58 protein-coding genes and 1 pseudogene are annotated in these 42,797 nt (G+C 41.2%); 54 read left to right on the top strand and 5 right to left on the bottom strand.

Annotated features, from left to right (window positions below):
* The 34 genes and pseudogenes from K2Q13_RS12965 to hemB form a co-directional block, all read left to right on the top strand.
* Positions 1-106, top strand: a pseudogene (locus tag K2Q13_RS12965) (elongation factor Tu); the annotation flags it as partial.
* Between the two features lie 75 nt (positions 107-181).
* The gene (gene rpsJ, locus K2Q13_RS12960; protein WP_013647104.1) at positions 182-490 is read left to right on the top strand and encodes a 30S ribosomal protein S10; all 309 of its coding nucleotides are present in this window, start codon (positions 182-184) and stop codon (positions 488-490) included.
* Positions 491-557: 67 nt separating this feature from the next.
* Entirely contained in the window at positions 558-1,205 is a 648-nt protein-coding gene (gene rplC, locus K2Q13_RS12955) for a 50S ribosomal protein L3 (RefSeq protein WP_292921652.1), read from the top strand.
* A 40-nt stretch (positions 1,206-1,245) separates the two neighbouring features.
* Positions 1,246-1,866, top strand: coding sequence for a 50S ribosomal protein L4 (rplD, locus tag K2Q13_RS12950; RefSeq protein WP_292921650.1), 621 nt, complete (start codon positions 1,246-1,248; stop codon positions 1,864-1,866).
* Positions 1,863-2,198 (top strand): 50S ribosomal protein L23, encoded by a 336-nt coding sequence (gene rplW / locus K2Q13_RS12945; RefSeq protein ID WP_292921648.1) that lies wholly within the window; start codon positions 1,863-1,865, stop codon positions 2,196-2,198. The genes rplD and rplW overlap by 4 nt, the downstream gene beginning before the upstream one ends.
* Positions 2,198-3,031, top strand: coding sequence for a 50S ribosomal protein L2 (gene rplB, locus K2Q13_RS12940; RefSeq protein ID WP_292921658.1), 834 nt, complete (start codon positions 2,198-2,200; stop codon positions 3,029-3,031). Before rplW ends, rplB begins: the two co-directional genes overlap by 1 nt.
* Before the next feature lie 4 nt (positions 3,032-3,035).
* Complete coding sequence (gene rpsS, locus K2Q13_RS12935; RefSeq protein ID WP_292921646.1) at positions 3,036-3,317, top strand: 30S ribosomal protein S19; 282 nt, start codon at positions 3,036-3,038, stop codon at positions 3,315-3,317.
* An 8-nt stretch (positions 3,318-3,325) separates the two neighbouring features.
* On the top strand, positions 3,326-3,685 hold the full coding sequence (rplV, locus tag K2Q13_RS12930; protein WP_292921644.1) for a 50S ribosomal protein L22: 360 nt from the start codon (positions 3,326-3,328) through the stop codon (positions 3,683-3,685).
* Between the two features lies 1 nt (position 3,686).
* Complete coding sequence (gene rpsC, locus K2Q13_RS12925) at positions 3,687-4,505, top strand: 30S ribosomal protein S3 (RefSeq protein ID WP_292921642.1); 819 nt, start codon at positions 3,687-3,689, stop codon at positions 4,503-4,505.
* 15 nt (positions 4,506-4,520) lie between these two features.
* A complete protein-coding gene (gene rplP, locus K2Q13_RS12920; RefSeq protein WP_292921640.1) occupies positions 4,521-4,937 on the top strand; it encodes a 50S ribosomal protein L16 in 417 nt (138 codons plus the stop codon).
* A gap of 2 nt (positions 4,938-4,939) precedes the next feature.
* The gene (gene rpmC, locus K2Q13_RS12915; protein ID WP_292921638.1) at positions 4,940-5,137 is read left to right on the top strand and encodes a 50S ribosomal protein L29; all 198 of its coding nucleotides are present in this window, start codon (positions 4,940-4,942) and stop codon (positions 5,135-5,137) included.
* Positions 5,130-5,381 carry a 30S ribosomal protein S17 gene (rpsQ, locus tag K2Q13_RS12910; protein WP_365726000.1) on the top strand — a complete coding sequence of 84 codons (252 nt, stop codon included), beginning with the start codon at positions 5,130-5,132 and terminating at the stop codon, positions 5,379-5,381. The genes rpmC and rpsQ overlap by 8 nt, the downstream gene beginning before the upstream one ends.
* Before the next feature lie 176 nt (positions 5,382-5,557).
* Positions 5,558-5,926 carry a 50S ribosomal protein L14 gene (rplN, locus tag K2Q13_RS12905; RefSeq protein WP_292921636.1) on the top strand — a complete coding sequence of 123 codons (369 nt, stop codon included), beginning with the start codon at positions 5,558-5,560 and terminating at the stop codon, positions 5,924-5,926.
* 18 nt (positions 5,927-5,944) lie between these two features.
* A complete protein-coding gene (gene rplX, locus K2Q13_RS12900; RefSeq protein WP_292921634.1) occupies positions 5,945-6,262 on the top strand; it encodes a 50S ribosomal protein L24 in 318 nt (105 codons plus the stop codon).
* A 20-nt stretch (positions 6,263-6,282) separates the two neighbouring features.
* Positions 6,283-6,822, top strand: a complete 540-nt coding sequence (gene rplE / locus K2Q13_RS12895) for a 50S ribosomal protein L5 (protein WP_292921632.1) — start codon at positions 6,283-6,285, stop codon at positions 6,820-6,822.
* Between the two features lie 7 nt (positions 6,823-6,829).
* Positions 6,830-7,135 (top strand): 30S ribosomal protein S14, encoded by a 306-nt coding sequence (gene rpsN / locus K2Q13_RS12890; protein WP_292921630.1) that lies wholly within the window; start codon positions 6,830-6,832, stop codon positions 7,133-7,135.
* Positions 7,136-7,207: 72 nt separating this feature from the next.
* Complete coding sequence (rpsH, locus tag K2Q13_RS12885; RefSeq protein WP_292921628.1) at positions 7,208-7,603, top strand: 30S ribosomal protein S8; 396 nt, start codon at positions 7,208-7,210, stop codon at positions 7,601-7,603.
* A gap of 12 nt (positions 7,604-7,615) precedes the next feature.
* Positions 7,616-8,149: a 50S ribosomal protein L6 gene (gene rplF, locus K2Q13_RS12880; protein ID WP_292921626.1), complete on the top strand. Its 534-nt coding sequence runs from the start codon at positions 7,616-7,618 to the stop codon at positions 8,147-8,149.
* A gap of 10 nt (positions 8,150-8,159) precedes the next feature.
* Complete coding sequence (gene rplR, locus K2Q13_RS12875) at positions 8,160-8,516, top strand: 50S ribosomal protein L18 (RefSeq protein WP_292921625.1); 357 nt, start codon at positions 8,160-8,162, stop codon at positions 8,514-8,516.
* A 13-nt stretch (positions 8,517-8,529) separates the two neighbouring features.
* Positions 8,530-9,072 carry a 30S ribosomal protein S5 gene (gene rpsE / locus K2Q13_RS12870; RefSeq protein WP_292921623.1) on the top strand — a complete coding sequence of 181 codons (543 nt, stop codon included), beginning with the start codon at positions 8,530-8,532 and terminating at the stop codon, positions 9,070-9,072.
* On the top strand, positions 9,065-9,256 hold the full coding sequence (rpmD, locus tag K2Q13_RS12865; RefSeq protein ID WP_292921621.1) for a 50S ribosomal protein L30: 192 nt from the start codon (positions 9,065-9,067) through the stop codon (positions 9,254-9,256). Before rpsE ends, rpmD begins: the two co-directional genes overlap by 8 nt.
* Before the next feature lies 1 nt (position 9,257).
* Complete coding sequence (gene rplO, locus K2Q13_RS12860; protein WP_292921620.1) at positions 9,258-9,689, top strand: 50S ribosomal protein L15; 432 nt, start codon at positions 9,258-9,260, stop codon at positions 9,687-9,689.
* A gap of 17 nt (positions 9,690-9,706) precedes the next feature.
* On the top strand, positions 9,707-11,038 hold the full coding sequence (secY, locus tag K2Q13_RS12855) for a preprotein translocase subunit SecY (protein WP_292921618.1): 1,332 nt from the start codon (positions 9,707-9,709) through the stop codon (positions 11,036-11,038).
* 20 nt (positions 11,039-11,058) lie between these two features.
* Positions 11,059-11,277, top strand: coding sequence for a translation initiation factor IF-1 (gene infA / locus K2Q13_RS12850; protein WP_013647126.1), 219 nt, complete (start codon positions 11,059-11,061; stop codon positions 11,275-11,277).
* A 35-nt stretch (positions 11,278-11,312) separates the two neighbouring features.
* Positions 11,313-11,426 carry a 50S ribosomal protein L36 gene (gene rpmJ / locus K2Q13_RS12845; RefSeq protein ID WP_292921616.1) on the top strand — a complete coding sequence of 38 codons (114 nt, stop codon included), beginning with the start codon at positions 11,313-11,315 and terminating at the stop codon, positions 11,424-11,426.
* Positions 11,427-11,455: 29 nt separating this feature from the next.
* Positions 11,456-11,815, top strand: a complete 360-nt coding sequence (gene rpsM, locus K2Q13_RS12840; protein WP_292921614.1) for a 30S ribosomal protein S13 — start codon at positions 11,456-11,458, stop codon at positions 11,813-11,815.
* A 33-nt stretch (positions 11,816-11,848) separates the two neighbouring features.
* Entirely contained in the window at positions 11,849-12,238 is a 390-nt protein-coding gene (gene rpsK, locus K2Q13_RS12835; protein ID WP_292921612.1) for a 30S ribosomal protein S11, read from the top strand.
* Between the two features lie 12 nt (positions 12,239-12,250).
* A complete protein-coding gene (gene rpsD / locus K2Q13_RS12830; RefSeq protein WP_292921611.1) occupies positions 12,251-12,877 on the top strand; it encodes a 30S ribosomal protein S4 in 627 nt (208 codons plus the stop codon).
* 45 nt (positions 12,878-12,922) lie between these two features.
* Entirely contained in the window at positions 12,923-13,930 is a 1,008-nt protein-coding gene (gene rpoA / locus K2Q13_RS12825) for a DNA-directed RNA polymerase subunit alpha (RefSeq protein ID WP_292921609.1), read from the top strand.
* Positions 13,917-14,321, top strand: coding sequence for a 50S ribosomal protein L17 (rplQ, locus tag K2Q13_RS12820; protein WP_292921607.1), 405 nt, complete (start codon positions 13,917-13,919; stop codon positions 14,319-14,321). The genes rpoA and rplQ overlap by 14 nt, the downstream gene beginning before the upstream one ends.
* Positions 14,322-14,348: 27 nt before the next feature.
* Complete coding sequence (locus K2Q13_RS12815; RefSeq protein WP_292921605.1) at positions 14,349-15,344, top strand: biotin--[acetyl-CoA-carboxylase] ligase; 996 nt, start codon at positions 14,349-14,351, stop codon at positions 15,342-15,344.
* Positions 15,345-15,350: 6 nt separating this feature from the next.
* Positions 15,351-16,115: a type III pantothenate kinase gene (locus K2Q13_RS12810; RefSeq protein WP_292921604.1), complete on the top strand. Its 765-nt coding sequence runs from the start codon at positions 15,351-15,353 to the stop codon at positions 16,113-16,115.
* 1 nt (position 16,116) lies between these two features.
* On the top strand, positions 16,117-16,713 hold the full coding sequence (gene yihA / locus K2Q13_RS12805) for a ribosome biogenesis GTP-binding protein YihA/YsxC (protein ID WP_292921602.1): 597 nt from the start codon (positions 16,117-16,119) through the stop codon (positions 16,711-16,713).
* Positions 16,714-16,907: 194 nt separating this feature from the next.
* Positions 16,908-17,921 carry a porphobilinogen synthase gene (gene hemB / locus K2Q13_RS12800; RefSeq protein ID WP_292921600.1) on the top strand — a complete coding sequence of 338 codons (1,014 nt, stop codon included), beginning with the start codon at positions 16,908-16,910 and terminating at the stop codon, positions 17,919-17,921.
* A gap of 33 nt (positions 17,922-17,954) precedes the next feature.
* On the opposite strand, the gene K2Q13_RS12795 is transcribed toward hemB, so the two are convergent.
* Positions 17,955-20,273: a penicillin-binding protein 1A gene (locus K2Q13_RS12795; protein WP_292921598.1), complete on the bottom strand. Its 2,319-nt coding sequence runs from the start codon at positions 20,271-20,273 to the stop codon at positions 17,955-17,957.
* A 231-nt stretch (positions 20,274-20,504) separates the two neighbouring features.
* Between K2Q13_RS12795 and K2Q13_RS12790 the strand changes: the two genes are divergently transcribed.
* The 5 genes from K2Q13_RS12790 to K2Q13_RS12770 are packed head-to-tail and all read left to right on the top strand — an operon-like array spanning position 20,505 to position 25,471.
* A complete protein-coding gene (locus K2Q13_RS12790; RefSeq protein WP_292921596.1) occupies positions 20,505-21,608 on the top strand; it encodes a pilus assembly protein PilM in 1,104 nt (367 codons plus the stop codon).
* Positions 21,605-22,189 (top strand): PilN domain-containing protein, encoded by a 585-nt coding sequence (locus tag K2Q13_RS12785; protein ID WP_292921594.1) that lies wholly within the window; start codon positions 21,605-21,607, stop codon positions 22,187-22,189. The genes K2Q13_RS12790 and K2Q13_RS12785 overlap by 4 nt, the downstream gene beginning before the upstream one ends.
* A 17-nt stretch (positions 22,190-22,206) precedes the next feature.
* Complete coding sequence (gene pilO, locus K2Q13_RS12780; protein ID WP_292921654.1) at positions 22,207-22,821, top strand: type 4a pilus biogenesis protein PilO; 615 nt, start codon at positions 22,207-22,209, stop codon at positions 22,819-22,821.
* A gap of 3 nt (positions 22,822-22,824) precedes the next feature.
* Positions 22,825-23,343: a pilus assembly protein PilP gene (locus K2Q13_RS12775; protein WP_292921592.1), complete on the top strand. Its 519-nt coding sequence runs from the start codon at positions 22,825-22,827 to the stop codon at positions 23,341-23,343.
* Positions 23,344-23,374: 31 nt separating this feature from the next.
* Positions 23,375-25,471: a type IV pilus secretin PilQ family protein gene (locus K2Q13_RS12770; protein ID WP_292921590.1), complete on the top strand. Its 2,097-nt coding sequence runs from the start codon at positions 23,375-23,377 to the stop codon at positions 25,469-25,471.
* A gap of 6 nt (positions 25,472-25,477) precedes the next feature.
* On the opposite strand, the gene trmL is transcribed toward K2Q13_RS12770, so the two are convergent.
* Positions 25,478-25,942 (bottom strand): tRNA (uridine(34)/cytosine(34)/5-carboxymethylaminomethyluridine(34)-2'-O)-methyltransferase TrmL, encoded by a 465-nt coding sequence (gene trmL, locus K2Q13_RS12765; protein ID WP_292921588.1) that lies wholly within the window; start codon positions 25,940-25,942, stop codon positions 25,478-25,480.
* Between the two features lie 20 nt (positions 25,943-25,962).
* Positions 25,963-26,649 (bottom strand): ComF family protein, encoded by a 687-nt coding sequence (locus K2Q13_RS12760; protein ID WP_292921586.1) that lies wholly within the window; start codon positions 26,647-26,649, stop codon positions 25,963-25,965.
* A gap of 135 nt (positions 26,650-26,784) precedes the next feature.
* Here K2Q13_RS12760 and bioB point away from each other — a divergent pair, with 135 nt between their 5' ends.
* The 8 genes from bioB to K2Q13_RS12720 all read left to right on the top strand — a co-directional run bounded on the left by bioB (position 26,785) and on the right by K2Q13_RS12720 (position 33,054).
* On the top strand, positions 26,785-27,798 hold the full coding sequence (gene bioB / locus K2Q13_RS12755) for a biotin synthase BioB (protein ID WP_292921584.1): 1,014 nt from the start codon (positions 26,785-26,787) through the stop codon (positions 27,796-27,798).
* On the top strand, positions 27,799-28,965 hold the full coding sequence (gene bioF / locus K2Q13_RS12750; RefSeq protein ID WP_292921582.1) for an 8-amino-7-oxononanoate synthase: 1,167 nt from the start codon (positions 27,799-27,801) through the stop codon (positions 28,963-28,965).
* Positions 28,962-29,732: a pimeloyl-ACP methyl ester esterase BioH gene (bioH, locus tag K2Q13_RS12745; RefSeq protein ID WP_292921580.1), complete on the top strand. Its 771-nt coding sequence runs from the start codon at positions 28,962-28,964 to the stop codon at positions 29,730-29,732. Before bioF ends, bioH begins: the two co-directional genes overlap by 4 nt.
* Positions 29,710-30,591 carry a malonyl-ACP O-methyltransferase BioC gene (gene bioC / locus K2Q13_RS12740; RefSeq protein WP_292921578.1) on the top strand — a complete coding sequence of 294 codons (882 nt, stop codon included), beginning with the start codon at positions 29,710-29,712 and terminating at the stop codon, positions 30,589-30,591. The genes bioH and bioC overlap by 23 nt, the downstream gene beginning before the upstream one ends.
* Positions 30,592-30,593: 2 nt before the next feature.
* Positions 30,594-31,265: a dethiobiotin synthase gene (bioD, locus tag K2Q13_RS12735; protein WP_292921576.1), complete on the top strand. Its 672-nt coding sequence runs from the start codon at positions 30,594-30,596 to the stop codon at positions 31,263-31,265.
* 71 nt (positions 31,266-31,336) lie between these two features.
* Positions 31,337-32,056 carry a hypothetical protein gene (locus tag K2Q13_RS12730; protein ID WP_292921574.1) on the top strand — a complete coding sequence of 240 codons (720 nt, stop codon included), beginning with the start codon at positions 31,337-31,339 and terminating at the stop codon, positions 32,054-32,056.
* 14 nt (positions 32,057-32,070) lie between these two features.
* Positions 32,071-32,367, top strand: coding sequence for a DUF3175 domain-containing protein (locus tag K2Q13_RS12725; RefSeq protein WP_292921573.1), 297 nt, complete (start codon positions 32,071-32,073; stop codon positions 32,365-32,367).
* 48 nt (positions 32,368-32,415) lie between these two features.
* Positions 32,416-33,054, top strand: coding sequence for a hypothetical protein (locus K2Q13_RS12720; RefSeq protein ID WP_292921571.1), 639 nt, complete (start codon positions 32,416-32,418; stop codon positions 33,052-33,054).
* A gap of 102 nt (positions 33,055-33,156) precedes the next feature.
* Here the strand turns inward: K2Q13_RS12720 and K2Q13_RS12715 are convergent, their stop codons facing one another.
* Positions 33,157-33,912: a carbonic anhydrase gene (locus tag K2Q13_RS12715; protein ID WP_292921569.1), complete on the bottom strand. Its 756-nt coding sequence runs from the start codon at positions 33,910-33,912 to the stop codon at positions 33,157-33,159.
* A 308-nt stretch (positions 33,913-34,220) separates the two neighbouring features.
* On the opposite strand from K2Q13_RS12715, the gene K2Q13_RS12710 reads away from it, so the two are divergent.
* Genes K2Q13_RS12710 through K2Q13_RS12700 form a run of 3 tightly spaced genes read left to right on the top strand, consistent with a single transcriptional unit; the run spans position 34,221 to position 35,820 of the window.
* A complete protein-coding gene (locus tag K2Q13_RS12710) occupies positions 34,221-35,180 on the top strand; it encodes a hypothetical protein (protein WP_292921567.1) in 960 nt (319 codons plus the stop codon).
* Positions 35,181-35,216: 36 nt separating this feature from the next.
* A complete protein-coding gene (locus K2Q13_RS12705) occupies positions 35,217-35,429 on the top strand; it encodes a DUF4177 domain-containing protein (RefSeq protein WP_013647157.1) in 213 nt (70 codons plus the stop codon).
* A 4-nt stretch (positions 35,430-35,433) separates the two neighbouring features.
* Positions 35,434-35,820, top strand: coding sequence for a TM2 domain-containing protein (locus K2Q13_RS12700; protein WP_292921563.1), 387 nt, complete (start codon positions 35,434-35,436; stop codon positions 35,818-35,820).
* A gap of 25 nt (positions 35,821-35,845) precedes the next feature.
* On the opposite strand, the gene K2Q13_RS12695 is transcribed toward K2Q13_RS12700, so the two are convergent.
* Positions 35,846-37,102 carry an HDOD domain-containing protein gene (locus tag K2Q13_RS12695; RefSeq protein ID WP_292921561.1) on the bottom strand — a complete coding sequence of 419 codons (1,257 nt, stop codon included), beginning with the start codon at positions 37,100-37,102 and terminating at the stop codon, positions 35,846-35,848.
* A 648-nt stretch (positions 37,103-37,750) separates the two neighbouring features.
* On the opposite strand from K2Q13_RS12695, the gene K2Q13_RS12690 reads away from it, so the two are divergent.
* Genes K2Q13_RS12690 through glcF form a run of 4 tightly spaced genes read left to right on the top strand, consistent with a single transcriptional unit; the run spans position 37,751 to position 42,452 of the window.
* Complete coding sequence (locus K2Q13_RS12690; RefSeq protein WP_292921559.1) at positions 37,751-38,656, top strand: 2-hydroxy-3-oxopropionate reductase; 906 nt, start codon at positions 37,751-37,753, stop codon at positions 38,654-38,656.
* Positions 38,657-38,664: 8 nt separating this feature from the next.
* Complete coding sequence (locus K2Q13_RS12685; RefSeq protein ID WP_292921557.1) at positions 38,665-40,119, top strand: FAD-linked oxidase C-terminal domain-containing protein; 1,455 nt, start codon at positions 38,665-38,667, stop codon at positions 40,117-40,119.
* Positions 40,120-40,124: 5 nt separating this feature from the next.
* A complete protein-coding gene (gene glcE / locus K2Q13_RS12680) occupies positions 40,125-41,201 on the top strand; it encodes a glycolate oxidase subunit GlcE (RefSeq protein WP_292921555.1) in 1,077 nt (358 codons plus the stop codon).
* A complete protein-coding gene (gene glcF, locus K2Q13_RS12675; RefSeq protein ID WP_292921553.1) occupies positions 41,202-42,452 on the top strand; it encodes a glycolate oxidase subunit GlcF in 1,251 nt (416 codons plus the stop codon).
* Positions 42,453-42,797 lie beyond the last annotated feature (345 nt).

Below are 42,797 nucleotides of genomic sequence, written 5' to 3'. Positions count from 1 at the left end.
GGTAAATTTGATAGCACCTATTGCGATGGAAGATGGATTGCGTTTTGCGATACGCGAAGGTGGTAGAACTGTTGGTGCTGGCGTTGTTGCTAAGATTATTGAGTGATTGAGAAGGTAAAGAAAAATAAGTTCAATATATAGTGCGGTAATATATTGAATTTATTAATTCAGGAACGAGTATATGCAAAATCAAAAAATTAGAATTCGTCTTAAAGCCTTCGATTATCGTTTGATAGATAAATCAGCTATAGAAATTGTTGAAACAGCAAAAAGGACAGGAGCGGTAGTAAAGGGACCGATTCCATTGCCGACCAAAATAGAACGCTTTGATGTGCTGCGCTCGCCTCATGTGAACAAGACTTCGCGTGATCAGTTTGAAATTAGAACGCATTTAAGGTTAATGGATATAATAGATCCGACAGATAAGACAGTGGACGCATTGATGAAATTGGACCTTCCTGCAGGTGTCGATGTAGAGATAAAACTGTAAATAAAAAATTAATATTTTCTTAAGATTAAGAAATTAAATAAAGAACACTCCTGAAAAGAGAGATAGAATGAGTTTAGGATTAATTGGCCGTAAGATCGGTATGATGCGAATATTCGCGGAGAATGGAGATGCTTTTCCAGTAACAGTAATTGATGTTACAAATAATCGTATAACCCAAATAAAGAAAACTTCTTCTGATGGTTATTGTGCTGCACAGATATCATTCGGTCAGAAAAAGATATCAAAGGTGAGTAAATCGACAGCCGGTCATTGTGCTAAAGCTGGTGTGGTGGCTGGGAGCATTGTCAGAGAGTTCAGGGTAAATGATGATTCTATTCTTGATCAATTCCAGAATGGTATGGAGATTAAGAACGATATATTTAAAGTAGGGCAAACAGTTGATATATCTGGAGTTACGATAGGAAAGGGTTTTGCAGGGGCAATAAAGTTACACCACTTTTCTTCCAACAGAGCAAGTCATGGCAATTCGAAAGCGCATAATAAACCAGGTTCAATTGGCATGGCCCAAGATCCGGGGCGTATTTTCCCAGGTAAGCGTATGGCTGCACATATGGGTAACGTGAGGAGAACTACACAAAATATTGAAATATTAAGAATTGATAGCGAAAGAAATTTGTTGTTAGTTAAGGGTGCAGTTCCAGGATCGAAAGGTGGATATGTAATAGTTCGGTCAAGCGTAAAAGAAAAAAAGTGAATTTATAAAGATAAAATATAAACAGTAGGGTGAATAGGTAATGGAAATTGAGCTTATCGATAATAAAAATCAGAAAACAGGAAGCGTAACTGTCTCTGATGAGCTTTTTAAGAGAGATTATAACGAAGCGCTCGTTCATCAGGTTGTGACTTCATATTTATCTAATGCGCGTTCTGCAACTCGGGCACAAAAAGGTAGATCGGATATCTCTAAGTCAACTCGTAAACCATGGCGCCAAAAAGGTACGGGCAGAGCACGTGCTGGTATGGCTTCGAGTCCTATATGGCGCGGAGGCGGTAAAATATTTCCCAGCAGTTCTGAGGAAAGTTTTAAAAAGAAATTGAATAAAAAAATGTATCGTGCCGGAATTAGTTCTATATTCTCGCAGCTAATTCGTGATAATAGGTTGTTTGTTATTGAATCATTTAGCGTCGATTCGTATAAAACTAAAGCATTGTCAGAGAAATTAGAAGTTCTCGAATTGAGTAATGTGATGATTATAACGAATGAAATTGATAGTAATCTTTATTTGTCATCGCGAAATATTCCTAATATTGCTGTTGTTGAAGTGCGCAATATAGATCCAGTCAGTCTTTTGAAATTTAAAAAAACACTTATCACGAGCGATAGTTTAAAAAGGATAGAGGAGCTTCTTTCATGAATAGTGTAATTAGCAATCAGGACCGCTTATTGAAAATTATATTGGCGCCTCATATTTCAGAAAAAGCAACTTATTTAGGCGAGAAAAATAATCAAACTATGTTTCGTGTAGCGACGGACGCTACTAAGCTAGAAATTAAAAAAGCTGTGGAATTGCTATGGAAAGAACAAAAAATTGAAGTAGAAAAAGTCCAAACGATTAATGTTAAAGGAAAGCAAAAGCGGTTTGGACGCTTTATGGGAAAAAGATCTGATTGGAAAAAAGCTATCGTGAGGATTAAAAGCGGGCAAGAGTTGAATTTTACAAATTTTTCGAATGTAGAGGCTAAATGATGGCACTTGTAAAATTAAAACCAACATCGCCTGGGCGAAGATCTGTTGTTAAGCTGGTAAATAATGAATTACACAAAGGAAAGCCTCATAAAAGTTTGCTTGAAAAGCAGTCTAAAACTGCGGGCCGTAATCATCATGGGCATATCACCACACGGCACCGTGGTGGGGGCCATAAACAACATTATAGGTTAATGGATTTTAAACGCAATAAAGATGATGTCACCGCTACTATAGAACGCATTGAATATGATCCAAACAGATCAGCTAATATCGCTTTGGTATGTTATGCCGATGGGGAAAGAAAATACATAATTGCTCCAAAAGGATTGGCAGTAGGAATGAAAATTGGTAGTGGAAATTTAGCGCAAATTAAGCTTGGTGATACTTTATCACTACGTAATATACCAATAGGAACAATAGTTCATTGTGTTGAGTTGTTGCCTGGAAAAGGAGCTCAATTAGCTAGATCAGCAGGTTCGTTTGTTCAATTGCAAGCCAGAGAAGGTAATTACGCACAAATTAAACTGCGATCAGGTGAGGTGCGTAAAGTTCATATAGATTGCCGTGCTACTATCGGTGAAGTAGGTAATGCAGAGCATGGTTTAAGATCCATTGGTAAGGCGGGTGCAGTAAGATGGCGTGGAATTAGACCGACTGTGCGTGGCGTGGCAATGAATCCCGTAGATCATCCTCATGGTGGTGGTGAAGGTAGAACATCTGCGGGGAGGCATCCGGTAAGTCCTTGGGGGACACCAGCCAAGGGATATAGAACTCGTAAAAATAAAAGAACAAATGTGATGATAGTTCGTCATCGCTATTCAAAAAAAGGATGATTAAATGCCACGATCAGTAAAAAAAGGACCATTCGTTGATACTCATTTAGTTCTAAAAATAGAAAAGGCGCGAAATACAAATGATAAGCGGCCTATTAAAACATGGTCTAGACGATCAACGATATTGCCTGATTTTATTGGATTAACTGTAGCAGTCCATAATGGAAAACAACACATACCGATATTTGTTACCGAAAATATGGTGGGTCATAAGTTTGGAGAATTTTCATTAACACGTACTTTTAAAGGGCATGCTGGTGACAAGAAAGTTGTTACGAAGCGTTAAAAATTAAAATGGAAACAATTGCTAAATTACGTGGTGCAAGAATTTCAGCTCAAAAATGTCGTCTTGTTGCTGATCAAGTAAGGGGCTTGACTGTGGACAAAGCGTTGAACATATTAATATTTAGTCCAAAAAAAGGTGCGGAAATAATACATAAGCTACTAGAGTCTGCAATAGCTAATGCTGAACACAATGATGGTGCTGATATTGATGAACTTACTATATCGTCAATTATAGTTGATCAAGGTGCATCTATGAAGAGAACTAGCGCTCGTGCTAAAGGTCGTGGAAATAGAATTGTGAAACCAACATGCCACATATCACTGACTTTGGGTGATGGTAGTGGTTATACTAATAAAGGCACTAACTGATATGGGTCAAAAAATAAATCCGACTGGTTTTAGGCTGTCTGTGCAAAAAAATTGGTTGTCGAGATGGTATGCGAATAGTAGTAATTTTTCGGCTATGCTTAATGAAGACATAAAGGTTCGAACTTTTCTTGCAAATAGACTTAAAAATGCATCAGTTGGTAAGATTTTGATAGAAAGACCTTCAAAGAATGCTAGAATTACAATTTTTAGTTCTCGGCCAGGTGTCGTTATAGGCAAGAAAGGTGAAGATATTGAGGTGCTGCGTAGCGAGCTACAAAAAAGAATGGGTGTTCCTGTTCATGTAAATATAGAGGAAATTAGAAAGCCAGAAATCGATGCGCAATTAATAGCTGATAATATTGCGCAACAGTTAGAAAAAAGAATAATGTTTCGAAGAGCAATGAAACGGGCAATGCAAAATGCCATGAGACTTGGTGCTCAAGGAATAAAAATTATGAGTTCTGGTAGATTAAATGGGATTGAGATTGCTCGTACTGAGTGGTATAGAGAGGGAAGGGTTCCACTTCATACATTAAGAGCTGACATTGATTACGGAACATCAGAAGCTAAAACAACTTATGGAATCATAGGCATAAAGGTATGGATCTTCAAAGGAGAGTTACTGGGTAAAAGTGATCAAGTAATTCATTCAACTGCAAATCCAAATTCAGAAAATGAAAAAAAAAGACACAATAAGCGTTCTTCTTTATCATTCATAAATTCCTCAGATTCAAAGAATGAAATTAGCAGTAACAAAGATTCAGGTTTAGAAGATAGTTCGACCCATACTGAACAGATTGCGGAAGTCGATGAAAAATGAATTATGGAGAAATGAATGCTTCAACCAGCTAGAACTAAATATAGAAAGCAGCAGAAAGGAAGAAATACTGGAATCGCTACACGTGGAGCTAAAGTTAGTTTTGGTGAATTCGGATTAAAAGCAATAGGAAGAGGGCGACTAACATCACGCCAAATTGAAGCGGCACGTAGGGCAATGACGAGACACATCAAAAGAGGTGGGCGAATTTGGATCAGAGTTTTTCCTGATAAACCAATCTCGCAAAAACCGGCTGAAGTTAGAATGGGGAACGGAAAAGGAAATCCAGAATATTATGTGGCTGAAATACAACCGGGAAAAGTGTTGTATGAAATGGATGGGGTGACAGAGGAATTGGCAAAAGAAGCTTTCCGACTTGCTGCAGCAAAGCTACCTATTAGAACAACATTTACTATAAGGCAAATTGGTGGATAGTGATGAAGTCAGTCGAATTGAAAAATAAACAGCTATCGGAATTAAATTTAGAGTTAATTTCTTTATTAAAAGCGCAATTCGGGTTAAGAATGCAATTGGCAACACAGCAGTTGTCGAATACTAACAAGCTAAGAATGATAAAAAGAGATATTGCCAGAGTAAAAACATTTATAACCCAGCGACAAAATGATCATGAATAGCGATAAATTAAACCGAACGCGTACTATAAGTGGGAAAGTTATTAGTAATAAAATGGATAAAACTGTAACCGTATTGGTGGAACGTAGATTGATCCATCCACTATATGGGAAGTTTATTACAAGAACTAAGAAATATCATGCCCACGATGAAATTAATCAGTATTTGATAGGTGATACTGTTCTATTAGAAGAATGTCGTCCTTTATCAAAAACCAAAAATTGGAAAGTAATAGATAAAATATAAAATATAGAAGATATCGAATAAATGATATTTTTGTATATTATCTGGACTACGTGATATATAAATGTTTATTTTATAGTACATGCGGTAAAAATTTTAATTGATATGTTCTGAAGCTTGCTATAAAAATAACATTATATCTATGCATGAAGTAATTTATAATTAAAAGCGAATAGAAAATGATCCAAATGCAATCAATATTACGGGTGGCAGATAATACTGGCGCACGTTCACTTATGTGTATAAAAGTACTTGGCGGATCAAAAAGGAAATACGCGGGAATAGGCGATATTATTAAAGTTAGCGTTAAAGATGCGGCACCTAGAGGAAAAGTTAAAAAAGGTGAAGTTTATAATGCGGTAGTAGTTAGAACAGCAAAAGGTGTAAGACGTAATGACGGATCTTTATTAAAATTCGACGATAATGCAGCTGTATTGCTTAATAACAAATTTGAGCCGATAGGAACACGTATATTTGGTCCAGTGACTCGAGAGTTGCGAAATGTGCATTTTATGAAAATCGTATCTCTAGCTCCAGAAGTATTATAGCTATGGGAGGAAAGTGATATGCAAAAAATAAAAAAAGGTGATGACGTTATTATTATCACTGGTAAAGATAAAGGCAAAAGAGGAACTGTTCTTCGTATTGAAAGAATAGACTATTTAATTATTCAAGGAATAAATATAGTTAAGAAACATCAAAAACCTAATCCTACCAATGGTAGTGTAGGTGGTATAATTGGTAAAGAAATGCCGATGCATGTGTCTAACGTTGCAATTTATAATTTTCATTCAAAGAAACCTGACAGAGTTGGATTTAAGCTTACTGCGGAAAATAATAAAATCCGTATATTTAAATCTAGTGGGGATTTGATTGAACCGTAAAAAAGGAAGTGGATTTAAGTATGACTCGCTTACAAGAATATTATAGGAATGTAGCTGTTAAGAAACTTATTGAACAATTCAAATACAATTCGATAATGGAAGTGCCACGCATAACAAAAATTACATTAAATATTGGTCTAGGTGAAGCTACCATAGATAAAAAAATAATAGAAAACGCATTATCTGACATAAAAAAAATATCTGGTCAACATCCTGTCGTTACAAAAGCTAAGAAATCTATTGCGACGTTTAAGGTAAGACAGGATTATCCAATAGGATGTATGGTCACACTGCGACGAGTTAGGATGTATGAGTTTCTAGACCGATTAATAACCATCGCAATACCCAGAATAAGAGATTTTAGAGGGATATCTGGAAAATCTTTTGATGGCAGAGGTAACTATAATATGGGTATAAAAGAACAAATTATTTTCCCCGAGATAGATTATGATAAAATTGACGATTTGCGTGGAATGAATATATCAATTACAACTACAGCTAAAAGTGATGCTGAGGCTAAGGCATTGTTATCAGCTTTCAATTTTCCATTTAAAAACTGAGATCAAAATGGCAAAGCTTGCTATTATTAATAGAAATATCAAAAGATATAAAATAGTGCAGAAGTATGCAGAGCAAAGGATTAATTTAAAAAAAATAATAAATAATTCTGCGCTCAGTGATGCGGAACGTAGTGAATCTCGTCTGGTATTACAAAATTTGCCGAGAGACTCTAGCCCAGTCCGACTAAGAAATAGGTGCGCATTAACCGGTAGGCCTCGAGGTGTTTATTCTAAATTTGGTCTAGGAAGAAGCAAGTTAAGAGATATCGCGATGAGTGGTAAAATTCCAGGAATAATCAAAGCTAGCTGGTGATATATAATTCTTACTTGATAGTAAGATATTGTCAATTTTGTGTTAATGTAACTAATCGGTAGGTAATGCATTATGAGTATGAGTGATCCTATAGCAGATATGCTGACGCGGATGCGTAATGGACAAATGGCAAAAAAAACATCAGTAATAATGCCAAGTTCTCGCATTAAACAAGCAATAGCTAATGTTCTTAAAGATGAAGGATATATAGAAGCTTTTGATATCGTCGATCAAGGAAGTAAAAAAAATATAGAAATCAAACTAAAATATCACTCGGGTGATCGGGTGATAGAAAAGATAACGCGCGTTAGTAAACCTGGTTTAAGAATTTATAAATCTAGTAAGAATCTGCCGAATGTTATGAACGGATTGGGGATTGCAATTATGTCCACATCTAAAGGTGTGATGACTCAAAGAAAAGCGCAACAGCTTGGAGTTGGCGGTGAATTATTATGCTATGTTGTTTAAAGGAGATGTTAAATGTCTCGTGTTAGTAAAAATCCCATAATTATCCCGTCCAACGTTGAAGTGACCACTTCAAATTATAACATATCAATAAAAGGGCCTTTAGGAACTTTGCATCAAAAATTAACTAATTTTGTTGTGTTGGAAGTGATTGATAATGAAATTAGAATTAAGTCAGCAAATGAATCAAAACATGCTAACGCTATGTCCGGGACAGTCAGGTCTCTTGTTGCCAATATGGTTCACGGTGTGACTGTAGGTTTTGAAAGGAAATTACAGTTAGTAGGTGTTGGCTATCGAGCTCAGGCTGCACAGAATAAAATTAACTTGGCTTTAGGATTTTCACATCCTGTAGATTATATTGTCCCTGATGGAATCAAAATTGAAACCCCGACGCAGACAGAAATCCTTATTAAAGGAATGAGCAAGCAAGTAGTTGGGCAAACAGCTGCTGAAATACGAGCATATAGAAAACCAGAGCCATATAAGGGCAAAGGTGTTCGTTATTCAGATGAGAAAATTATTCTCAAAGAAACGAAGAAAAAATAAGTGAAATAATATGGCAAATTTAAAAGTTAGGCGATTAAGACGTTCAAGAAGGACTCGATATAAAATTGCAGAAATTGGCGCTATAAGATTATGTGTGCATAGAACTAATTTGCATATATATGCGCAATTAATAGATGATAATCAACATAAAACCATAGCTTGTGCGTCTACTTTAGAGCCCGACGTTAAAAAAGAAATTTCTTCAGGTAGCACCGTGACAGCTGCGTCATTTATTGGAAAAAGAATCGCCGAGAAAGGAAAGAAGTGTGGAATTACAAATATCGCCTTTGATAGATCAGGATATAAATTTCATGGAAGAGTGCAGGCGTTAGCAGAATCGGCTCGCCAAAATGGATTAAAATTCTAATCAAGGATTTAAGATGGCAAAAATTGGCAAGGCAGGTGTAAAACACTCAGGAAATGAAGAAACTGGTGATGATTTGCGAGAGAAAATGGTGGCCATCAATAGAGTTACCAAAGTTGTAAAGGGTGGACGTATTTTAGGCTTTGCTGCTCTTACTGTTGTTGGTGATGGTGATGGTAGTGTCGGGATGGGAAAGGGAAAATCACGTGAAGTTCCAGTTGCTGTTCAAAAGGCTATGGACGAAGCCCGTAAAAGAATGATTAAGATTAAATTAAAGAACGGCACTATATATCATCCAATTATTGCTTCTCATGGAGCTGCTAAAGTATATATGCAGCCTGCACCAGAAGGGACGGGAATTATTGCTGGTGGACCTATGCGCGCGATTTTTGAAGTGATAGGCATGACGGATATTCTAGCTAAATGTATTGGTTCTACGAATCCATATAATGTTGTGCGAGCAACAATTAAGGGATTGAATTCTATGAACACACCTGCAAGTATAGCTGCGAAACGTGGAAAAACGGTTAAAGAAATTCTAGGAATTGATAATGGTTGATGAAAAAATGCCAAATACTGTAAAAATATACTTGGTTAAAAGTCTGATAGGCGTCAAACAATCTCATAGAGCAACTATAAGAGGTTTGGGTTTAAAAAAGATTAACAGCTCATCAGTGCTTGAGAAAACACCTGAAACTATTGGGATGATTAATAAGATTAAATATTTAATAAAGTGTGATTGATATGTTTTTAAATTCAATTAAGCCTGCTATTGGTTCTTCTAAAAGTAAAGTGCGGGTGGGTCGGGGTATTGGGTCAGGTTTTGGAAAAACTTGCGGTCGAGGTCATAAAGGACAAAAATCACGTTCCGGAGGATTTCATAAAGTAGGGTTTGAAGGCGGACAAATGCCAATTCAGCGGCGTTTGCCAAAAAGAGGATTTTCATCTTTTAAAAGAGATGATTATTCTTCTTTGCGAATCAGAGATTTAAAGATAGTCTCTGAAGCTACTATCAATGTTGATTTGCTAAAAAAATATAATATTATTTCTAATAAAGTTAAAAAAGTTAAAATTTATGGCATTGATCAGATCGATAGAGCAATTTCGTTAGAGGGATTCTATGTCAGCAAAGGGATCAAAGTGATGATAGAAGCTTCGGGTGGAAAAATATTATAGAAGCATAAGGAAAAAAAGTGGCTATCAAAGGTTCATTAAATAAGCCCGTCGACAAATTTTCTGATTTAAAACGACGTTTATGGTTTTTGTTATTAGCGTTAATTGTATATAGGATTGGAGCACATGTTCCAGTGCCTGGTATTGATTCAATTGTATTAAAAGACTTGTTTGAATCCCAGGAAAGTGGCGTCTTGGGGATGTTTAATATGTTCTCAGGTGGTGCACTTTCACGTTTCTCGATATTTGCGTTGGGTATAATGCCCTACATTTCAGCTTCTATTATTATGCAACTTGGAACTGTTGCTGTGCCTTACTTAGAAGCACTAAAGAAGGAAGGCGAGAGTGGTAGACGGAAAATTACCCAATATACGCGATATGGGACACTTGCTCTTGCTTTAGTACAAAGTTATGGAATTTCAATTGCACTTCAATCGCAAAGCGGATTGGTAATTAACCCAGGTGGGATGTTTACACTGACTACAGTGATTACGTTGGTAACAGGAACAATTTTTTTAATGTGGTTGGGTGAACAAATAACCGAGCGAGGCATTGGCAATGGTATTTCTCTAATAATATTTGCCGGTATAGCAGCAGGCTTACCAAGTGCTATAGGTGGAACCTTGGATTTAGTTAGCACTGGATCGATGCATTTTCTCGTTGCACTGGGGATATTTATTGCTGCAGCTTTAGTCACGTGGTTTGTCGTTTTTGTAGAAAAAGGTCAGAGACGAATTTTGGTGAATTATGCAAAACGCCAGGTTGGGCAAAAGATATACGGTGGTCAGAGTTCTCATTTACCTTTAAAAATAAACATGGCGGGAGTGATACCGCCTATTTTTGCATCAAGCATTATTTTATTTCCGGCAACCTTGGCAGGATGGTTTGCAAATAATGATTCAATGATATTATTAAAAGATATTAGTGCTGCATTATCTCCTGGGCAGCCAATTTATGTGATGCTGTACGCTGTAATGATTATTTTCTTTTGTTTTTTTTATACAGCGCTTGTTTTTAATCCAAAAGAAACAGCCGACAACCTTAAAAAAAGTGGAGCTTTTGTTCCTGGTATTAGACCTGGAGAACAAACCACTAGATATATTGAAAGAATAATGCTTCGTTTAACCTTAGCAGGATCTATATATGTGACACTCGTATGCTTGTTGCCAGAGTTCTTAATCCTCAAATGGAATGTTCCATTTTATTTTGGTGGAACTTCGCTTTTAATTATAGTGATAGTTACAATGGATTTTATGTCACAAGTACAATCTCATGTGATGTCCTCTCAATATGACAGTTTATTGAAAAAAACCAATCTTAAAACTAATACTGGGAAGCTAAGTGCTAAATAGAAGGTTATCACAATAATTTAATGGCTAAAGAAGAAACAATTCAAATGCAAGGAGAGATACTTGAAACTCTCCCCAATGCTACATTTCGGGTTAAACTAGAAAATGGCCATATTGTTCTTGGTCATATCTCAGGTAAGATGCGAATGCATTATATAAGGATCTTGCCAGGTGACAAAGTAACAGTCGACTTGACACCGTATGACCTTACTAGGGCTAGAATTACATTTAGAGCTAAATAGTACTTTTTTTAAAAACCCTTTGTGGACTAGAAATTATGAAAGTAAATGCATCTGTAAAAAAATTTTGTAGAAAGTGTAAGATTATACGTCGTAATAGAGTACTTAGAGTGATATGCGAGGATCCTAGGCACAAACAACGGCAAGGATGATTATTTTTTTTTATACACAAGGAAATTGAATGGCGCGTATCGCTGGTGTAAACATTCCCAATCATAAACATATCGGTATAGCATTAACTTCAATATATGGAATTGGCCGAACAAGTTCTAATGATATATGTAAAGCTATAGGTGTAGATATTGATCGAAAACTTAAGGATTTATCTGAAGATCAGATAGAATTAATACGTGATCAAGTTGCAAAACTAACAATTGAAGGAGATTTACGCCGAGAGATCTCAATGAATATAAAGAGACTTATGGATCTTGGATGTTATCGTGGTTTGCGTCATCGACGTGGTCTTCCTGTCCGCGGTCAGAGAACACGTACTAATGCAAGGACTAGAAAAGGGCCTCGTAAAGCGATACGTTCTCGATGACAATTTTTATGAATAGGTATAAAAGGTAATTAAATGGTTAAAGCAACTTCTAAAGTAAGAAAAAAAATAAAGAAGAATGTGGCGGAAGGTATAGCTCATATACATGCTTCGTTTAACAACACAATTGTTACAATTACTGATAGGCAGGGCAATGCTTTATCTTGGGCAACCTCTGGAGGGGCTGGGTTTAAAGGTTCTCGTAAGAGTACACCATTCGCAGCACAAATTGCTGCTGAAAATGCAAGTAAAATAGCAATTGATTGTGGTGTAAAAAACTTAGAGGTCAGAGTTAAAGGCCCTGGCCCTGGAAGGGATTCAGCTGTGAGAGCTTTGAATTCGGCTGGATTTAAAATAACTAGCATTTCAGACGTAACACCAGTACCACATAATGGATGCCGTCCTCCAAAAAAACGAAGAATCTGAGGAGATTAAACTTTGGCAAAAAATATTGAGCCTAAATGCAAGCAATGTAGACGTGAAGGTGAGAAGCTTTTCCTGAAGGGTGAAAAATGTTTTACTGACAAATGTGCAATAGAACGAAGAAATTATCCTCCAGGACAACATGGTCAGAAGAAAGGAAGAATTTCTGATTATGGTGGTCAGCTACGGGAAAAGCAAAAAATAAGAAAGATATACGGAATTTTGGAAAAGCAATTCAGGAATATTTACAAAATTGCTGACAAGCAACGTGGTATAACTGGTGATAATCTCCTTCAGTTGCTTGAAAGCCGTCTTGACAATGTCGCTTTTCATATGGGATTTGGAGCGTCAAGAGCTGAGGCTAGACAAATAGTCCGACATAATTGTATTTTAGTAAATGGAAGTCGTGTAAATATTCCATCATATAGAGTGAAAGCTGGAGATATTGTAGAGGTTGTAAATGCAGCAAAAGAACAGTTGAGAATTAAACACGCCCTTGAAATGGCGAATAATCGAACTTTCCCAACATGGATTGAAGTTGACATTAAGGCAATGAAAGGCATTTTTAAAATGAAGCCTGAACGATCTGATCTACCTGCGACGATTAATGAATCTTTGGTTGTCGAGTTGTATTCTAAGTAATCAATAATAGTATTGATTTTCTTTATCTAAAGGCACATTATTATTATGCAAGGTACAGATTTGCTAACGCCAAGAATTATTGATGTTCAAAATATATCACCGCTTCATGCAAAAGTTGTTATGGAGCCATTTGAACGAGGTTATGGTCATACATTAGGCAATGCCTTGCGGCGGATATTATTGTCTTCTATGACTGGATATGCTCCAACAGAGGTTAAAATTGCTGGCGTATTGCATGAATACTCGGCACTTGATGGTGTGCAAGAAGATGTTGTTGATATATTGATGAACATAAAGGGTATCGTTTTAAAACTACATAATAATGATGAGGTTGTACTTACATTAAATAAAACTGGTAAAGGTATTGTTACAGCTGCAGATATTGAGTTAAGCCACGATGTTGAAATCATTAATCCAGAGCATGTGATTGCTCATCTGACATCAGACGGAAAAATTGATGTACAGCTTAAAGTGGAGAAAGGAAGAGGCTATGCTCCTGCTAATATTAGAAAAATTGGCATCAATGAAAAAAATAGTATAGGAACGATATTGCTGGATGCATCTTTTAGCCCAATTAAACGCGTTAGTTATTCGGTTGAGAGTGCCCGTGTTGAACAGCGAACAGATCTAGATAAATTAATTGTCGATATCGAGACGAATGGGGCAGTTGAGCCTGAAGAAGCAATACGTTTTGCTGCTCGAGTTTTAGTTCAGCAATTATCTGTTTTTGCTGATCTTGAAAGTACACCTATACCAAAAGAAAAACCACAAGCTCCGCAGATTGATCCCATATTACTTCGGCCAGTTGATGATTTAGAACTCACGGTAAGGTCAGCTAATTGTTTGAAAGTGGAAAATATATATTATATAGGTGATTTAATTCAAAGAACTGAAGCTGAACTACTTAGAACACCTAATTTGGGAAGAAAATCACTTAATGAAATCAAAGAAGTTTTGGCTTCAAGAGAACTTACATTAGGAATGAAATTAGATAATTGGCCACCGGCTAATCTTGATAGTGTTTCAAAGGAAAATAATCATGCGCCACAATAATGCTTTGAGAAAGCTAAATCGAACTAGTAGTCATAGAAAAGCTATGTTTCGTAATATGAGTAATTCACTATTGCGTTATGAAGTAATTAAAACAACGCTTCCAAAAGCTAAAGAACTAAGAAGATATGTTGAGCCTATGATTACTTTAGGAAAATCCCCTTCAGTTGCAAATAAAAGGTTAGCTTTCGATAGACTTCGTGATCGAGCAAGTGTAACAAAAATCTTTTCTGAATTGGGACCCCGTTATAATTCTCGCCCTGGAGGATATATCCGAATTCTTAGATATGGATACAGAAAAGGAGATAATGCTCCAATGGCTCTGGTAGAACTATTAGATAAACCTGTATATGAAGTTGACTCTCAATCTTCTATAACAGACAAAAGTAATTAATCTAAGCTTTTTCATTTTCATGCATATATGTATGTAAATTTAAAAGCGCTTTATTTGTTAGTCTTGTTAAATGACGGCATGCAGCATTCAGCGAGTGCTTTAGCAAAACTTCTTAAATGTTCTCTAACTTCAATTCATTTCTTAGTTTATCAACTAAAAAATTATAGTATTGATGTAGTAAATATTGATGCTAATACAATTAAAATAAATAAGCCAATAGTTTGGTTGAATACTGAATTAATTATTAAAAGCACATCAGTTGGTTCAAAAAAATTTGATTTAAGATTATTAGATATTGTTGATTCTACGAATAATTATCTTCTTAATCAATTAAAAAGAAAAACATTGATTAATGGTACAGTCCCAGTTGTTGCTACTGAATTTCAAACTAGTGGACGAGGACGCGAGGGACGTATTTGGCAGTGTGGCTTTGGTAATGGGCTTATGTTTTCAATATGTTGGCGCTTTGACAAAAGCATTTCTGAATTATCCGGTTTAAGTTTAGTAATTGGCATTGCAATTTTAAGAGTCTTGAAATCTTATTCTATTCAGAATATTAACATCAAATGGCCAAATGACATTCTATGCAATAATCATAAATTAGCTGGTACTTTGATCGAAATTCGTGGTGAAATATGTGGACCATCATATGCGGTAATAGGTATAGGTATTAATTTTAATCTATCTGAATCGATTAAACCTATGATTGATCAGCAAGTTACCGATCTGTCAGAGGTCAGTAGTAATTTAATAGATCGCAACAGAGTATTTGGTGAGTTATTAGTAGAACTACATAATGTTCTCAAAGATTTTGATTATTATGGCTTTGTATATTTTAGAAAGGAATGGATCAGTTATCATTTTTACGAAGGATGCGAAGTTGATTTGATCTTTCCAAATGGTTTAGCAATAGCAGGTATAATTGATGGAATAGCGGATGATGGTGCTATCTGTTTGTTAACACCTGGAGGAAAGAAGTCATTTAATGTTGGAAATATTTCGGTGCGATCTAGAGTTTACTAAGAATTAATGTCCTATATACTTGCCATAGATTCTGGAAATTCTAATATAAAGTGGGGATTATATCACGGTGATCAGTGGTTAATGCAAGGTAATGTGTTTTACAAGGATGTTTCTAATCTTGAAGATGAATTTATAAATCTCCCCACGCCGACTTTCATTATTATTTCTCATGTTGCGCGAAGTGAAACTAGAAATCAAATAACTAAGTTAATTTCTCTGTGGCCCTCGAGGCTAGAATGGCTAAGTTCTAACAATTTTAGATGTAATGTTATTAATGGCTATATTAATCCGAGTCAATTAGGAAGTGATCGTTGGGCAGCTTTAATCGCTGCTTGGAGAATCGAGAAGCAGCCATGTTTAGTCATTAATGCTGGAACAGCAGTAACTATCGATGTTCTTTCTGAATCTGGTAAATTCCTTGGTGGAATCATACTGCCGGGATTTAATTTGATGACTAAAAGCCTTTTATCAGGCACTCAACTTACTAATATCGAATTGGGTAGTTATGAAGATTTTCCTGTCAGTACTGAAAATGCGCTACAAAGTGGTTTGATTCATTGCATTTTAGGTGCTGTTGATAGGATGTATAATCTGTTATTGTCAACTGTTAATCTAGCTTCTGTCAATTGCATCATAAGTGGCGGCAGTGCTTCGTTGCTAATTCCTTTTTTCAAACTTCCAATAAAGGTTATTAATAATTTAGTGCTGGAAGGCTTGATAATAGTCGCTAATGATACTCTAGGAAATTCAGAGCCTAGTTTTTCACTATAATATGCCTCGATTACTAAATGCCACTTTTTTTACTTCCGCACATGAGGATCGAGATTTACCCAAGCATTCTGGCATTGAAATTGCCTTCGCTGGGCGTTCAAACGCTGGGAAATCAAGCGCTATTAATGCATTAACCAATAGGAACCGCTTAGCATTTGTTAGCAAAACACCGGGGCGTACACAATTAATAAATTTTTTTCAATTGTCATCAGACAATTTTCTTGTTGACTTACCTGGTTATGGCTACGCTAAGGTTCCAGAGCACATACGGCAACATTGGCAAAATTTATTAAGTAATTATTTGCAGACACGTGATTCACTTAAGGGTTTGATATTAATAATGGATATTCGTCATCCTCTGAAACCTTTGGATATTCAAATGCTTGATTGGTTCTCGCCGACTGGAAAAGTAATTCATATTTTATTAACAAAGGCTGATAAATTAAGTAAGCTGCAAGCAAATATCACTTTACAGAAAGTAACTTTTTTTATAAAAGAATTCTATCCGCAATGTAGTGTGCAATTATTCTCAAGCATAACGAATACTGGCATTGATGATGCAACGACAATCATCAATGAATGGTTACAAACAAATTAGCATTTGCTTATTATTAGATTAGATATAAAAAACCCCGGTTAAAGGGGAGTAAAACCGGGGGAACCGCCTTAATATCACATTCTCTGCCTCAGGGAGGAAAGACAGAGGGACGATCAAGATTGTCCACTTATAAGACACACGATATTCAAGTCAGTTCCCAGATCATTTTTTAATTTTTATTATTTGTTATTATTATGTTTCAAAGTAGTCATTTTCCTCAAAGAAGAATGAGACGAATGCGTCGCGATAAGTTCTCCCGCAATTTGATACGAGAGGCCCATCTTCTACCAGAAGATTTGATTTATCCAGTTTTTATTTTAGATGGAAAGAATCGTAGTGAAAATATTGAATCAATGCCTGGCATAGTAAGACAGAGTATCGATCTTTTAATGATTCAGGCAGAGCAGTGTGTGCAACTTGGTATCCCAGCTATTGCTATATTTCCAGTTATTGATATTGAACATAAAAACCTTACTGCAAGCGAAGCATATAATCCTGATGGACTTGTGCCTCGGGCAGTGAGGCAGCTAAAGATAAACTTTCCTGAATTGGGAGTAATTACCGATATTGCTTTGGATCCATACACAATTCATGGCCAAGACGGCTTGGTTGACCAGTATGGTTATGTGATGAACGATGAAACAGTAAATGTTCTTTGTCAACAAGCATTGGTTCATGCTCAAGCAGGGACAGATATTGTGGCACCTTCAGATATGATGGATGGGCGTATTGCCGCAATTAGAACCAGCTTGGATAGTCAGAAATTTATTCATACACGCATTTTAGCGTATTCTGCTAAGTATGCTTCAAGTTTTTACGGACCATTTCGCGACGCTGTTGGATCCGCTAATAATCTAGGTGCGGGTAACAAATATACTTATCAAATGGATCCTGCAAATTCTGATGAGGCTTTATGGGAGGTTGGATTAGATCTGGATGAGGGTGCCGATATGGTGATGATTAAACCTGGGATGCCATATTTAGATATCGTCCGCCGCGTGAAAGATCAGTTCGGTGCACCTACATTTGTTTATCAAGTCAGCGGTGAGTATGCAATGCTCAAAGCTTCCGCAATAAACGGATGGTTAAATGAAGAATCTTGTGTGCTGGAGTCTTTGCTTTCTTTTAAACGCGCGGGAGCAGATGGAATTTTAACTTATTATGCTGTCAAAGCGGCTGAGTGGCTCAAGAAAAACTTGAATGCATGAAATTAGAATCCATTTAACTTGCTATTCTATTTCTTAAAATAATTGATCTTTGACATCTTTTGTTACTTTAGGTGTGAGCTCAATAGAATCTTCGATAATGGGAGGAAGCAATTCATTAAAGAAATATTCTGTAATATCTCCATAATCATCTCTAAATCCTGTCGCTGAATTAATTTTCGCTGTCTGAATTCCATTGGGTAGCCGGTACTCGGCTATTGGAACGCCTTTCAAAACGGGATCCATATAATCAATCCAAAGAGGTAATGCGACACGCCCGCCAGTTTCATTGTTGCCTAATGATTTTGGTTCGTCATATCCTGTCCAGGCAATAGTGACTAAGTCTTTCTGAAAACCGCAAAACCATGCATCTATAAAATTACTAGTAGTACCGGTTTTTCCTGCGAGATCACTGCGTCCTAGCTGTTTAGCTTTAACAGCTGTGCCACGGTTAATCACATCTTGCATCATACTAGTCATAATAAATGCATTGCGTGGATCAATGATTCGTTTGGCACCACTTGATGCTGATATGGGGCGAAATTGTTCTATGATGTTACCTTTTTCATCTTCAATACTTTTTATAAAGTATGGAGCAACACGAAATCCGCCATTTGCGAATGCGGCATAACCTACAGCCATTTGCATTGGTGTCACTGAACCTGCTCCAAGTGCCATCGGTAAATAACGGGGGTGGCGTTCTGCATCAAAACCAAATCGCGTTATATAATCTTGTGCGTAGCTGATACCAATGGCTTGTAGTATCCTAATAGATGCAAGGTTTTTTGATTTGGCCAAGGCGGTACGCATGCGTATTGGCCCCTCAAATTTGCCATCGAAATTTTTCGGTTCCCATGACTGACTTCCCGTCTGAGTTGCGCTGAACGAAAGCGGTGCATCATTGATAATTGTCGCCGGAGTGAAGCCTTTTTCCAAAGCGGCAGAGTAAATAAATGGTTTAAAGCTGGACCCAGGCTGTCGCCATGCTTGGGTGACGTGATTAAATTGATTCTTATAGAAATCAAAACCGCCGACCAAAGCGCGCACCGCGCCGTCATTGGAATCAATTGAAACAAGCGCTGATTCAACTTCAGGCAGTTGAACGATGTGCCATAAATTCTTTTGGTTTTTCTGAATGCGGATTAGTGCGCCAGGGATAATATATTTTCTCCCTGGCTCATTTTTGTCAGTAAGAGATTTTTGTACAAATTTAAGTCCATCACCTGTAATTTCTATGATTTCCCCACCTTTACGATAAGCCTGAACTTTATTTGGTTTTGCAGCTAATACAATTGCTGCATAAATATCATCACTGTCATTAATCTCATCTAATGCATCATTCAATGTTTTTTCCTGGTTCGTTCCGTTTTTCAGTAAATCAACAAATGCTTCTGGGCCTCGATATCCCCAACGCCGATCGTATTCAATTACATTTTTTCGTAGAGCCCGATAAGCAGATTCTTGATCAAGTTGACGGATCGTCGTATAGACTTTTATACCTTTGTTATATGCATCTTCCTGATATCGATCGTAGATTACCTGACGAACCATTTCGGCAACATATTCTGCTGGTACTGCAAAGGCTGCCGCCCTTTTTTTTACTGGAACAGATTGTTTTGTTAATTCGCTTAGTTCTTTACTAGAAATGTAGTTAAGTTTATATAATCTTCCTAAAACGTAAAGCTGTCGGCTTTTAGCTCGTTTAGGATTACTAACAGGATTATAGCTAGAAGGCGCTTTAGGAAGTCCTGCCAGCATGGCAGCTTCTGCAATATTAATTTCATGTAAAGATTTTCCGAAGTATGTTTGTGCTGCTGCTGCAAAACCATAACTACGTTGTCCAAGATAGATTTGGTTGATGTAGAGTTCTAAAATCTTGTCCTTAGTAAGGCTACGCTCAATCTTAAATGCCAATAGTGTTTCGCTGAATTTTCTGGTGAGTGTCTTCTCTCTCGTCAGAAAAAAATTTCGTGCCACTTGCATTGTTATGGTGCTGGCACCTTGTCGTACACTTCCTGCAGAAAAATTTGAATAGGCTGCTCGTAGAACACCAAGATAATCAACGCCGCCGTGTTCGTAAAAACGATCGTCCTCTGCTGCAAGAATTGATTGTTTTAGATTTTCTGGAACTTGAGAAATAGTTACGACATTTCTTCGCTCTGCACCAAACTCTCCGATTAATAAACCTTCATCACTGTATATTCTCAGGGGAATTTTAGGACGGTAATCGGTCAATGTTTCCAGCGATGGCAGGTTTGAGTAGATAACCAACGCAGCAAAACCTGCTAATAGTATTCCAATCAAGCCTAATGCTGAAAATGTAAGGAAGAAATAATATGACCAGCGAGCTAACATGAAAATAGATATGGGTTTATCATAGAATGGTATTGTCAATTTACCCAGTGAAAGAGGGGGTATATCTAGTGTTTTTCTTTGAATAGAATTTTTCAGATTCTGTCAGAATCAATTCCAGTTTCTTCAATCTGTCGAATAGTTTCATGGAATTTATGCGGACAGTTGGAATTTTACATATTCTAGCTCTAATAGGGCAACTTTTAATTTGCGAGTATCGCCGCTAAACAAACAATGTTCAAGGAAAATTTAGCTATTGATCTAGGCTTCTTAAAAATGAAGTCGTCTCCATTGATTGGCGTGGACATCAGTTCTTCATCGGTAAAAATGGTTGAGCTATCACAGATTGATAAGGGAAGCCAAACTTATCGGATAGATCGCTATGTTATAGAATCTTTGCCAGTAGATGCGATGCTAGATGGTGGCATTGCGAATATGGAAGCAGTGAGTGATTGTTTACTACGTGGATGGAAGCGTTTGGGAACTCGCCATAAAAATGTAGCGCTAGCATTGCCTGCAACAGATGTGATTACTAAAAAAATAATTGTCCCAGCTGGACAGCGAGAAGATGATTTAATTTTTCAAGTGGAAAATGAGGCGAGTCAATATATTCCATTTCCATTAGATGAAGTTGATCTTGATTTTCAAATCACTAGATCAATTCCCGAAAGTTTGGAGGAAGTTGAAGTTCTAATTGCGGCGTCGCGTAAAGAAAAAGTTGAAGATCGCGTGGCGGCAGCTCTATCCGCCGGTTTGAAAGCCACTGTTATGGATGTGGAACCTTATGCGGCGCAAGCAGCATTCGAATTGACACTGAATCAATTGCCAGGGGGAGGCAAAGACCAGGTAATGGCACTGGTTGATATTGGCGCGACTGTCATGAAAATTAATGTGCTACTCAATGGTGAGTCGATATATTCTCGAGATCAAACATTCGGTGGCAATCAATTAACTCAAGAGATTCATAATCAATTTAATCTTTCGCTGGAAGAATCTGAAGCAGCTAAGCGTAGTGGAGAGTTACCTAAAAACTATCAAGCGGATGTTTTGCAACCATTTTGCGAAACATTGGCTATCGAAGTGATGCGTGCCATTCAGTTTTTCTATACCTCAACGCAATATACCGAAGTGAATTATATTTTTATAGCGGGCGGTAGCGCAGTGATTCCTGGATTAGATGCGATTATTGCCGCGCGTACGCAAGTCAGCACTTTGGTTTTGAATCCTTTTGCAACTATGGAATTGTCGAGCCGTGTTATCCCGCGGCAACTGAATCTCGATGCATCCTCTCTTTTGATTGCTTGTGGTCTAGCTTTAAGAAATTTTGATCCATCATGATCCGCATTAATTTACTTCCTCATCGTGAACTTAAACGTAAGGCACGGCAGCAGCAAATTGCAGTGTTGGCCGGTTTGGTTGGTTTTTTAGGTTTGATAGTGGTTTGGGGTGTTCATGACATTATTGTTGAAAAAATAGAATTTCAGAATAGCCGCAATCAATACTTAAATGAGCAGATTGCGATTTTGGATAAAGAGATTGCAGAGATCCGAGAAATTAAGAATCAAACACAAGAGCTACTTACACGTAAACAAATCGTAGAGACCTTACAGAACAGTCGATCAGAGGTTGTTCATTTGTTGGATCAATTGGTGAGACTACTTCCTGATGGTGTATATCTGCAAAGCATCAAACAAGAAGGCCACAACATTACTTTAGTTGGATATGCGCAATCTAATGCATGGGTATCGACGTTGATGCGAAATCTTGAGTCTTCACCTTGGCTTGAGTCACCGTTGTTGGTGGAAATCAAAGCGATGACAATTAATAATGTACGTCAAAATGAGTTCAATATGAAAATAAAACTTAAACAAGCATTGATCAGCGATGTACAAGACTCAACTTTGAGTTCTGCCGGATAAAATAAAATCATACTATGATGAATAATTTGCTCATAGAATTACGTCAGCTTGATATCAATAATGCTGGAAATTGGCCTGCGGCATTTAAGATCGCTGCACTGATAATATTATTTGTTGCGATTATTGTGGCGGGGCATTTTCTGATTTGGCAGGATCAGATCGAAACGCTGGAAAATATTCATGCTGAAGAAGAAACACTAAAAAATACTTATTTGGTTAAAAAAAGGAGTGCTGTCAATTTGTCTGCTTTGCGTTTGCAATTGAAAGAAATTGAGCAATCTCTTGGTGCATTGTTGAAACAACTTCCTGATAAATCAGAAATGGAAGCATTGTTGGTGGATATAAATCAAGCTGGCTTGGGGCGCGGCTTGCAGTTTGAATTGTTTAAACCAGATACGCAGGAAACGATTAATGCATTTTATGCCGAGTTGCCAGTCTCAATTCGGGTGACCGGCAACTATCATGATATTGGCGCATTTGCCAGTGATGTTGCGCAAATGTCACGGATTGTTACGTTAAATGACGTTAGCATTTTGCCTGGGAATGACGGGAAACTAGTATTGGATGCGGTTGCAAAGACATTTCGTTATCTGGATGAAGAAGAAGTATTAAAGCAGGCTGGGAGTAAATAAATTATGATTAGAAACATATATCTGCTAGTATTAATTATAATTTGGTTTAACTTGATAACTGCGTGCAGTCGAGGTGATTACAGTGATCTGGAAGCTTTCATACATAGTTCGGGGGAAGGATTGCAAGGCAAGATCGATCCGTTGCCTGAGGTTGTTCCATATAAATCTTTTACTTATCAGGTGTTTGATATGCCAAGTCCTTTTCTACCACGCAAAAATAATCAAGTGCAAGCGCCTACAAGTGAAATTCAACCTGATTTGAATCGACGTAAAGAGTTTTTGGAATCATATCCGCTGGAGAACTTATCTATGGTTGGCTCATTACAACAGCATGATATGATTTTTGCTGTAATAAAATCACCGGATGGGGCGCTATATCGTGTAAAGGTTGGTAATTATTTAGGTTCGAATTTCGGAAAAATTAGCTATATTGCAGAATCTGAGGTTAAACTGTTAGAAATCGTACAAGATGGGGTGAATGAATGGATTGAAAGAACTAGTGCACTTACGCTGAAAAATTAGCAACGTAACAACCATTAAGCTAACAATAGCTATGAAAGGGTATGGCCTTAATATGGTATTTACTGCAATATTGATTTGTTTTTCAATGGTAATTTTTTCTCCGCAAACGGCAACAGCAGAGGCACTCCATAATAGTATCCGTTCAATCGATATTTCAACCTTCCAAAATAGCGAGGTAATCGCAAAGATTACCCTTGATCATCCGCTGCAAGCGCTTCCAATGGGAGTTGCTTTAGACAATCCAAATCGTATTTATTTTGACTTTTATCAAGTTTCCAACGGCTTAGGGCGGAATGAGCAGGAAGCTTCTGAAGGAGACTTGCGCAGCATAAATGTCATTCAGGTCGGCGATAGAACACGATTGGTATTAAACTTGGCTAGGTTAATGCGGCATGAAATCATAGCACAGGAAAATATACTATTAATCAAGCTGCTTACTGTGCCTGAGAATCGAACATCTGCTGCTGTTGTGCGTTTCGCCGAGGAAACTTCTAATTCGCATATGAATAGCCTGCAAGACATCGATTTTCGCCGTGGCGCAAAAGGTGAAGGTCGTATCGAAGTTGATATGACAAAAGCTGGATCAAGCGTCGATGTACAGCAACAAGGTGATGATATTTTTGTCGAATTTGTTGATACGTTACTACCAGGTAGCCTTAGAAAGCGTTTCGATGTGATGGATTTTGCTACGCCTGTACAGATCATTGAAACATCCAAGAAAGGGAATAATGTTCGTATGCATGTTAAATCCGGGGGACGTTGGGAGCATTCGGCGCGCCAATCTGGTACAAGATTTGTTCTGGAAGTAAGGTCACTGACAGAGGAAGAAGAAGAGCAAGCGAAAAAGAGACGTGCTAATGGTGGGTATACCGGTGAAAGATTATCGCTTAATTTCCAAGATGTGGAGGTTAGGGCGGTGTTACAAGTAATCGCTGATTTTACCAATTTGAATATTATCGCCAGTGATTCGGTGGGAGGGAATCTCACATTAAGGTTAAAAGATGTGCCTTGGGATCAGGCGCTTGATATTGTGTTACAGGCACACGGGTTGGATAAACGTAAGGTAGGTAACGTCATTTTCGTGGCACCGCGAAAAGAAATGGCAGACAGAGAGTTGCTTGATGTGGAAGCGCAAATGCAAATAGCCGAGATGGAGCCGTTACGTTCAGAAACTTATCATCTGAATCATCGTAGGGTTAATTCAATTTCATTTGAAGGCATGCTTAGCCGGCGTGGTACGATTAATATGGATGAGATTAGTAATACAGTGACGGTTACCGATATTCCAGTCAGAATAGATGAAGTTAGAAAACGCATCCAGAAGCTGGATGTATTTGAAAGACAAGTCATGATTGAGGCGCGCATTGTTGAAGCGACAGATACTTTTAGCCGCAATTTAGGGGCACGCTTTGGTATACAAAATGCGAGCGGGCTAGGCGATCAAACATTGGGGGTTTCGGGTAATGTAACTGGTTCAAGTGCGCTGGCTGCTGGCGGTGGGACGAGCGGTGCCAACAATCTGAATGTAAATTTACCTGCTGCGGCTGCCACCGGTTTGTTGGGCGGTCCGGCTGCATTGGGTTTGAGCTTAATGAAGATTAATAATAATCGATTAATCAATCTTGAGTTGTCGGCGCTGGAAACAGATCAGAAAGGCAGAGTGGTTGCCAGTCCGCGTGTAGTCACAGCCCATGGTGTAGAAGCAATTATTGAGCAAGGTGATCGGATTCCCTTCCAACAAGCCACAAGCAGTGGTGCTACGAGTATTCGTTTTATGGATGCAACGCTTCGCTTACGAGTCAAACCTCTGATTACCTATAATGGTCAGATTGATATGGAGTTAAATGTCAATCAGGACAAAATTGGTGCGATTATTAATCAATTCCTCCCGCCGGCAATTAATACCAAGCAAGTAACCACCAAAGTATTGGTGGAAAATGGTGGAACTGTAGTGATTGGTGGTATTTTTGATCGAACCGAGAATCGAGTAGTCAATAAAGTGCCGATGTTGGGTGATATTCCTGTGCTCGGTCACGTTTTTCGCAATACAACCAGGGTCGACAATAAACGCGAATTGTTGATTTTTGTGACTCCGCGTATTTTGAACGATAGCCTGAATCTACAATAGCATTGTCTAGCTTCCCATATAAAAGCCAGCCTGTCGCCATGCTTCATAAGCAATAATGGCGACAGCATTGGATAAATTCAGACTGCGACTGGTGGCTACCATCGGCACTCGGATGCGGTGTTGTTCCGGGAAAGTGTCCATAATATGCGGGGGTAATCCGCGGCTTTCTGTGCCAAACAGAAAGGTATCTCCCGCTGCGTAGGCTACTTTGTCATATTGCTGCTTTCCTTTGGTGGTGATTGCAAACATTCGATGGCTTTGCAGGTTCTGGCAGCAATCTACCCAATTGTCATGTACTCTGATTTGAGCGAATTCATGGTAATCTAGGCCTGCGCGCAATAATTGCTTATCTTTGAGGGGAAATCCTAAAGGCTTAACAAGATGTAGTTGCATGCCGGTATTCGCGCACAGACGGATAATATTACCTGTATTGGGCGGAATTTCGGGTTGATAGAGAATAATGTTGTACATAGTGTGCGATTAGTTGCATATTATAATGAGTGTGAGCCTATTTGACTTTTCTCGGGCAAAGTCCGGGCTATTACCCAGTTGCTAATTTCAATTGCACCGTGTTCACGCAATACTTTGGCCAGCTCATTTAATGTGGCGCCCGTTGTCATGACATCATCAACCAACGCAACATGCTTGCCGGAAAGGTCTATTTTACAATTAAAAGCACGGTGAATATTTTTCTGTCTGTCTTTCCAGGGTAATCCGGTTTGCGGTAGCGTGTGCTTAATCCGGCTGCAGCTATCTGGCAGCACAATTATCTCCATCGATTTCGAAATGTAGCGACTGATCTCCATTGCCTGATTAAATCCACGCTCACGTAATCGGATTGGATGCAAAGGCATCGGTATGATGACATCCGGAAGTGTATTAATGGTCTTTAGTTTCTTGATGAGCAAGTTGGCTAGGATTGATGCCAAGGAAAGATGGTTTCGATATTTTAATGCATGAATTAGCGCATCGGCAGGAAAGGAGTAGCGAAGGGCTGCAATGGTGCGTGTAAATGCAGGTGGTTTATTCAGGCAAGCACCACATATTTCCGAGGTAGGAACTGGCCACAGGCAAATAGGGCAATGGGTGATTGGCAATTGCGGCAGGTCGAGGATACAGGGTTCGCAGAAATCCTGATTTGTGGATACGCCGCATAGCACACAGTTTGTTTGAGTCATGATAGGAATATTGTCTGATCTGTTATGAACAAAGAATCACGGAAAAATTGACAGAGCCACTTGAATCCTTGATCATCCGAAGTATTGATGATAGAAGATCGTGTTTTAATTAAAGAGAATGGCAGGTTAATCGGCATGAATTTGAATTCACTTATTACGAGTAGTAGCGAAACGGAAAACAGCTCAAGCAATATTACCGAGGAATCGCAGGATACTGAATTTTGGGATGTGACAGAAGTTGAGGCATTGTTGAATGCGCCTTTTAACGATTTGATTTTTCGAGCGCAAACGGTGCATCGCCAATACCATGACCCAAATGGCGTGCAATTATCTACGCTGATTTCCGTGAAGACGGGTGGCTGCCCGGAAGATTGCGGCTATTGTCCACAGGCGGCGCGCTATCATACCGAAGTTGAAAACCAGGACATGCTATCGTTGGATGAAGTGGTATCTGCCGCGACGGCAGCAAAAGACAAGGGCGCGTCGCGATTCTGCATGGGTGCTGCTTGGCGTGGCCCGAAGCAGCGCGATATCGAAAAAATGACTGAAATGGTGCGTGCAGTCAAATCACTGGGCATGGAAACCTGCGCCACGCTGGGTTTGTTAAAACCCGGACAAGCTCAACAACTGGGAGATGCAGGACTGGATTATTATAATCACAACCTTGATACAGCACCTGAATACTACGAAGAAATTATCACCACGCGGCAGTATCAGGATCGCTTAAACACATTGCAGCAAGTCCGCGATGCCGGAATCAACGTATGTTGCGGCGGTATTGTTGGCATGGGCGAAACACGCCGTTCGCGCGGAGGATTGATCGCACAACTGGCCAACATGAATCCGTACCCTGAATCGGTTCCGATCAATCATTTGGTGCAAGTCAAGGGCACACCGCTTTACGGTACTGCGGCGCTAGACCCGTTCGAATTTGTTCGTACCATCGCCGCCGCGCGGATTACCATGCCGAAAGCCATGGTGCGTTTATCCGCCGGACGGCAGGAAATGTCTGAAGCTGTTCAGGCATTATGTTTTCTGGCGGGCGCCAATTCCATTTTCTATGGCGAAAAGTTGTTGACGACGGGAAATCCCGAAACCGATCGCGATCAGGTGCTGATGGAAAAATTGGGGCTTCACGCGTTGTCATAGATGTTTTCCGATCTGGCTGAGCAGTTACACAAGCGCGAACAGCAAGGCTTGCTGCGACAGCGGAGAATTCTCGAAAGCCCGCAATCAAGCCATATCACTATGGCTGGACGTGATTACCTGGCTTTTTGCAGCAATGATTACCTGGGGCTGGCCAATCATCTGGATTTGATTGAATCAGCTTGTAAAGGCGCGCGGCGTTATGGTGTTGGCGCAAGCGCTTCGCACATGATCAACGGTCATTCTTCAGCGCATCACGTACTTGAAGAAACGTTGGCCGAATTTACCGGGTTTCCGCAAGCATTGCTATTTTCTACCGGTTACATGGCCAATATCGGTGTTGTCACAGCATTGGTTGGGCGAGAAGATGCTATATTCGCCGATAAACTAAATCATGCATCACTGAATGACGCGGCTTTGTTATCGCGTGCTGAGTTTATCCGCTACCCGCATGTCGATCTTGCGTTATTGGAACAGCGATTGTCTGCCACCAACGCGCGACGTAAGCTCGTGATCTCGGACGCAGTATTCAGCATGGAAGGGGACATTGCACCCATTTATGAACTGATAGCTCTGTGCGAGAAACATCATGCAGTATTATTGCTGGACGATGCACACGGTTTTGGCGTGTTGGGCAGGCAAGGGCGCGGTAGCTTGTTTTTGCCGGATTGCAGTAGTATCCATTCGCCCAATATTATCTATATGGCGACCTTAGGAAAGGCTGCAGGCGTATTCGGCGCTTTTGTCGCAGCACAAGCGGAAGTCATCGAAACTCTGATTCAGTCTGCGCGCAGTTATATTTACACCACGGCGACACCGCCTTTGTTAGCACAAGCGCTGATGACCAGCCTGAAATTAATTCAACAGGATGAATGGCGACGGGATGCGTTAACACAAAATATCGTGCAATTGAGAGAAGCGCTGCAATCGCTACCATGGAAGTTGCTGCCTTCCAGCACGCCGATCCAACCGTTGCTGATCGGGGATAGTGCTGCAGCCGTGCATATCAGTCAGCGCCTGCGCGAACGGGGAATTCTGGTGCCAGCAATTCGTCCGCCGACGGTTGCGCAAGGTACAGCACGATTGCGCATTTCATTGTCCACGGCGCATCAGCCGCAGGATGTCTTGCGCTTGACAGAAGCATTGCAAGAAATCGCATTGCAGGCATGACGCAGCTGCACATTGAATCCATGGGGCATGGCTCCGATCTGGTGTTGTTGCATGGTTGGGCGATGCACAGCGGTATCTGGAGTGGTGTTCGTGATCAACTGACGCAACAGTTCCGCCTGCATCTGGTGGATTTGCCAGGACATGGACTGAGCTCTACGTGCGAGCCAGGGACATTGGATCATTGGGTCGAGATCATTGCGGAAATTCTGCCCGAGCGCTGCATGCTGGGAGGTTGGTCATTGGGTGGGCAGATCGCGATGGAATTGGCGTTGCGTGAACCGCAACGTGTGCAGAAACTGGTTCTGATTTCCACCACGCCGTGCTTTGCCAAAAGTGACGATTGGGAATCAGGCATGGAGCGTAAATTGTTGCAGCTTTTCCTGGAAAATCTGAAATTTAATTATACGACGACCATTAACCGGTTTTTGACCTTGCAAATGAGTGGTGACCGCGATGCGAGCAAGATTCTGTCGCAACTGCGCAAGCATTTTTTTCAGCGCGCTGAACCAGATCCCGGCGCATTGGAGAAAGGGTTGAGGATTTTGCAGCAGAGTGATTTGCGTGATCGTGTCGCCGCAATTCAACAGCCGGTTTTATTATTACATGGTGAAAATGACGTGATTACTCACCCTGCCGCTGCCGATTGGATGCATCGACAATTGCCTCAATCGCAGCGGGTAATGTTTGCGCACTGCGGCCACGCGCCGTTTTTATCCTATCCTGAACAATTTGTGACTTGCCTCAATGAATTCCGAATATACGCTTGATAAAAAACAACTGCGCACTGCGTTCGGGCGTGCCGCCCACAGCTACGACCAGGCGGCAGTGCTGCAACGTGAAATCAGCAACCGCATGCTGTCGCGCCTGGAATACATCAAATACCGCCCCGATGTCATCCTCGATGCCGGCAGCGGCACCGGCTACGGTAGCCAGCAATTGGCCAAACGCTATCCGAAAAGTCAATTAATTGCGATGGATATCGCTTGGACGATGTTGTCTCACGCGCGTCCCAATACCGCCTGGTGGCAACGCTTGCTGCCGTTGCAGCAGCAACGCACGGACTATGTGTGCGCCGATATTGAGCAGCTGCCGATTAAAAATGAGAGTGTCGGCATGGTGTGGTCGAACCTTGCATTTCAATGGTGTAACAATCTGGAGCATACGTTTGCCGAGATGCACCGCATTCTGCGCACGGATGGCTTACTGCTGTTCAGCACTTTCGGTCCGGACACGCTGAAGGAACTGCGCCAATCTTTCGCGCAAGCCGATACGTTTAGTCACGTCAATCGTTTCATCGACATGCACGATATCGGCGATTTGCTGGTGCACAATGGTTTCTCCACGCCAGTGATGGATATGGAATATATTACGTTGACCTATTCCGATGTGATCAGCGTGATGCGCGATTTAAAAGCCATCGGCGCGCATAACGTTTTGCTTGGCAGGCAACAAGGATTGATGGGCAAAAACAAATGGCAACAAGCCATCAACGCCTACGAAACACTACGTCGCGATGGTAAGTTACCCGCCACCTTTGAAGTAATTTACGGCCACGCCTGGCGGCCTTTTGACCGCCGTTCAATACTGACACCAGAAACACGCCGGCAATTGGGTTTGATTCCTTAAACATGAGTGTCGGATTCTTTGTCACCGGTACCGATACCGGAATCGGTAAAACCACTGTGAGTTGCGCGTTGTTGCATGCCTTTGCCGCACAAGGCAACAAAGTCGTTGGCATGAAACCGATTGCTGCAGGCAGCGAGAACGGAAAATGGCCGGATGTCGAACAATTATTCGCCGCCAGCAACATAAGCATTACCCGCCAGCAAATCAATCCGTATGCGTTTGATTCCCCCATTTCTCCGCACATCGCCGCGCAACAGGCAGACATGGAAATTGATCTGACGATTATTCATCAGGCTTACCAGGAACTCAGTAGCAAAGCGGACATTGTCATCGTCGAAGGTGCGGGCGGGTTTCTGGTGCCGATCAATCCAAGCCAGAATGGCGCGGATTTGGCGATAAAATTGAATCTTCCGGTGATATTGGTGGTTGGCATGCGTTTGGGTTGTTTGAATCATGCGTTGCTGACGGTTGAGGCTATAAGGATTGCAGGTTTGAACTTGGCCGGTTGGGTAGCAAACTGCGTGGATCCGCAGATGTTGGTTTTACAGCAAAATATTGCGACATTGGAGCTGCGATTGGATTGCCCTTTGCTGGGGATGGTGCCGTTTAAGTTGAAAATGGAAATGCAAAAAATTGCTAGTCTTCTCGATGTTGTGGCATTGGAGAGCTATTGAATGATAGGCATGTATATCAAGTGTGAGAGAGAATTGAGATTTTTGAAGTTGCGTTTGGGTAAGAAATTGATATGAATAGAGATGAATCTGTCGCAAAAAACTATTTGGAGAAATATTACGATAATGTCAAATTTGAACCTGACGGTAATATTCCTCCTGATTTTCTGATAGAAAATTCTATTGGTGTAGAAGTAAGAAGGCTTAATCAGCAACACTACTATGCAAACGGAGAAACAGAAGGATTAGAAGAAACGGCTATACCTTTGTGTAACAAAGTGAAAAAAGTGTTATCGAACTATGATGCGGAAGCTGGTGGTAATAATTTCTGGGTAGGATTGTGTTATGAAAGAGATAAAGGGAAACTTGATGTTTCTGAGAAAAAGATTAAGGAAGCAATCGATGCTTTTCATAGTCAGAATGAAGCTATTCCTTACAAATATAAAATAGGTGAAAACGTGTTGCTCGAATTCATTGCAAAAGGTTCTGTAACAACGCATAGGTACGAACTTGGATCTGAAATCGATCTAGATTCTGGAGGCTGGATAGCAAATGTATGTTCAGATGCAATTAGACATTGTATCGAAGAAAAGGAAATAAAAATAATGCCTTATATTGCTAGATATGACCGCTGGTGGTTGCTGTTAGTTGATCATATGAGTTATACGAAAAGTGAAGATCAAGTTGATATTGTTAAATGTATCACTAAACCTTCATGTTTTGAACGAATCATAATAGTTAATTATGATGGAACATCGAAACCTATTGATTCATCTATCTATCTAGGTAGATGAATAGCCATAAATTCATGCTCCTAGAGACTTTCCAACACTGGTCACAACAAGTCACCGAGACCAGCAACGCGCTAGATCTTGAGCCCGGTGTTTTTTCATGGGATGATCCGCGTAAAATTGCATTGTCGCTGAAACGATCTGCCAACAATAGCCAGCGACGCAAGGCTGCACCGTTCGCGTCAGCGATGTCGATGCTTGATTTTTATATCAATCGGGCGGGAAAGCGTTTGTCTGCGCATCAGTGCGATGTGCTGGAGAAGGCCAAGAGTGCATTGCGTGAACTGTATGGAAGGGCGCGAATCGAACTTTAGCCGATCGCTTACCAATAGCTTGTCAATCAGATAAAATTTTTCGTATCCATGAATTACTTAGATTTAACCAACAATCAATTCACTCCCAACGGCTATTGGAATCAACCGCTTGGTAGCTTGAATCCGCCGACAGCCCGTGAATTAGCGCTTTTTGATCAAAATGGCTATGACCTGACCGACTTGGAGCAATGTTATGCCGAAGTTAACTTGACACCTGCGAAAGCACATCGAGAGCATCGTCGTGCTTTAAAATTACCTTGGTTCACGCAACCGGAGCGGGTGGAAGGCGCTGTGCTGAATCATAGTTTGTTGTTTGAGCGTAAAGGGTACACTGGCGAAGCCTTGGAACAGCTGGAGCGATGGACGCAAACAAACCCGCTAGTTTACAAAATCATCAGGATGCGTCCCAAATGGGGGCTGGATTTCAGCATGGATTATGCGGATCGTGCCGGTAATGTATTTGAAGTATTGCACTGGGAATATGATGGCTTTGACTTTGATGAAGTCGAAGCGCACAAACGGCAGTTGGAACCTAAGCTTGCCGCCATTGATTGGGACGATGCCGCTGCGAGTGTCCTGAAACTGAAAGATCAGTGGCATCACTTGGATTTTTTTGCGCAAAGCGATTGGAAGTGTAACTACTTTGGTATTGTCAAAGAGCGTTTCAAGATGGTGATTTGGGAATAAAAAATCGACCGGGAAATGAATTGTAAATACTACAGATTCTGTTGTATCAACTACCGTTTCTTAAGATCGCCTGCTACTTTTACGCGTTGTACTAGTTAAGAATCAAGCAACCAGATCGACCTTGCCTGTTTTCAAGCTATATACACCGCCAACCACAAGCAGCTTTTTCTCGGCTACCAATCGACTGAGGATTGGTGTCTGCTTTTTCAATTCACGCACATTTTGTATCACATTCATTTCCACTACATCGTCAATGCGGTTTTCCGATTTCTTGTCAATGGCTCTCACCGCTGGCGCCAGTGCACTGGCTATAGATTGAATATGCCCAGGAAATTGCGTGCTATTATCTACAGCATCAATAGCGGCCTGGATTGCGCCGCAACTTTGATGACCAAGCACCATAATAAGGGGAGTATGTAAAACCAATGCGGCATATTCAAGTGTGGCTACAAAATCTGTAGTTAGATAGTTTCCAGCAACGCGCGCGACAAATAAATCCCCCCGTTGCTCATCAAATGAGAACTCAGGGCCCACCCGTGAGTCAGCGCAGCTTAATATACTGGCATAGGGATTCTGCCCACTGACCAATGCGGCACGTTCATGTTTAAAATTCAATGGCGTAGACTGACCCGCAACATAACGTTCATTACCCGCCATCAATCTCTCTAACGCCGCTTCCGGTGTGAGTACATTTTCAGGTTGTGGCGGCGTCGTAACAACACCCGATGTGGCCATCACCTTATCAGCAGCTGCAATTCCCAACCCGAGTGAAGATGCCACGGCCATTTTTAGAAATGAGCGTCTTTGCTGATTTTGTTGCAAATGCGTGTTTTCTTGCTCGTTAGAGGCTTGGCACATTTTTTGTCCTTTTTACGTAAAATAATTTTTGCACGGATTTTTTATATTGTATAAGAACATAGAGGGATTGCGGAAAAATTAAGCGACAATAAAAGTGAAAAGGTTTTCAGGGAATTGAATTCCTGTTTTTCTCTGATTCTTTGGGACAAAACCTATTGGGGATTCGCAGGCTCACTCCAATCTACGGGCTACGGACTCTATGGTAGATCTAACGCGCTATGTTATGATGAAATGCGACTCCGTTGATGGCCTTAACAAGAAAAGCTATTTTGGAAACCTAATTCTGTTGATCTACAGGGAGGGTAATTATGGCTGATGTTTTCTTTGACGTAAGCGGCAATATCCGTGCTGTTGGCTCTATTCGTCGCGGGGCGAATGGTAATCCGCAATCACTGGATGCTTCCATTGCGGATGGCGATACGATTGGTTTTTATTTCTCTGGAAGCGGATCGGTGCGTTTTCTAGGTGTGGATACACCGGAAAAGAATTTTCAACTACCGGGTTCACAAGCACATCGTCGCCTTGATTCAGAGGAATGGGATACTTACCTGACGGATCCTTTTCTACCCCAGTTTGATCCTTATAACCTCGATGCTGATCTTATAGCTCACTTGCGTACTCGTATCGGCCCAGGCGCAGGCATCAATCATCGCTTCCACGCTGACAACGCTGAGCAGGCACTGATTGCGCAGGTACAAGCGGATATGGATGCACTGGGGCAAACCTCGGATACGTTTGGATACTTCCTTTCTTTTTCCTTCGAGGTATTTGATTCTTACGGGCGTTTTCTGGCTTTTATAAATCGCAACCAACCCAACGCTAATATTCCTGGGCCACGACCATCTTCGTATAACGAGCGGCAACTGGAAAGCGGCGCGGCACTGCCGTACTTTATCTGGCCGAATATTGCTCCATTCCGGAAAGAATCGTTGTTGGAGGCTGTTTTTTCGCCTAGTATGGCAAGGCGAACAGCTGAAGCTAGCTCCGATTTAAGGCGTACCCGCGATTTTGTGCGTCAGGCACGCGCGAATGGAATGGGTGTTTTTAATCCAGCAAATCCACTGCGCTTCGAAGCGTTTGAAGTGCGCTATCTGGAGCGGCGCGAATTACCCAATCGCGCAGTAATTGATTTGAGTCGCGATGATGATGTCATCCTGCAAGCGCAGCATTACTTTCGTGTTCCCAATGCAGAGGATCGGTTGTTTATTCCGCCTGCATTCGTTCCGCTGTTCGTCATGCGTGGGTGGCGCCTTGAAGGCTGGTTTTGAAACAGACATTTTATTTAAATCAAAGGAAATCGAATAATGGCTTATAAGGAATACAAAGTATTACACGTGACAGAGGGCGGGGTCGGAACAATTTTCTTGGGCGCATCCGGTATTCCAATCAAACGACTGGAAACGACGTTGAATAAAGAGGCAGCCGATGGTTGGACGCTGGTGTTCCAATTTGTTGAGCAGAAGCGGTTCTTGCTGTTCTGGAAGCGCGAGGCGGTGATCATTACGTTGGCACGCTAGTGCGATGAGAAAGAAACAGGCGATTCAGGATGAGGAGGAACGTATTAGGAGGCTGGTGCGCGAATTACCGGATAACAAACGACTGCAATTTTTCCAGCAAGTTGAGAAAGATCTGAAAGATCCGGATACTTACGCTACGCTCAATTTCTTATTCATCGCCGGGTTGCATCATTTTTATCTGGGTAAGTGGTTTCGGGGTTTAGTCAATTTCAGTATTTTTCTGCTGGGAGTCATTTTGTTATTCACGCCAGCGGTTATTATAGGCGTGTTTTTACTGCTTGCTATTACGATAATTGAGCTCATGGCCCTATTTAACGCACAGATTGTAGTTCAGGAATACAATAATGGTGTTATGGAAAAAATTTATCGTGAGTTTATTGCAGACTGCTAAGCGTAATATTGCATACAAGCATATGTTAACTCATGGTTTCTTCTGCGCGATTAACCCATGCTATTGCTTTCATTTCAATATCTGAGAACTCATCCAGACTGAGAAAACCGAGTTCGGATAATAGGAAGTGAATGGAGGTTATTTCACCTTTTTCTTTGGCTTCGATTAATTTTAATGCCTGACCCAAACGTCCGTGGCGAGTTAATAAGGCTTGGCTTGTGTCATCAGAAATTCCTAATTTGTTGACGATTTGTTGCATTTCAATGCCAAGTAGTTCGTCCAGAAGCGACAAAATGCCAACCATATAGGCGCGTTCGTGATGGTTCTTATCATGAGGACGTTCAGCCGTTGCAATTAATTCCATCAATTTCCCGCGTGTCACGGCAGTTTGTGTGATTTCATCAGATATACTGTCCGTATCCGGCGATTGGCTGGAGGTATAGAGTAAAAGCTGTATCCATTTTTGTAACTGCTTGCGTCCCATTAACTGAACGGCTTGTTTAATAGAATTAATTATGAATGGTAAACCTTCGTTACTTGAGTTCGCCATACGCAACAGGTTATAACTTAAACTTGGTTGATTTTTAAATTCTTTCTCAATTTGGTCTATATCACTGTCTTGATCATTATTGCGCATCACCAAAGCTAACAGCTTTAATAATGAAACCTTGTCAGTGTCAACATGCTTGGCCGACATAACTTCAGGTTTAGCAAAATAATAGCCTTGAAACATTTGGAAACCTAATTGCCTGCAATGCGTCTCCTGTTCCTGGTTTTCAACTTTTAGCGCTAAGAGTAAGACAGGCCAAAGATTGAGCTGATTAACTAGCTGGGTGAGCTGATCTTTGGTCAGAGCCAGAACATCGACTTTGACGACACTGACCAAGGGTAACAGCAGCTCAACTTGATTGTTGAAAGCCACAATATTGTCGAGCGCAAACTGATACCCCTTTTGCTTCAGTTCCTTACAGCGCTGTAGAAACTCCGGTGTAATGGATGCGAATTCTTTCACTTCTAATACGATATGCTTACTGGGCAGTAAGCTAATAATGTCACTCAAGATGAGATCAGGATCCGCGTTGATAAAGCCACGCTGATGGCCTAGCACGTTGTGGATTCCGAATTTCCCGTAGGCATTTGCGATAACGTTTGCGGATGCCGACAAGTCATTAATGACATTAGCTGCTTCTTCAGCGCCTTCTTGCCTAAACAGTAACTCAAATGCCACTAGATTGTGATTACGATCTAGAATTGGCTGGCGGCCAAGACAGATGCTCCCCATAGATTTCTCCGGAAAAATTGATTGCAGCGCATAATTCTTGGTTATTCGATGCTATTGCTAGAGCCCTAACGATACTCGAATGATAGGAATGTATATTTTCTTTCACGTAGAGAAGCATATAGCAAAGCCAATGATCGCTTTGTGATAATAAAGCGGCTTTTTAATAGCTAAATGGCAAATTTGATCATGTACTTATTTTCTTAGTACAGATCACTTATTTGTTTTTGCAAGAATACGTAAAGACGGTAGCTAAAGGGTTGTTATTTTTTGCAGTGTATGGATTATCCTATTGCTGACCTAAATTATCAATTGGATATCGAGCGTGCAATGATGTTGGAATGAGTTCTCGGTATTATCAATTCCCCGCGCTTTTTACGGCCTACAGTTGTGCTTGTTATACGAATCTAGCAATTACGATAAGCAATTTTTTTCTATCTCTTCGGAAGCAGAGGAATGCTATAGTGGGTTGGCCTTATCGTCTCTTTCATGTTTTTCCTGTTATCTTTCAGCATTGGTGAAATGATCATAGTCGGATTGAATTAATGTGATCGATGTAGTTGTTCCAGTGATTGGTTTCTAAAAAGTGGCTAAGTATGGTGTAATTAGCTTCTTTCATCTAACTTTTCTTAAATCCGGTTTAGATTTTTTATGGCAAATATCGGTTTTATCGGTCTGGGTATCATGGGGAAGCCAATGGCCGGACAGTTGATCAAGGGGGGGCATAGTCTGTTTCTGCATTCGCGCAGCGGGGTGACTGCGGATTTGATTGCGCTGGGTGGCAGGGAATTTTTGTCGCCTAAAGAAGTGGCTCGGCATGCGGATATAATTATAACTATGTTGCCAGATACGCCGGATGTGGAGAAGGTTTTGTTTGACCAAAATGGCATTGTCGAGGGATTGAGACTTCGTTCGGGACAGGCCAAAACGATTGTGGATATGAGTTCGATTTCGCCACTGGAAACGCGTAAATTTGCAACACGCATCAATGCGCTGGGTCATGATTATGTGGACGCACCCGTATCTGGCGGTGATGTCGGGGCGCAAAATGCGACACTGACGATCATGGTAGGTGCGAGCGTGACAGTGTTCGAAAAAGTGAAATCGATTCTTGAGTTAATGGGAAAGAGCGTTATGCGTGTGGGTGAAAATGGTGCTGGCCAGGTTTGCAAGATTGCCAATCAGATCGTCGTGTCTTCAGCGATCGAGGCAGTGGCTGAAGCGCTATTGTTCGCTTCCAAAGCAGGAGTGGATCCGACTAAGGTTCGAGAGGCTTTGTTGGGCGGTTTTGCGGCTTCGCGTGTGTTGGAAGTACATGGGGAGCGCATGATTAACCGGCGTTTTGAGCCTGGTTTTCGCATTGAATTACATCAAAAAGATTTAAATATTGCATTGGAAAGCGCATCGGCTTTGGGTGTGAGTTTGCCGAATACCTCAACGGTGCGTGAATTATTTTCTGCTTGTCTCGCGCATGGCGGTGCAAAATGGGATAATTCTGCTATTGTTAAAATGCTGGAAAAACTTGCTAACCACGAAATTCGAAAGCATCTGGAATAACTAACTGCATGGCTCTACAAGAACTTGTTAACAAACTGCGTGCGATATTGCCACATGAGGCGGTACTATACGAAACCGAAGATTTGAAACCGTATGAATGCGATGGTTTATCAGCGTATCGGCAATTACCGCTGGTGGTTGTGTTGCCGCACACGGAAGAGCAAATCGTCAAAATTTTGCAGCTTTGTCATGCCACGAGCACTCCTGTCGTGGCACGCGGTGCAGGTACTGGTCTATCAGGAGGCGCACTGCCGCATGCGCAAGGTGTTTTGCTGTCCTTAGCCAAACTGAATCAGATTGTCACGATTGATCCACTGGCGCGTATCGCGCGTGTGCAGCCAGGAGTCAGGAATCTGGCGATTAGTGAGGCAGTGGCGATGTATGGCTTATATTATGCGCCCGATCCTTCATCGCAAATTGCTTGTTCGATTGGCGGTAACGTGGCGGAAAATTCGGGTGGCGTGCATTGCTTGAAATATGGTTTAACTGTGCACAACATTGTTAAATTGCGGGTTTTGACGATCGACGGCGAGTATCTGGAAATAGGCGGCGAGAGTTTGGATAGTGCGGGGTATGATTTGCTCGCATTAATGACCGGTAGCGAAGGTATGCTGGGCGTAATTACGGAAATTACCGTGAAACTGATTCCAATGCCGGAGAAAGCACAGTTGGTGATGGCAGCATTTGATGATGTACTCAAAGCAGGTAATGCGGTGGCGAATGTCATCGCCGCAGGCATTATTCCCGCCGGTATGGAAATGATGGATAAAATTACTATCCATGCAGTGGAAGAATTTTTACAAGCGGGTTATGACTTGGATGCGGCGGCAATTTTGTTGTGTGAATCCGATGGCAGCGATGAAGAAGTGGCAGATGAGATCAAGCAAATTTATACCATTATGCAGCAAAGTGGAGCAACCAAAATCAGCACCTCGCGCAATGAAGCAGAGCGCCTTAGGTTCTGGGCTGGACGGAAAGCGGCATTTCCTGCTGCCGGTAGAGTTTCGCCGGATTATTACTGCATGGATGGAACGATTCCGCGTAAACGACTGGCCGATGTGCTGCGCGGCATTGAGAAGTTATCCCAGGAATATGGATTACGCTGCATGAATGTGTTTCATGCCGGGGATGGTAACTTACACCCCTTGATTTTATACGATGCCAATCAGCCTGGTGAATTGGAAAGGACCGAAGAGTTTGGCGGAAAGATACTAGAGATGTGTATTCGTGCAGGGGGTACAATTACCGGAGAACATGGCGTGGGAATGGAGAAAATCAATCAGATGTGTATCCAATTCGGCGCAGGTGAGTTGGCAATGTTTCATGCGGTGAAGTCGGCATTTGATCCAACGGGATTGCTGAATCCCGGTAAAGCGGTTCCTACTTTACATCGTTGCGCGGAATTGGGCGCCATGCATGTGCATCGAGGCGAGGAGAAATTTGCGGAATTGCCGCGCTTCTAGAATCTATGCAACAAGCTATTATTGATCAATATAGTGCAGTCATTTGTGCTGCAGCTGAGAATAAATCCCCATTGCAAATACGCGCTGGCGGCACCAAGCATTTTTATGGTAATTCCTCATTCGGGCAAAAAGATACCTTGTTAGATACGACGGCGTATCACGGCATTATTGATTACGAACCGACTGAGTTGGTAATTACAGCGTGCGCAGGTACACGCTTAGCGGATCTGGAGGCTTTGCTAGCGCAGCACGGGCAAATGTTGGCATTCGAGCCGCCATATTTTGGTGCAGATGCGACTTTGGGTGGTTGCATAGCCGCTGGCTTATCAGGTCCGCGTCGTGTTGCTGCTGGCGCGGCGCGTGATTTTGTGTTGGGTACGCGATTGCTCGACGGGAAAGGTAGAGATTTGCGTTTTGGCGGACAAGTAATGAAAAATGTCGCTGGTTATGATGTTTCCCGGTTGATGGTGGGAGCCATGGGTACTTTAGGCGTGTTGCTGGAAGTTTCGCTGAAGGTCTTGCCAAAATCACCATTTGAAATTACGGTGCAGATGCCTATGAATGAAGCTGCAGCGATCGAGAAAATGAATCAATGGGCTAGCAAGCCGCTGCCGATCTCAGCAACTTGTTATGTTGATGGCGTGTTGTTTCTCAGGCTATCTGGGGCTGAATCAGCTGTGCGCGCAGCACAGATAAAATTGGGAGGCGAAGAGTTGGCAGGAGGTAAGGACTTCTGGCAATCGGTGCGCGAGCAGTCGCATGATTTTTTTCAATCAGATAAGCTTCTATGGCGTTTATCAATTAAATCAACAACAGCGCCTATATTGCTACCCGGAAAACAATTACTGGAGTGGTGTGGCGGCTTACGGTGGTTGCTTTGCGATGCAAGTGTGGATCAGGAAATAATTCGTAAAACAGCTAAAAATGCGAGCGGTCATGCTACCTTGTTTCGTAGTAATGCGTTTCGCAATGCTGTATTTCATCCGTTGGATCCGGCTATGATGGAAATTCATCGCCTGCTGAAAGAAAAATTTGATCCATCGGGAATTTTTAATCCCGGCCGGCTTTATTCAGAGTTTTAAATGCAAACCAAGCTTGCTGATTTTATAAAAAACTCACCGCAAGGGCAGGAAGCGGATGCCATTTTGCGTAGTTGCGTGCATTGCGGCTTTTGTTTGGCGACTTGCCCTACCTATCAGATTCTGGGTGATGAGCTGGATAGTCCCCGCGGTCGTATTTATCTGATGAAACAGATGCTGGAAGGGCAACCGGTCACGCAAAAAACGCAATTGCATCTGGATCGATGCCTTACATGCCGTGCCTGTGAAACGACTTGCCCATCAGGGGTGCGTTACGGTGCCTTAGTGGATATCAGCCGAGGCATTGTTGAGAAACAGGTAAAGCGTAATCTTGGGTCAGAAGTTTTGCGCTATACACTGCGGAAAATTTTGCCTAATCCATTGCTATTCAATACGTTTTTTAAAGTGGGTCAGGTCGTGCGCCCATTCTTGCCGCAGAAATTCAAAAGAAAAATTCCGGTTAAGCCTGATCCTGCCAGTGCGTGGCCTGCAGAGCGGCATGCGCGCAAAATGCTGATTCTTGACGGTTGCGTGCAACCGTCATTGGCGCCTAATATTAATGCCGCTACTGCACGTGTGCTAAACAGCTTGGGCATATCATTGATCAAGGCTGAAAATGCAGGATGTTGTGGCGCAGTTGCCTTTCATTTGAATGCCCAGCAGGATGGACTTAACTATATGCGGCGCAATATAGATGCTTGGTGGCCTTTGGTGGAGCAAAAAGGAATCGAGGCGATTGTGATGACTGCGAGTGGATGTGGTGTAACGGTCAAAGAATATGGGTACTTATTAAGTCATGATCCGGGTTATGCAGAAAAAGCGGAGAATATTTCAGCTCTGACCAAAGATATTAGTGAAGTGTTATTGGTTGAAATCGAGAGTCTGCAACAATTGGTCCAATCGCGATTAGAGCTGAATCAGACAAAATTATCTTTCCATTCTCCTTGTACCCTGCAGCACGGCATGAAAATTCGTGGTGTAGTGGAGCAAATACTGATGCTTGCCGGTTTTGATTTAACCGTCGTTCCCAATGCGCATCTATGTTGTGGTTCAGCAGGTACGTACTCAATTTTACAGCCGGAACTTTCGCAACAGCTCTTAAAAAATAAAATCATTGCGCTTGAGTCGGGAAAACCGGATCAGGTTGCTACTGCGAATATTGGGTGTTTGATGCATCTGCAAAACGGTACATCAACACCTGTGAAACATTGGATTGAGTTATTGGATGAGCGGATAACTCGCCATAAAGTTTGAAGCTGCAGTGTTTATCAGTAAATGAGCTTGGTTCAGGCAGCGCAGCTGCTGTCCATAGTGCATACTGTTTTCATGCTTGCTACACAAACTTAGTTAAGCTGGATTCGTATAATAAGTGCAATTTTCTGAGTTAGGAGGTCAGTTGTTATATTTGACCATTTAACTCGCCAAAGGAAAATGCCAATGAAGTACACACAGCTGAACGCACATGAAAGATACCAGATTTACAGTTTAAAGAACGCGGGACATAAACAACAGGAGATAGCGAAATAATAGGCAGATCGGCACCAACCATAAGTAGAGAACTGAAGCGTAATCGGGGGAAGCGAAATTACCGACCGAAAC

The sequence above is a fragment of the Nitrosomonas sp. genome (assembly GCF_019752095.1).
Lineage (GTDB): Bacteria > Pseudomonadota > Gammaproteobacteria > Burkholderiales > Nitrosomonadaceae > Nitrosomonas.
This window is presented reverse-complemented; position numbering and strand designations above follow the sequence as displayed.

Coding starts and splice junctions, on each gene's coding strand:
- rpsJ (WP_013647104.1), top strand. CDS start 182: ATGCAAAATCAAAAAATTAGAATTCGTCTTAAAGCCTTCGATTATCGT.
- rplC (WP_292921652.1), top strand. CDS start 558: ATGAGTTTAGGATTAATTGGCCGTAAGATCGGTATGATGCGAATATTC.
- rplD (WP_292921650.1), top strand. CDS start 1,246: ATGGAAATTGAGCTTATCGATAATAAAAATCAGAAAACAGGAAGCGTA.
- rplW (WP_292921648.1), top strand. CDS start 1,863: ATGAATAGTGTAATTAGCAATCAGGACCGCTTATTGAAAATTATATTG.
- rplB (WP_292921658.1), top strand. CDS start 2,198: ATGGCACTTGTAAAATTAAAACCAACATCGCCTGGGCGAAGATCTGTT.
- rpsS (WP_292921646.1), top strand. CDS start 3,036: ATGCCACGATCAGTAAAAAAAGGACCATTCGTTGATACTCATTTAGTT.
- rplV (WP_292921644.1), top strand. CDS start 3,326: ATGGAAACAATTGCTAAATTACGTGGTGCAAGAATTTCAGCTCAAAAA.
- rpsC (WP_292921642.1), top strand. CDS start 3,687: ATGGGTCAAAAAATAAATCCGACTGGTTTTAGGCTGTCTGTGCAAAAA.
- rplP (WP_292921640.1), top strand. CDS start 4,521: ATGCTTCAACCAGCTAGAACTAAATATAGAAAGCAGCAGAAAGGAAGA.
- rpmC (WP_292921638.1), top strand. CDS start 4,940: ATGAAGTCAGTCGAATTGAAAAATAAACAGCTATCGGAATTAAATTTA.
- rpsQ (WP_365726000.1), top strand. CDS start 5,130: ATGAATAGCGATAAATTAAACCGAACGCGTACTATAAGTGGGAAAGTT.
- rplN (WP_292921636.1), top strand. CDS start 5,558: ATGATCCAAATGCAATCAATATTACGGGTGGCAGATAATACTGGCGCA.
- rplX (WP_292921634.1), top strand. CDS start 5,945: ATGCAAAAAATAAAAAAAGGTGATGACGTTATTATTATCACTGGTAAA.
- rplE (WP_292921632.1), top strand. CDS start 6,283: ATGACTCGCTTACAAGAATATTATAGGAATGTAGCTGTTAAGAAACTT.
- rpsN (WP_292921630.1), top strand. CDS start 6,830: ATGGCAAAGCTTGCTATTATTAATAGAAATATCAAAAGATATAAAATA.
- rpsH (WP_292921628.1), top strand. CDS start 7,208: ATGAGTATGAGTGATCCTATAGCAGATATGCTGACGCGGATGCGTAAT.
- rplF (WP_292921626.1), top strand. CDS start 7,616: ATGTCTCGTGTTAGTAAAAATCCCATAATTATCCCGTCCAACGTTGAA.
- rplR (WP_292921625.1), top strand. CDS start 8,160: ATGGCAAATTTAAAAGTTAGGCGATTAAGACGTTCAAGAAGGACTCGA.
- rpsE (WP_292921623.1), top strand. CDS start 8,530: ATGGCAAAAATTGGCAAGGCAGGTGTAAAACACTCAGGAAATGAAGAA.
- rpmD (WP_292921621.1), top strand. CDS start 9,065: ATGGTTGATGAAAAAATGCCAAATACTGTAAAAATATACTTGGTTAAA.
- rplO (WP_292921620.1), top strand. CDS start 9,258: ATGTTTTTAAATTCAATTAAGCCTGCTATTGGTTCTTCTAAAAGTAAA.
- infA (WP_013647126.1), top strand. CDS start 11,059: ATGGCTAAAGAAGAAACAATTCAAATGCAAGGAGAGATACTTGAAACT.
- rpmJ (WP_292921616.1), top strand. CDS start 11,313: ATGAAAGTAAATGCATCTGTAAAAAAATTTTGTAGAAAGTGTAAGATT.
- rpsM (WP_292921614.1), top strand. CDS start 11,456: ATGGCGCGTATCGCTGGTGTAAACATTCCCAATCATAAACATATCGGT.
- rpsK (WP_292921612.1), top strand. CDS start 11,849: ATGGTTAAAGCAACTTCTAAAGTAAGAAAAAAAATAAAGAAGAATGTG.
- rpoA (WP_292921609.1), top strand. CDS start 12,923: ATGCAAGGTACAGATTTGCTAACGCCAAGAATTATTGATGTTCAAAAT.
- rplQ (WP_292921607.1), top strand. CDS start 13,917: ATGCGCCACAATAATGCTTTGAGAAAGCTAAATCGAACTAGTAGTCAT.
- K2Q13_RS12815 (WP_292921605.1), top strand. CDS start 14,349: ATGTATGTAAATTTAAAAGCGCTTTATTTGTTAGTCTTGTTAAATGAC.
- K2Q13_RS12810 (WP_292921604.1), top strand. CDS start 15,351: ATGTCCTATATACTTGCCATAGATTCTGGAAATTCTAATATAAAGTGG.
- yihA (WP_292921602.1), top strand. CDS start 16,117: ATGCCTCGATTACTAAATGCCACTTTTTTTACTTCCGCACATGAGGAT.
- hemB (WP_292921600.1), top strand. CDS start 16,908: ATGTTTCAAAGTAGTCATTTTCCTCAAAGAAGAATGAGACGAATGCGT.
- K2Q13_RS12795 (WP_292921598.1), bottom strand. CDS start 20,273: ATGTTAGCTCGCTGGTCATATTATTTCTTCCTTACATTTTCAGCATTA.
- K2Q13_RS12790 (WP_292921596.1), top strand. CDS start 20,505: ATGTTCAAGGAAAATTTAGCTATTGATCTAGGCTTCTTAAAAATGAAG.
- K2Q13_RS12785 (WP_292921594.1), top strand. CDS start 21,605: ATGATCCGCATTAATTTACTTCCTCATCGTGAACTTAAACGTAAGGCA.
- pilO (WP_292921654.1), top strand. CDS start 22,207: ATGAATAATTTGCTCATAGAATTACGTCAGCTTGATATCAATAATGCT.
- K2Q13_RS12775 (WP_292921592.1), top strand. CDS start 22,825: ATGATTAGAAACATATATCTGCTAGTATTAATTATAATTTGGTTTAAC.
- K2Q13_RS12770 (WP_292921590.1), top strand. CDS start 23,375: ATGAAAGGGTATGGCCTTAATATGGTATTTACTGCAATATTGATTTGT.
- trmL (WP_292921588.1), bottom strand. CDS start 25,942: ATGTACAACATTATTCTCTATCAACCCGAAATTCCGCCCAATACAGGT.
- K2Q13_RS12760 (WP_292921586.1), bottom strand. CDS start 26,649: ATGACTCAAACAAACTGTGTGCTATGCGGCGTATCCACAAATCAGGAT.
- bioB (WP_292921584.1), top strand. CDS start 26,785: ATGAATTTGAATTCACTTATTACGAGTAGTAGCGAAACGGAAAACAGC.
- bioF (WP_292921582.1), top strand. CDS start 27,799: ATGTTTTCCGATCTGGCTGAGCAGTTACACAAGCGCGAACAGCAAGGC.
- bioH (WP_292921580.1), top strand. CDS start 28,962: ATGACGCAGCTGCACATTGAATCCATGGGGCATGGCTCCGATCTGGTG.
- bioC (WP_292921578.1), top strand. CDS start 29,710: ATGAATTCCGAATATACGCTTGATAAAAAACAACTGCGCACTGCGTTC.
- bioD (WP_292921576.1), top strand. CDS start 30,594: ATGAGTGTCGGATTCTTTGTCACCGGTACCGATACCGGAATCGGTAAA.
- K2Q13_RS12730 (WP_292921574.1), top strand. CDS start 31,337: ATGAATAGAGATGAATCTGTCGCAAAAAACTATTTGGAGAAATATTAC.
- K2Q13_RS12725 (WP_292921573.1), top strand. CDS start 32,071: ATGCTCCTAGAGACTTTCCAACACTGGTCACAACAAGTCACCGAGACC.
- K2Q13_RS12720 (WP_292921571.1), top strand. CDS start 32,416: ATGAATTACTTAGATTTAACCAACAATCAATTCACTCCCAACGGCTAT.
- K2Q13_RS12715 (WP_292921569.1), bottom strand. CDS start 33,912: ATGTGCCAAGCCTCTAACGAGCAAGAAAACACGCATTTGCAACAAAAT.
- K2Q13_RS12710 (WP_292921567.1), top strand. CDS start 34,221: ATGGCTGATGTTTTCTTTGACGTAAGCGGCAATATCCGTGCTGTTGGC.
- K2Q13_RS12705 (WP_013647157.1), top strand. CDS start 35,217: ATGGCTTATAAGGAATACAAAGTATTACACGTGACAGAGGGCGGGGTC.
- K2Q13_RS12700 (WP_292921563.1), top strand. CDS start 35,434: ATGAGAAAGAAACAGGCGATTCAGGATGAGGAGGAACGTATTAGGAGG.
- K2Q13_RS12695 (WP_292921561.1), bottom strand. CDS start 37,102: ATGGGGAGCATCTGTCTTGGCCGCCAGCCAATTCTAGATCGTAATCAC.
- K2Q13_RS12690 (WP_292921559.1), top strand. CDS start 37,751: ATGGCAAATATCGGTTTTATCGGTCTGGGTATCATGGGGAAGCCAATG.
- K2Q13_RS12685 (WP_292921557.1), top strand. CDS start 38,665: ATGGCTCTACAAGAACTTGTTAACAAACTGCGTGCGATATTGCCACAT.
- glcE (WP_292921555.1), top strand. CDS start 40,125: ATGCAACAAGCTATTATTGATCAATATAGTGCAGTCATTTGTGCTGCA.
- glcF (WP_292921553.1), top strand. CDS start 41,202: ATGCAAACCAAGCTTGCTGATTTTATAAAAAACTCACCGCAAGGGCAG.